Here is a 55,740-nt window from a genome sequence, read left to right as displayed (position 1 = left end):
CCAGAAGCAGCTGATAGGCAGGCTTGGCGTCCGCCGGGTCGATCTCGATGGCCTCGATGAACTTGATGCAGTTGACTGCCAGCCCGGTCCTGACCGGGTCCTTGCGGACGGTCGAAAAATTGTTCAGCAGCGTGCCCTCTTCAAGGACCGTGTAGGTACCGGTCTTGTTCGAACCGATGGTGAAGAGAACGTGGGAAAGAGGGTCGAGACAGCCGACGAACCGTCGTCGGCTCCGGTTTCCGCCGAATGCGAAACCGTTGAATATGCCCCTGGTGGGCGTGAGCAACCTGACCCAGCAGTCGGCCTCCCGAAAGCATCCGACCTTGAGTACCAGACACTTCTCGGTGGCGTTCACGGGGACCTCGGGACGTTACCGGCTCGCCCCGAAGACGAGTGTCTGGATATTGCTCTTGTTATCTTCCAGGGGATAGGGCTCGCCATTGTATGTCACTTCGACCCCAGCCACATTGCCGATGCGAATCCGTCTGGGATTATTGAACATCAACCTAAGCGGCTCGCCCTTCTTCAAAACGAAATCGCGGGCCATATTGGCCTCGTCGCCCTTCCACAAGCCGACCCAGCACCCCTTGTCCGTGGTGGCCCGGATGATCAGCACATGGGCGTACCGCACCCCCTCCTCCTCCGAGGTCTGGGTGGTGCTGTCCACGGCTTCGGCGTCTTCGGCCAGCGGCTTTTCGGGCACGACGGCTTCGAGTCCCGTCTGCTCGACCGGGACCGGAGCTTCGGACCCGGAAACAGGTTCCCGGTCAGTTGCATCCGGAGCAGCCTCCTCCATCGGAGCAACATCCTGAACGGGCTCCGCCTGAGACTCGACCGGTTCCTCAACAGGGGCGGCAGGCTGTTCGCTCACCTGGGCGGGCTTGACGGGCGGTGTCGGGGTGTCCCCGGTCTTGTTCAGGTTGAGGACAAGCAACACCACGGCAACGGCAACGGCCAGAAAGACCAGGATGGACGGCCATACGGGCCGCTTCCGCTTCTTGGGCGCATCCATTTCCTGAAACGCCTTTTCCGCTGCGGGAGACACGTCGTAGGAGACTTCCTCGATTTCCGGCGTCTCGGACTGGTACTCCCGATCCACGATCATGGACAGTTCGTCGGCATCCAGACCCAACAACCGAGCGTAACTCTTTATGAACCCCTTGGTATACACCGGATGGGGCAGGGAGGAACGGTCACCCTTTTCGAGCGCGACCAGATTGATTCGACTGATCTTCGTGGCTTCCATGACCGCCTCGATGGTCAGTCCTCTGGCCTCTCGCTCCCGTTGCAGCGTCAATCCAAGTTCCTGGAAATCCATTGCATCACTCTCCATCGTCGGGCTTCATGGACTCGTCCATGTAAATGATGACCGCGCTTTCCTTCAACTGATCAAAATATTCAGTGAAAGCCTGTTCCCGTTTTTTCTGCATCAACTGTTGGAAGAGGTCATCCCGAACATCTTCAAGAGGCACGAGCGCGTCCTCGGATATCTTCAGGGGAGACAGGAGCGCCTGCTGGCCCTGGATGGTCAGGGGATCGCTGACTCCATCCTCGGGCACGCCGACAAGGGCCTGCCTCCACTCCTCGGCAAGATCGGCGTACTTCATTTCGCCCAGTGAGCCGCCGCTGTCCACGGCCGGTCCCACGCTGTACTTGGCCACTGCTTCGGCAAAGGTCATCTCGCCATCGGCTATGCGGGTCCTGACTTCCACGGCGGACACGTCAACGGGCAGCAGCAGAAGCGCCACCTCCACAGTCTTGTCCAGGGAATACTGGTCCTTTCGGGCCTCATACTCGGCCTCGATCTCGGAATCCGTGACCAGGACCTTCTTGTTGACCTTGTGGCCGACGATTTCCTGTTTCTCCATCATCTGCTTCAAACGTTCCCTGAATTCATCGACGGTCAGGCCGTCCTGGGCCACGGCCGCCTCGAAGGCGTCGTCGTCCAGTTCACGCTCCTGCTTGATCCGGTCGATTTCCTTTTCAACGTCCTCATCGGTGATGGCGATGCCGTACAGCTCAACCTCCTGCTGAATCAGGATGTCGTTGACCATGTCGACCAGGGCACGCTTGCGGAGAGCCTTGAGCTGCTCCTGCTCGGCCGCAGAGAGTTCGCGATCCTTGATCTGGTCAAGAATCGGCTGAAGCTTCTCATCCAGGTCGTACTGGGTGATGATATTGTTGTTTATCTTTACCAGGATGCGATTGATCACCTGGCCGGTGGCCCAGGCCTGTGCGGAAGGCATGGCCAACAAGGCGATGATAAGCAGGGATAGGACTTTCACTCTGGATATACTCCTCAAAGCGGCGGGCCCTTGGGGCTTCCCACCAAATTTTTGACGAATTCTAGTCGGTTTACGCTGACTATGCAACGATTGCACCGGATTAATTCTCCGGGGGTTCTTGGGATTCCACAAAGTCTCCAGCCTCTTCGGGCGTTTCCTGCGGGATTTCTTCGGGCTCCCCGACTTCCTCAAGGGGCTTGTCCTCAAGGGTCTGGGTCAGCAGGTGTTCGCTAACGGAAATCTTCGCGGTGGCCAGCTTGTCGGACAACCACTGCTCGAAAGCCCTGTGCAGCTTGCTCTCGAGGAGGGCCTCCTCCACCAGGGGGTAGGCCTGGGCCGGTTCCAGCACCTTGGCTTCGCTCCGATCCAGCAGTACCAGCGCCTCGAAACCGAACTTGTCCGCCAGGACCGGACTCGACTGTCCGGCTTCCAGCCCGGAAACGGCGTTTTTCCAGGCAGCGGACATGCGTCCTTCACGCACCACGACCTCGCGGGTTTCCACCTCGCCGAAGGCCGTGGTCAGGTTCATCTGGTCCCGGTCCTGCCGGTACTTTTCAACGGCCTTTTCCACCAGTTCCCGGCTGGGGCCTCTGACCACGAGTATCCGCAGGCTTTCGGGAAGGTAAAAATCGGAAATATGGTCGCGGTAGTATTTCTCCGCTTCCTTGTAGTCGATCTTGATCTGCGGCCGCAGGACCAACTGATAGAACTTCTTCTGGGCAAGGTGATACCGAAGCTGCATCCGCCAGGATTTGAGGTCGATGTATTCCTCCACCAGGACCTTTTCAAAGGCACCCTCGGGGTAATCCGACCGGACGGCGTCCTCGGCCTTCCGCAATTCCTCGTCGGTCACCGCCAAATCCCTTTGCTTCAACTCCTGGGAAACCAATTCCTGCACGATCAGGTCGGCCAGTATGTCGCCGTATTCGCTGCTGAGCTTTTCCACGCTGGGAACATAGGCGCCCACGGAATCGGCCTGAATCTGGTCATGCTGAAATTCGAGCTGGGTCAGATAGATGGGGCTGCCGTTGACGCGGGCGACGATGCCGATATCGTCGGCGTCGCCCGAACAGCCGCAAAGCACGGCCAGCAGCAGAAGGATCATGGTGGTGCGAAATAGTGTCATTCTTTGCCTTGGCTTTACGCGGCGTCTGCGCCGCTGTCGAGCATGGTTTCCAGGTCGGCGGCCGTGTCCTCAAGGGCCTGGCGCATGGTCGCCGCCTCGCCGTGGCGCACTTCCAGTTTGGCCGGGGGCAGCAATTTGGCCTTGCCGCTCCGCTGTCCGACCCAACCGATCAGGGTTTCCGGGCTGACCGCGATCGCGCCGTCGTTCCATGTCACGACCGCCCTGCCGGGATACAGTTCGGCCCGGGCCGCCTGCAGCCGGGAGAGCGTCTGCTTGATGCGCAATACGCCCAGGAACGTTTCCAACTCCTCGGGAAGCGGGCCGAAACGGTCGCGAATTTCAGCTTCCAGTTCCCGCAACCCCATGTCGTCCGTGGTCGCGGACAACGCCCTATAATAACGCAGCCGTTCCTTCGAGTCCGGAATGTAGCCGCCCGGAATGTGCGCCTCGAAAACAAAGTTGAGTTCAGGATCGCTGGCCCGGGTATCCTCCACGCCCCGGATGCGGCGGACCTCCTCTTCAAGCATCTCAAGGAAGAGATCGAGCCCGACCTTGGCCATCTGACCGGACTGCACTTCGCCCAGAATGTTGCCCGCGCCGCGCAGGCGCAGATCCTCCATGGCCACCTTGAACCCTGCACCCAGATAATCCATGTCCAGAATGATACGCAAGCGTTTGCGCACAATTTCCGAAATATCATTGACGGATGGGACCACGAAGTAGGCATACGCCTGCCGCTCGCTTCGGCCTACCCGACCCCGCAGCTGATAGAGCTGCCCCAGGCCGAACAGCTGAGCCTGATCCACGATGAGCGTGTTGGCGTTGGGAAAATCCAGGCCGGACTCGACGATGGACGTACACACGAGCACGTCGAGCTCGCCGTGCCAGAAGTCGCGCATGGCCTCCTCGAGCGCCTTCTCGCCCATGCGCCCGTGGGCCATGCCCACCTTGGCCTCCGGCACCAGTTCACGGACATACTCGGCCACGCGCTCCAGCCCGTTGACCCGGTTGTAGACCCAGTACACCTGGCCGCCGCGTTCCAGTTCCCGCTCCAGCACGGCCTTCAACTCCAGCTGCTCGCGCTCCATGATGGCGGTTTCCACGGGCTTGCGGTCCAGAGGCGGCGTCTCGATGACGGACAACCCCCGTATGCCGGACAGGGAAAGCTGCAGGGTGCGCGGAATGGGCGTGGCCGTCAGGGTCAGCACATCAATATTCTGCCTGAAATGCTTTAGTTTTTCCTTGTGCTTGACCCCGAACCGCTGCTCCTCGTCCAGAATGAGCAGGCCGAGGTTGGGCAGCTCTACGTCCTTGGACAGGATGCGGTGGGTGCCGATGAGAATATCTATCTCGCCCCTGGATGCGGCCTCGATGACCGTCTTCTGCCGCTTGGCGGACACGAAACGGCTGAGCATGCCGACCCGGACCGGAAACCCTTCCATGCGCTTGGTAAACGTCTGGTAATGCTGCTCGGCCAGCACGGTGGTAGGACAAAGCAGAGCCACCTGAAGCCCCTCCAGCGCGGCCCGAAACGCAGCCCGAAGCGCCACCTCGGTCTTGCCGAAGCCCACGTCACCGCAAACCAGCCGGTCCATGGGCTCGGGCTTCTCCATGTCGCGGAACACGTCGGCAACGGCCTTGTCCTGATCCGGGGTCTCCTCGAACCCGAAGGAGGCCTCGAACTCGGCGTACATCTCGTCCGGAGGTCCGTAACCGAACCCCTTGGCCACGCGGCGGAAGGCGTACATCTCGACCAACTCATGGGCGATCTTCTCGATGGCTTTGCGCACCTTGGCCGTGGTCTTGGCCCAACGGGTGCCGCCCAGCTTGTCCAGGGCCGGTGCCTTGGCTCCCTCCGGCCCCTTGAACCGCTGCACGAGATTGAGCCTGTCCACGGGCAGATAGAGTTTGTCCTCACCCGAAAAATACAACAGCAGATAGTCGTTGGCCCCCTCGCCGATGGACATATGATGCAGCCCGCCGAACTGGGCCAGCCCGTAGTCGCGGTGAACCAGCAGGTCGCCCTCGGACAGGTCGTCGTACCGCTCCAGCCCCTTGAAGGGCTTGTCGCGATCAGCATGGATCGCCGGAGCGTGAGGCTGCAACACCTCTTCGCCCAGGATGCGCGTCTGGTTCCAGGCAAGCTCCATGCCCTTGCGCAGGGGCGACACCAAAGCGAAAATGCCCCGGCGGCCCGGCGTGAATTCGAGGCTCATGGGCAGCCCTTCCTGCTGGGCCAGGCTGAGGAACTTGGTGCGCGAGCGAACGGTGCGGAAGCTCAAGATGGTGGTCTGCCCGGCGCGGTTCCACTCCTTGAGGCCCGCCATGAGCGCGACCCAGGGCCGCCGGGACTCCTCGGGCTTCCAGAACAGATCGGAAAATTCGCTGTACGGGGTCTCGGACAGGTCCGCGCCGGTCTTTTCCCTACCGATGGTCAACTCCTCGAACACCAGTTGCCGTGCGTTGCGCCACGCCCCGCGCGCCGCCTCGTCGCTTCGACAGATGAACCGCCGGGGCCAGGCGACCCCCTTCTGGCGTTCCTCCTCCTTGAGATAGTCACGCCACGCCTGAACACGGTCTTCCAGCCGCGCCCTGAGTGCGCCGCTCGACGACAGGAGAAAGATCGCGTCATTGGGGAAGTATTCCTCCAACCCCACAGGCTCGTCATAATACAGGCCCGGCCAGACGTATCCGTCATTGGCTTCCAGCCGCTCGGAGAGAGAATGCTCGAGAGCAGCGGATATCTCACCGGTCTTCCTGAGTTTGTCCCATAAATCGGTAGCGCGCATGGCCCGATCAGAGGTGGTGATCCCCGGTGCGACTGGCATCAGGACCGCCTCGGCCATATCCGCCCTGGAGCGCTGGGAAGCAGGGTCGAAAAGCCGAATCTCCTCCAGGGTATCACCGAAAAATTCAAGCCGCAGGGGCAATTCGTAGCCGGGTGCATGGATATCGAGAATGTCGCCGCGCATGGCCATGTCGCCCGGACCGGACACCAGCTTGCGGCGCACGTATCCCCAGGACACCAGTTGCTCCAGCAGGATGTCCGGGGACATTTCCTCGCCCTTGGTCAGGGACACCCAGTTCTCGCGCAGGACCGTTTCCCCCGGCCAGTGCGGCAGGAGGTTGTCCACGGTCATCAGCAGGCCGAACGGGCGGCGTCCGTAGGTCAGGCCATAGATGGCGGACCAGCGTTCGCTCCACGTTTCAGCGTCCGGGGTCTTCGAGGTGTACGGCGGCAGGAACAGCCAGTCCCGTTCCCAGGCCGGCCGATGGATGTCGCCTTCCGTGCCGGAGGAAAACAGGGACAGCAACGCCCGCATCTCCCTGAACTCGGTCACGCCGGGCACCACGATGACAACGTTTTCACCCTTGGACAGCAATGAACCGGCCAGCAACGCCTGTGAGGCCGGGCCGCTCTTGAAGATACGGACCGAATCCGATGCGCCGCGCATGAATTCAGCTATTTCACTGGGGAATACGGTCGTCATGGGTACAGGATATTTCCATTTAATCTAAAACGAAAGTGTGTATGACCGACTGCAATTCGCAGAGCGCTGCAATCGCACAGGTATCGGCAAAATAAAGCCGCCCCACTCCCTAGCGGGAGCAAGGCGGCTTGTCATCAACTAAATTGGCCCTGCTAGACCGCGCTCAGGGCTTCCATTTCCTCATTGTCGAGCAGGGAATCGAGATCCAGGAGGATCAGCAGCCTGTCGCCCAACTTGCCGACGCCGTGAATGTAATCGGCATCCATGCCGGCCACCACGGGCGGCGGGGGCTGTACCGAACTGGCCGGTATGCGCAGGACTTCTGACACGGAGTCGACCACGAAACCGACAATGATCATTTCGTTCTCTATGACGATGATGCGGGTATACTTGTCGTGTTCCTTGGACGCCAGGCCGAACCGGCGGCGCATGTCCACAATGGGTATGACCTTGCCGCGCAGATTGATGACGCCCTCGACGAATTCCGGGGCTCGGGGAACGTTGGTGATCTCCATGGTGCGGATGATCTCCTGCACCTGAAGAATATTGACCCCGAACTCCTCCTCGCCGATGCTGAAGGTAACCAGTTGGGTCAATTCCTGATCGATTTCCGACTCTTCGACATCGATGTTTTCTTCGACATCAAGGTTCATGGCAACCTGTCCTTGCTGGTTCAGTCTATAAAAAAGGACCACGATTTTCAGGTATTGAATGTGTCAACTGGCCGTTTCTTTGTCAATCATAATTCCATTGACCCAACCGATTGGAGCACTCCCGGCTCAATTACAGAGCCCGTTATGGGACTTCATTTTTTTCGCCAATGAATAAAAGCTGTTGAGGAATTTATAATATCGGACCGCGCAAAGTGTTGTTGACGATGCAGATATAAAGGACTAACGTATGTTTCACTTTACCCCTATTTATCTGATTTTTTTGACTTTTTAAATTAGGATGGCCAATCGCACATGGGTCAATATGCCAGTTTCAACGATCACGGCTCCCTGGAAGAACAGGTCAAGAGCCTGGCCGACGAAGAGCTGCTTGATTTCTGGGAAGAAACGCAACAGCTTGCCAAAATGCTGGATCAGGACGAACAGACCGACATAGAATACAATCCCGAATACGAACGGGTCATATTGCAGGAATTGCAGTACCGCACCTGCTACAAGGGCCAGTTCTAGATACGCCCGCAAAAAACTCCCCGCTTCCAAGGAAGCGGGGATTTTTTTTGCGTCTTGTGGTTGTTGCGCCTACAAAACCGGCGTACGCCCGATGCTGAAATAGGCGAAACCCGCCTGCCCCATGCGCTCGGGCTGATAGAGATTGCGTCCGTCAAAGACCAGCGGAACCGTGAGCAATTCCCTGATTCGATCCAGGTTCGGGTTGCGGAACTGATTCCAGTCAGTGACAACGGCCAGGGCGTCCGCCCCGTCCAGCACTCCATACTGGTCGTCCAAGATCTCCAGACCCTCTATATGACCGATCTCCTCCCGGGCCCGATCGTTGGCCACCGGGTCAAAGGCCTTCACCTTCATGCCCAGCGCGGTCAGATCCTTGATGACCTCGGTGGCCGAGGCCTCACGGATATCGTCGGTGTTGGCCTTGAAGGCGATGCCCCACAGGGCCAGGGTCTTGCCTTCAACTCCACCCTGCGGCTCGAAATAAGCCCTGACCTTGTCGGCCAGGATATGCTTCTGGGCGTCGTTGACCTCGTCCACGGAGCGGATGAGCCGGGCGTCGTAACCGTGCTCGGCGGCTGTGCCGATGAGCGCCTTGACGTCCTTGGGGAAGCAGGAGCCTCCGTAGCCCACGCCGGGATATATGAAACTGTATCCGATGCGGCTGTCCGAACCGATGCCCGCCCGCACTTCGGCCACGTTGGCACCCACCCGCTCGCAGATGTTGGCCACCTCGTTGATGAAGGATATCTTGGTGGCCAGCATGCAGTTGGCCGCATACTTGGTCATCTCCGCCGAGCGCACGCCCATGACGATGAGCTTCTCGCGGCTGCGCGCGAACGGCGCGTACAGGGCCTTGAGCACCGCGGCGGAGTTCTCGTCCCCGGTGCCGACAATGACCCGGTCCGGCTTCATGAAGTCGTTGACCGCATCGCCCTCTTTCAGGAACTCGGGATTGGAGACCACGTCGAAATGAATGGACTCGCCGCGCTTTTCCAGTTCACCGGAAATGATGGCCCGGACGCGATCCGCCGTGCCCACAGGCACCGTGGACTTGTCCACCACGATCTTGGGAGCCGCCATCTTCAGGCCAATCTCGCGGGCCACGGCATCCACATAGCGCAGGTCGCAGGAACCGTCGTCGCCGCAGGGCGTGCCCACAGTGATGAAGACGACCTCGCTCTCGGCAATACCCTCGCCGAGGTCGGTGGTGAAGTGCAGCCGTCCCTGCTCGGTGTTCCGCTTCACCAGGTCTTCCAGACCGGGTTCGAAGATGTGGACCTTGCCGCTCTCCAGGGTCTCCACGACCTTGGGGTTGACGTCCACGCATATGATATTATTACCCATTTCGGCAAAGCAGGCTGCGGAAACCAATCCCACGTAGCCGGTGCCGACGATGCAAACGTTCATCTATGTTGTCTCCATGAATTGATTCAAAACGATTTCAGGCCTAGCCGATACCGTTAACACCCTGCCCCGTCAACATCATTGCAAAATGATACCCGATTGTCACAACTATTGCCATTCATAGTCATTAAGCTTAAACTTTGAAGATATCACGCTATTACCCACTTCGGAGGAAGAATACTATGCCGGTACTCGTTGTCAACGTCGATCATGTGGCCACCCTGCGCCAGGCCAGGATGGGGATCGAGCCCGAACCCGTCACCGCGGCCTACATGGCCGAACAGGCCGGAGCCACCGGCATCATCGTCCACCTGCGCGAGGACCGTCGGCACATCCAGGACAGGGACGTTCGCCTGATCAAGGAGACCTGCAACACGCGGCTCCACCTGGAAATGGCAGCCACGGACGAGATGCAGCGCATCGCTCTGAAAACCGAACCGGAGATGGTCTGCCTGGTGCCGGAGAAACGCCAGGAACTGACCACCGAAGGCGGTCTGAACTGCATTGGGCGGGAGCAGGAACTCAAGGACTTTCTCGCGCCCGTCCACGAAAAGGGCATCCGCGCTTCCCTGTTCATCGATGCGGACCCCAAGCAGATCGAGGCGGCCTCGGCAACCGGGGCCGAATTCATCGAAATCCACACCGGACACTATGCGGACGCCAAAAAAATCGATGCCCGCAACGTCGAACTGGAAAAGATACTCAAAGGCATTGTCCTGGCCAACGACCTTGGCTTGAAGGTCAATCTCGGCCATGGCCTCAACTACCGCAACATACTCAATTTCAAGGATGTCCCCGGCATCAAGGAATACTCGATCGGCCACGCCATCATGGCCCGCGCCATTTACGTGGGCATCGACCGGGCCGTCAGGGACATGGCCGAACTGATCCGCACCTTCGCGGACTAGGACGCATCATGATCAAGGGAATAGGACTCGATCTCGCGGAAATCGACCGCATCCAGGATTTATGGGACAGATTCGGGCAACGGTTCGCGCAAAAATTGCTGACCGAGGCCGAACAGGCCCAGTTGCCCGCCAAGTTCCCGGTCCCCCGCCTGGCCGCCCTGTTTGCAGGCAAGGAAGCGGCGGTCAAGGCTCTCGGCACCGGCTTTCGGGAAGGCATCGGGTTCCAAAGCATCGAGATTCTGCATCTGCCCAGCGGCAAGCCCGAGATCACCTTTCATGGTCGCGGCAGGGAGAAGTGCCGGGAGCTCGGCGTGACCGGGGCGCACATCTCCCTGACTCATACCCGTGACACCGCAGCCGCCACCGTGATACTTGAAGGATAGACCCCGAACCCCAGCCAGGAGACCTCATGCTTCTACCTCTGCCGACTCCCGACGAAATGGCCCTCTGGGACAGGGAAACCATTCAATCGGTCGGAATACCGGGCATCACCCTCATGGAGTCGGCCAGCCGGGAGGCGGTCACCGCCCTCGTCGAGGAGTACGGTCCGGTGGACGGCTGCGAAATCCACTGTTTCGCCGGACCCGGCAACAACGGCGGCGACGCGCTGGCCATGGCCCGTCATCTGACCGACCTCGGCGCGGACGTGACGGTCTTCCACACCCGACCCAAGAAGCAATACCGGGCCGAGACGCGCACCAACCTGCTCTGGGCTCAAAAACTGGACATCCCGCTCATCCACCTGGCCTCCGTCGACCTCGGCGCACTGCCCCAGCCGGACATCGTCATCGACGGCCTCCTGGGAACGGGGTTTGCGGGTGAACTGCGAAAAGATGTGCTGGCACTGGTCCGGACCATAAACCGCTTAGGGGAGCGCGCTTTCGTCCTGTCCGTGGACATTCCCTCGGGGCTGAACGGCCTGACCGGCACCCCCCAGCCCGAGGCGGTAAGGGCCGACGTCACAACCACCTTTCAAGTCCCCAAACTCGGCCTGGTCATGCCTGAAGCGCACGAATTCACAGGGCATGTCCATGTCTGTCCAATAGGCATTCCATTAAAAATACAGGAAGAACATCCGGTCAGACACCATCTGATCACCAGCGACATATTTCACGCCTTTCCGGCCCCGACGCCGTCCATGCACAAGGGCAAGGGCGGGCACCTGCTCATCCTCGGCGGCTCCGAGGGACTGACCGGCGCGCCCCACCTGGCGGCCATGGGTGCGCTCAGGGCCGGGGCCGGGCTGGTCACGGTGGCCTGTCCCGGCGGGCTGGCGGACTCGATAAAGGGAGGTTCGCCCGATATCATGACCCTGCCCCTGGAGACCGGGACCCATTGGTCGCCCTCCATGATGGAAATTCTGCTCCCCCACCTCCAACGCTTCGACGCTGCGGTAATCGGCCCCGGCATGGGCAGATCGTCCAACACCCCGGTTTTCGTCCTGTCCGTGGTGGCCGAGCAGGCCATCCCCATGGTCCTGGACGCCGACGCCCTGTTCAGCCTTGCCCGCTTCCCCAAGGTGGTAAACGAACTCAAGGAGCAGGCGGTGCTCACTCCCCATCCCGGCGAGATGGCCATGCTGCTCGACACTGACGCGGCAACAATCCAGGCCGACCGGCTCGGTGCAGTGGACCGATTCACCGAGAGATCGAACGGCACCCTGGTGCTCAAGGGTGCGGGCACGCTCATCGCCCGTCCGGGCATGACCTGCCTGAGCCCCTTTTCCGAACCCAACCTGGCCGTGGCCGGCTCCGGCGACGTGCTCTCCGGCGTCATCGGCTCCCTACTCGCCAGAGGCGTCGCTCCCATGGAGGCGGCCTGCCTGGGCGTGTTCTGGCACGGCATGGCCGGCCGCGCCCTGCAAGAAGACTATCCCCTGCGCGGCAACCTGGCGTCCGAAATCGCCGGGATGCTGCCCCACATCATACCATCCAACCAGGAGTAGATTATGCTTACAGCCAAAGACATCATGACCACGGATTGCATAACCCTGACCCCGGACACCGACATCGCCACGGCGGCCAAGGCGCTGCTCGACAATTCCATCAACGGCGCGCCGGTCATTGACGACGGGACCGTGGTGGGCGTGCTCTGCCAGTCCGACCTGGTCGCCCAGCAGAAAAAGATCACCCTGCCCTCCTTCTTCACACTGCTGGACGGCGTGTTTCCCCTCTCCTCCCACGAGGACTTGGAAAAGGAGATGACCAAGATCGCTGCCACCAAGGTGGGCGAGGCCATGACCCCCGCCCCCACCTTCATCAACCCGGGCACTTCCATCGAGGACATCGCCACCCTGATGGCCAACGAAAAGCTCTACACCCTGCCCGTCCTGGACAACGGCGCGTTGGTCGGCGTGGTGGGCAAGGAAGACGTTCTCAAAACGCTGCTGAAGGCATAGTAAGGCCGTGGAACTGCATCTCAAGGACACGGACGCGACCCTCAAGCTCGGACGCATTCTGGCCAAAAAACTGGCCGAAACCCCGAATCCGCCTGCATTGCTCTTGCAAGGCGAGCTCGGATCGGGCAAAACCACCTTGGTCCGGGGCTTGGTAGAATCCCTCCCCGGCGCGGCCATGGCGGAAGTCTCCAGCCCGAGCTTCAACATCTTCAACCTCTACCCGACCACCCCGCCGGTTGCCCACTTCGATCTCTACCGACTGGAGGGAATGGAGCCGGACGACGCGCTCTTCGAGTGCTTTGAGGACGATGAGGCGGTCACAGTGGTGGAGTGGGTGCAGTTCCTGGATCGTCGCTTGTGGCCCGGGGACGCACTTTTTTTGGAGTGGAAGCCTTCCGAGACTGGACGAAGCCTCGCTTTGCATGCAATGGGAGAGGCGGCGAATGGAATTCTCCATTCCCTGACTCCGGAATTCAACAAGATTTAGCTCAAAAGCAGATTGAACATGAACATCGTCGTACAAAAATTCGGCGGCACCTCCGTCCGCAACCTGGAATGCCAGCGGCAGGTCATGCAGAAGGTCCTGCGCCCCTACCGGGAAGGCAACAAGGTCATCGTGGTTCTGTCGGCCATGGCCGGTGAAACCAACCGCCTCCTCAGCCTGGCCAAGGAATGGTCGGACAACCCCGATCCCGCCGAGGCGGACTCCCTGGTCTCCACGGGCGAACAGATCTCCTGCGCCCTCTTTGCCATGCTCCTCAAGCAGCAAGGCGTGAAATGTCGCTCCGTGCTCGGCTTCCAGGCCCCGGTCAAGACCGACTGCGCATACGGAAAGGCCCGCATCGTGGACATCGACGAGACCAAGCTCAAGGCCATGCTCCACGAATATGACGTGCTGGTCGTGGCCGGATTCCAGGGCTGCGACGAAAGCCTGCGCATAACCACGCTGGGCCGCGGCGGCTCCGACACCTCGGCAGTGGCCCTGGCCGCCGCCGTCAAGGCCGATGTTTGTGAAATCTACACCGACGTGCCGGGCGTGTTCACCACCGACCCGAACATGTGCTCCGACGCCCGCAAGCTGGACAAGATCGCCTATGACGAGATGCTGGAAATGGCCAGCATGGGCGCCAAGGTGCTCCAGATCCGATCCGTCGAATTCGCCAAGAAATACAACGTAACCGTTCACGTCCGCTCAACTTTTTCCGATGAGCCGGGCACCATAGTCACGCAGGAGGATGAAAGCATGGAATCCGTTCTTGTTTCCGGGATTGCCTATGACAAGGATCAGGCCCAGATAACCCTCGTCCACGTCAAGGACCAGCCCGGCGTTTCCGCCCAGATTTTCTCCCCCCTGGCCGACCAGAAGATTCTCGTGGACATGATCATCCAGAACCCGTCCAAGGACGGCCTGACCGACATGACCTTCACGGTTCCCCGTGCCGACGTGGACCAGACCATCAAGATCCTGGAAAAACTGAAATACGAGATCGGCTACGAAGAGCTCACTCACAACCTGAACGTGTCCAAGGTGTCGATTATCGGCGTCGGCATGCGTAATCACTCCGGTGTCGCTTCCCGCGCATTCCGGGCGCTTGCCGATGAGAACGTCAACATCCTGATGATCAGCACGTCCGAGATCAAGGTCACCTGCCTGATCGACGACAAGTACACCGAACTGGCTGTACGCACACTTCACAAAGCCTTCAGCTTAGAGGAAGGCAACCATACCGAGTAGCCATAATGAGACACGTTACGATCTATGATACGACTTTACGCGACGGAGCACAGGCCGAAGAACTGAATCTGACCACCCAGGACAAGGTGCGCATCGCCCTCAAGCTTGATGAGCTGGGCATCCACTACATCGAAGGCGGCTGGCCCGGGGCCAATCCCACGGACCAGAAGTTCTTCGAAGAGATCAAGAAGCATCCCTTCAAAAACGCCAAGTTGACGGCGTTCGGGTCCACGCATCTTGCCCGGACCACGCCCGAGGCCTGCCCCAACCTGGCCGGTCTTTTGGCGGCGGAAACGTCGGTCATCACCATATTCGGCAAGACCTGGGATCTCCATGCCACCACGGCGCTCGGCATACCCCTGGAACGCAACCTGGAACTCATCGCCAACTCCGTGGCCTACCTCAACGAACGGGTTGACGAGGTCATCTTCGACGCCGAGCATTTCTTCGACGGCTACAAGCACAACCCCGAATACGCGCTGCAGGCCATCCGGGCCGCCCACGAGGCCGGCGCCGCTCGGCTCATCCTGTGCGACACCAACGGCGGCAGCCTGCCCAGCCAAGTGGCCGAGGCCGTCACAGAAGTGAAAAAGCACTTGCCGGACGCGAGTTTCGGCATCCACGCCCACAACGACTCCGAAGTGGCCGTGGCCAACTCCATCGAGGCGGTCCGCCTTGGCGCGTCCCAGGTCCAGGGAACGATCAACGGCTACGGCGAGCGGTGCGGCAACGCCAACCTCTGCTCTGTCATTCCCAACCTCGAGCTCAAAATGGGCATAGAAACCATCGGCCGGGACAATCTGTCGCGGCTTGTGGCAACCTCCCACTACGTCAGTGAGACGGCCAACCTGCGGCCCTTCCTGCGCCAGCCGTTCGTCGGCACCTCCGCTTTCGCTCACAAGGGGGGCATCCACGTATCGGCCATCATGAAGGACTCGAAGACCTACGAACACATCGAGCCGGAGGCCGTGGGCAACGAACAGCGCGTCCTGCTCTCGGACCAGGCCGGCAAGTCCAACATCCTGTTCAAGGCACGCGAGCTGGGATACGACCTGAAAAAGAACGACCCCACGGTGGACCGGCTGCTCAAGGAACTCAAGCTGAAGGAAAGCATGGGCTATGAGTACTCGGTGGCCGACGCCTCCTTTGAACTCATTCTCCTCCGCGCACTGGGCAAGCCGCTCGATTACTTCCACTTCCGCAACTTCTTCGTAGTTGACGCCAAGCGTGAGGAAGACGCCGAGCCCTTTACCGAAGCCACGGTCATCGTGGACGTCAAGGGGCAGCAGGAGCACACCGCTGCCACGGGCATGGGACCGGTCAACGCCCTGGACCGCGCCCTGCGCAAGGGACTTGAGCGGTTCTACCCCAACCTGGCGGACATCAAGCTCCACGACTTCAAGGTCCGCGTCCTGTCCGGGGCGGTCCGCGACACCGGCGGCACGGCCTCCTTTGTTCGAGTCCTGGTGGAATCCGGCGACAAGAACGAGCACTGGACCACCATGGGCGTCTCGCACAACATCATCGAAGCCAGCTGGCAGGCCGTTGTGGACGCCATCAACTACAAGCTGTTCAAGGACGAACACAAATAATCGATCGACATGCACGCAAAAAGGCCACCCGGATATCCGGGTGGCCTTTTTGCGTGCATGTCGTGAAAAACATCACTTCATGTTCGGCAATTGTCTTGCCGCCCACCTGGATGCCTTGAGATATTCGGTGGCCGCCTTGGTGACACAGGCCCCGTATCGACTCAGAAGCCCGTTGGCCATCTCCCAGTCGCCGCGTTCCACGGCAGCCAGCATCCGCAGACAATCTCCATATTCGTTGTCTGCACCGCACAACCCCTCCTTGAGATCGATGGCCAAAGGAATCCCCTCCAGCGCCTTTTCCATGGGGTGATCCAACAGGGCGTCGAGCATGGAGAAAAGCCCCAGCAAGAACATGGTCTCAGGCGTGTGTCTGCAGGCCTTGATGGTCGATGCCAGCCCGGAGAGGAACCGTGCGCGCTGCAAAGCCATGTATGCCAACTCCTCTCCGTTGGGCGTGGAATCAAGGTCGGTCATGGTCACCACCGTTGCCCAGTGCTTGAGCTCATCGAGTCCCAACAGGGAGATGGCCTGCTGAATGGATTTGATCTTGTTTTTCAGGCCGAAGGAGGCCGAGTTGATATACTGCAGGATGCGGTAACTCAGCGAAACATCCGACGCGATGATCCGCGCCAGCTCCTGCATCTCGCAGACCGGCGCCCCCAGTTCACGGAGCAATTGCAGCTTGGAGACCATGCTCGGCTGTAATTTGGCACCCTTCTCTATCCGGGGCTCCACGAAAAACGGGCCTTGGAAATAGTGGAACCCCAATGCCTTTGTCCCCTCGAAAGTCTCCCAATCAGGGATGTCGGTAGCCAGGAGCTTGCCGCTGAACTCCTTGTATCTCTTGCGAATGCCGACAATATCCGCCGGTGTTTTCCCGGCCAGGGAAACCTTGATTATGTCGCACTTGTCCATAACAGCGGCCCCGGATGGACCGTCGGCCTCCAGGGCGACGCTCCCACCCAGTTCGTGCGCCCGGTCGGCAAAGCCGGAGCAGGCCTGCGAACAAACGGCCCCCCCGCATATGCCGAACACGCATTGATCCCACTTCCGGGACCATGCGTCGTGCAACAAATCCTCGCTGTCGATGTTCAGGAACAGTTTCTTGCCGTCCCCGGGGCCGACACCGAGGGCGGCCAGTTTTTCCAACTGGCCGGAAACCAATCTCTTGAGCGACACGGTCCCGACGCCATCGGAAGACCACGGCTTGTCGGATACAAGCTCGTAGCCCCAGACGCTCCTGTCCCGCTTGAAAATCGGTCGTCTGACAATCATGCGCATCACATCCGTACTCAGGTCAGCAGCTTGCGCAGTATCCATACTCAGCCTCACAGCATTTCGGGAAATCGTCATTCCATTCAACTTGCAACACTCATTTGAAACAGTCATTTCAACACCTACTCCAACGAGACATGTACGTAAACATTGATTTTAGTTACGATTTTCAAATTACTGCATCAATTTACCTTATCCTTTAGTTTTATTAAGACTATTTTTCTTTTATTTTTTTCATGCCAGGGCAAAAAAAAGGCCGCCCCGCTTTCGCAGGGCAGCCATCTCGTCAATTTATCAGTGAAATTACAGCATTCCGGCGGCCTTCTTAGTCAGGCGCAGGAGCTGATTGGTGAAACCGGCCTCGTTGTCATACCAGATGATCAGCTTGAGCTGAGTGCCACCCATGACGCGGGTCAGGGCGCTGTCCACCACGCCGCCGAAGGTGGAGCCCATGTAGTCGATGGAGACCAGCGGCTCTTCGGAATAGCCCATGGAATCGTTGGCCGCAGCCTTGAGCGCGGCGTTGACTTCCTCGGCCGTGGCTTCCTTCTTCAGTTCGCAGACCAGATCAACCAGGGACACGTTCTGAGTGGGAACGCGAATGGCCATGCCGTCCAGCACGCCATTGAGTTCCGGGATGACCAGCCCCACGGCGCGGGCCGCGCCGGTGGTGGTGGGCACCATGTTCACGGCGCAGGCACGAGCGCGACGGATGTCCTTGTGGGAGCCGTCCAGGATGCGCTGGCTCATGGTGTAGGAGTGAACCGTGGTCATGATGCCGTGCTTGATGCCGTAGGTGTCGTTGATCACCTTGGCCAGCGGGGCCAGGCAGTTGGTGGTGCAGGAAGCATTGGAAATGATCTTGTGCTCGGGCTTGAGGGCTTCCTCGTTGACGCCGACGACCACGGTCACATCGGCGTCCTTGCCAGGCGCGGAGATGATCACCTTCTTGGCGCCGCAGGCCAGGTGCTTCTCGCAGCTCTCCCGGTCGGTGAACTTGCCGGTGGATTCGACTACGATATCGCATCCAAGGTCTCCCCAGGTCCATTCGCCCGGAGCGTTGCGGGTCACCTTGACCGGCTTTCCGGCCACCTTGAACCCGTCGGCGGTGGGTTCCACATCCATGAAACGACCATGGGCGGAGTCATATTTAAGCAGATGCGCCAGGTCCTCATTGGACGCTCGGGCGTTGACCGCAACCAGTTCCAAATCACTTTCACTCGCCAACAACCGGGTGAGATACCGACCGATACGTCCAAATCCGTTCAAACCTATGCGTGTTGCCATGGCAGCTTCCTCCTCTGCGTGAGCATTTTTTCAATATTCGAGTCTAGAGAGGCACAATACGTTTGCAATTATTATCCGTCAACGGAGTATCACATTCCCGCAGCTTTCAGGAGATTCAGCGCATCATGATCCGTGAAATCGAAATGCAACGGCGTCAGGGTGACGTGCCCGTCCGTGAGCAACGCCCGATCACGGTCCGGACTGATCCGCTCGGGCGGAATTGCACCGTCCAACCAATAGTACGGCCTGCCGCGCGGGTCCTTGCGCGTGTCGTACCAGTCCGTGTACGAGGCACGGGTGTGCGGGCACAGCACCAATTCCCCGGCTTCCTCAACAGGGCAATCAGGAAAATTGAGATTGAGCACGCATTTTCGGGGCAGATCCAGCCACGGGATTTTCGGCAACAACTCCGCAGTGAAACGGGCCTGGCCGCTCAGGTCCTCGGGATTGAAATTATCCATGGACACGGCCATGGCCGGAATCTCCATGAGCGCGCCTTCGGTGGCGGCGGACACGGTTCCCGAATAGAGGATATCCACGCCCACGTTGGCGCCCGCATTGATGCCGGACAGGACGAGATCGGGCTTGTCGGGCAGCAGCGTCGACAGGCCCAGCTTCACGCAGTCCACAGGCGTACCGTAGACGCCCTGCCCCACGAAGCCGTTCTCCTTGAACTGCTTGACCCGCACCGGCATGGACAAAGTCACGGCGTGTCCCACGGCCGACTGTTCGGTGACCGGGGCCACCACATGGACATCGTGCCCGGCATCCACCAGGGCAAAATACAGGGCGCGGAGCCCCACTGCCTGGATGCCGTCGTCGTTGGCCAGAAGTATATTCATCATTACTCCGCTCTGATGCGCTTCTTCAATTTGACAAGAGGAGTGAAATCAGGTTCATAACCATGGAGCGGACGAATCCGCGTTCACTCGGCAATCAATGCGACCATACGCGTATGGACCGGGTATCTCAACATCAATCCAATGGCAAGATACGTGGGAAAAAAGTCTCAACATATCCATGAAATGGCCCCCGGCCAACCGGTCGACGACCTCTTTCTCCTGGCCTCGGCCAACCAGGCGCAGTCCCGAAACGGCCCTTACTGGAACATCACCTTCCAGGATGCAACCGGCAAGATCGACGGCAAGATATGGAGCCCCAAGAGCCAGGACTACCCGTCCCTGGAACCCGGGCTCGTCGTGCGCGTCAAAGGTTTTGTCGAGAGCTATCGCGACAAGAGCCAGCTTCGGGTGGACCACATGGCCATCCTCGAAGCCGACGACCCCGATGTGGACCTGGCCGATTTCCTGCCCACCTCCTGCGTGCCTCCCGAAGAACTGATGGAGGCCGTCGAGGATTTGGTTACCGAGCACATGAAGCACGGGCCCTGGAAAAAATTCTGCAAGAAGGTCCTGGGCAACACGGAAATCCGAAGCCGGATGCTGACCGCGCCGGGTGCCAAGACCGTTCACCACGCATACGTCGGCGGCCTGCTCGAGCACACCCTCCAGGTGTCCCGCGCCTGCATGGCCCTGTGCGACGTGTATCCGGCCCTGGACCGCCAGACCCTGCTCGCAGGGGCCATCTTTCATGACCTCGGCAAGGCCTGGGAGTTGTCCGGCGGCCCGGCCAACGACTACACCGACGAGGGACGGCTGTTCGGCCACATCCAGATCGGCGTGGAAAAGCTCGAGCCGTTCCTGAAAAAGAGCAAGACCCTGGACGATGGCCTCAAGATGCACCTCAAGCACCTGATCACCAGCCACCACGGGGAACACGAGTTCGGCTCTCCGGTCCGCCCAAAGACGCCCGAGGCCTTCATCCTCCACTTCGCGGATAACATGGACGCCAAACTGAACATCATCGACCAGGCATACGCCGAAATGGACAAGACCGGGCAGGACTGGTCGCCCTACATGCGCTTTTTGGAGCGAAACGTTTATCGCCCTACGCAAACCCCTGACAAATCGAAAAAGAACAACGGCAAGCCGGAGAATCAATGTTTGTTACCTTTGAAGGCATAGAAGGCACCGGAAAGTCCACGCAGATCAAGAAGGTCAGGGAATACCTCGAATCCAAGGGCCGGGACGTGTTCCTCACCCTGGAGCCGGGCGGCAGCCGTGTGGGCAGGGAACTGCGCAAGATGCTCCTGCACGTGGACAACCGGGACATCACGCCCATCACCGAACTCTTTCTCTACCTGGCGGACCGGGCCCAGCACGTGGCCCAGGTCATCAGGCCCGAACTCGACGCGGGCAAGGTCGTGCTCTGCGACCGGTTCGCGGACTCGACCATCGTCTACCAGGGCTACGGACGCGGCCTGGACACCAAGACCCTCAGGGAACTCAACGAGGTGGCCGTGGACGGACTGTGGCCCGACCTGACCATCGTCCTGGACATCGACCCGGAAATCGGCCTGAAGCGGGCCATGCTGCGCAACATCGAGGACGGCAAGGCCAAGGAGGAAGGGCGGTTCGAGGCGGAACACATCTCCTTCCATAATAAAATCCGCGAGGGCTACCTCACATGGGCGGCCTTCAACAAGGACCGGATGCGCGTGGTCAATGCCGACAATTCGCCCGAACAAGTATTTGAACGCATTAAGGAAATTCTCGACGAACGCCTGGCTGCAATCGCCTGATCATTCCATCTTCACCGAACGAAAAGGAAAAAGACCTGCACTCCGTGCCGGTTTCTGCTACTGTGACATCTCAACGCCGACAAACAGCGTTTCGAGAGCCGAATGCCGATTGCCCACACACCACCTCGCAAACCCTGGCTGACCGTTTCCGCAATCACGGACACGGCCAAGTTCATCACCCTTGCCGGCTGCCTGATCTGGCTCCTGGCAGCGGGCACCCAACGGCTGGGGTACAATTGGCAGTGGTACCGCATCCCGCAATACCTGTGGCAGGTCACGGACCATGGATTCACCTGGGGCAACCTGCTCCTGGGGCTGGGCGTGACCCTGCAGATCACGGCCGTGAGCATGGGGTTGATGCTGGTCATCGGCATGGGAACGGCGCTGTTGCGCATGTCCAGGTCCTGGGCCGGACGCGGCGTGGCACGCACTTACATGGAACTGATCCGCAACTCCCCCCTGCTCATCCAGATATTTTTCATCTACTTCGTGGCCGCGCCCATCCTGGACATGTCCGCCTTCTGGGCCGCGGTCATCGCACTCAGCCTGTTCGAGGGGGCCTATGCGTCCGAAATCTTCCGGGCGGGCATCACCTCCATCGACACAGGGCAGTGGGAAGCGGCCAAGAGCCTCGGCATGGGGCCGTACGCCATGTACCGCCACATCATCCTGCCCCAGGCCGTACGCCGGGTGCTGCCCCCGCTGACCAGCCAGGCCGTCTCGCTGATCAAGGACTCGGCACTGGTCTCAACCATCGCCATCCTGGACCTGACTCAACAGGGACGGATGATCGATGCCGAAACCTTCCTGACCTTTGAAATCTGGTTCACGGTCGCCGCCATCTATCTGGCTGTCATACTGGCCCTGGCCGGCGCCGCCAATTATTTGGAAAAACGGTATAAAACCGTATAATAAACACCCTTCAACCCAAAGGAGACAACCATGACCATCTGGCGGGCAACCAAACTGGACGATACCATCATGATCGCCATCGAAGGAGTGTCGCACATCACCTGTGCCCAGGATTCCTGCAAATAATCACAACCGTTCCGGCGCGTCGCCGGATAAAGGAGAATTCGATGAAACCCATACGCATCTTTGTCGCCGTCACACTTTTCTGCCTGCTCGTCCTGCCCATGACGGGCTGCAGCCAGGCACCCCAAGAAACACAAAAAGCCGAAGCCGCCGACACCAAGGTCAGCCAGTTGGAAACCATCCTCCAGCGCGGCGTGATCAAGGTCGGCTTCGACACATTCAAGCCCTGGGCCATGAAGGACAAGAACGGCGACTACATCGGCTTCGAGATCGAAGTCGCCAAGCGTCTGGCCGAAGACATGGGCGTCAAGGCCGAGTTCGTGCCCACCAAGTGGTCCGGCATCATCCCGGCCCTGTTGACCGGCAAGTTCGACATCATCATCGGCGGCATGTCCATCACCCCGCAGCGCAACCTCAAGGTCAACTTCTCCGTGCCCTATGAATTCTCCGGCATGTCCCTGACGGCAAGCCGCAAGCTTGCCGGCGACCGTACCCGGATCGCCGACTTCAACACGCCCGACACCACCATCGCGGTCCGGCTCGGCACCACGGCGGCCGAAGCGGCCAAGAACTTCCTGCCCAAGGCCAAGATTCTTTTCTTCGACGAGGAATCCCAGACCATTCAGGAACTGCTCAACGAACGCGTCCACGCCCTGGTGGCCTCCAACCCCCTGCCCTTCAACCTGGCCAAGGAATACCCGGATCAGCTCTACCTTCCCGTCAAGGAAGACCTGACCCAGGAGCCCATATCCTTTGCCGTCAGGAAGGGAGATCCCGATTTTCTGAACTGGCTCAACAACTGGGTGCGCTTCACCTCAAGCAAGGGCTGGCTCCAAAACCGGTACGAGTACTGGTTCTACACCAACGAATGGGAAGACCAGATCCAGTAGAGCCGGTTTCTTGAATCGATCCACGAACACCAAACGCATTCCCATCACCTGGCTGGACGCCGCCATCCTGGCGGCGCTGGCCGGGGTGATCGGCTACGTCGCCTTCAAGGCGCTGACCGGGCTGAACTACCACTGGAACTGGGAGATCATCCCGCAGTTCCTGCTGCGCTTCGACGAGCCCGCACAATCATGGAAACCGGGACTGTTGACCCTCGGTCTGCTGACCACCATCCGGTTGAGCCTGTGGGCCGGAATTCTGGCCCTCCTGCTCGGCACCGTGATGGGACTGTTCAGGGTCAGCCCCAGCCTGTTCAAACGCCAGGTCGCCTCGGCCTACGTCGGGCTGATCCGCAACACCCCGCCATTGGTGCTGATCTTCGTCTTCTACTTCTTCATCGGCGACCAGATCATGACCCTGCTCAGGGTGGAGGACGCCATCTACGGGCTGTCCGACACGGCGCTGGAAGCCCTGAGCTGGCTCTTCGGGCCCATGAACCGCTTTCCCAGGTTCCTGTCCGCCCTGATCACCCTGGCCCTGTTCGAGGCGGCCTACATCGCGGAGATCGTGCGCGCAGGCATCGAGTCCGTTGACAAGGGCCAATGGGAGGCGGCGGCTTCCATGGGCATGACCCGTTTCCAAACCATGGTCCATATCGTCCTGCCCCAGGCCATGCAACGCATGTTGCCAGCCCTGGCCGGACAGTTTATATCTACCATCAAGGACTCGGCCATCGTATCGGTCATCTCCATCGAGGAATTGACGTTCCAGGCCCAGCAGCTCATGACGACCACCTATCGGAGCTTCGAGATCTGGACCACGGTCCTCGGCATGTATTTCGTGCTGACGTTCCTGTGCTCCCTGGCCGTCAGGAAATTGGAATTGACCATGAGAAGGGACTGATCTGTGCTTGAGTTGATTAAAAATTTCTTCACGGGAGCCGAAGACAGTCAATCCGACCGGTCGCCTGATTCCCGAAACCAACAAACGAGCTCACCGTTCGACCTGGAGGCCTTCAGAATGAATGATGTCAAGGTATTCGCACTCTCCACCTGCATCCATTGCCGCAACGCCAAGAAATACCTCGACGAATGCGGCGTCAAATACGAATGCGTCCATGTGGACGAGCTGACCGGCGACGAGCGCAAACAGGCCGTTGACGAGATCAAGAAACACAACCCGGCGGTCTCCTTCCCCACCATCGTCATCAAGGACAAGGTCGTGGTAGGGTATCACAAGGACAAGATCGACGCCGCGCTCAAGGGGGAATAGCCGTGGACGCCAAACAGCTCTTCGAAAGCCTGAAAAAACTCCAGGAGCCCAAAGGATACCATTTCAACGACGACATGGACATGACCATGCCGCTGCTTGAGAGCCTGCTCATCAACAAGGAACGGCTGGGCTACATGGCCTGCCCCTGCCGGTTGGCCAACGGCGAGATCGACGCCGACAGGGACATCATCTGTCCATGCACCTACCGCGAGGATGACGTGAAGGAGTTCGGCGCCTGCTACTGCGCCCTGTACGTGAGCAAGGAATACAACGACGGCACCATTGAAAAACAGGTGGTGCCGGAGAGGCGTCCGCCGGAAAAGATATTATTCTAGATTATCCCACAGATGAAAAAGGGCCGGAGAATCAGTCTCCGGCCCTTTCGCATTGTGTATACGGCAATGAATCATGACTGCGCCCTGGACAATGCCCTATCCAGGTCCTCGATGATGTCCTCGGCGTCTTCAAGTCCCACGGAAATGCGGATGAGGTCCTCAGGCACGCCTGCGGCCAGCTGCTCCTCGGGGGTAGACTGGCCGTGTGTGGTGGAGGCCGGGTGGATGACCAGGGTCTTGGCGTCGAGGATGTTCGCCAGGTGGGAACACAACTCAACGGAATTGATGAACTTGCGCCCCGCTTCCAGGCCGCCCTTGACGCCGAAGCCGAAGACCGCGCCCGGTCCGAGGGGGAAGGTGTTCTTGGCCCGGTCATTGTCGGGGTGGCTGGCCAGCCCGGCGTAGTTGACCCATTCCACGGCATAATGCGTCTCCAGGAACTCGGCCACCTTCTGGGCGTTCTCGCAGTGCCGGGCGGCGCGCAGGGGCAGGGTCTCCATGCCCTGGATGATCTGGAAGCTGTTCTGCGGGGAGATGGTCGCGCCCGTGTCGCGCAAGAGGCCGATGCGGACCTTGGAAGTGAAAACCGGACACGGTTTGCCTGACCCGCCGCCGAGCGCCTCCCACAGGTTGACGTTGTTGTAGGTCGGGTCAGGAGCGGTCAACTCGGGATATCTCCCGGATGCCCCCCAGTCGAAATCGCCCTTCTCCACGATGGCCCCGCCCATTGCGACACCGTGACCGCCGATGATCTTGGTCAAGGAATACAGGGCTATATCGCAGCCGAATTCGAAGGCATTGAAAATGGGCGGCGGAGCCACGGTGCAATCGAGCATGAACGGCAGGCCGTGGCTGCGGGCCACACCGGCGATGCCCAGCAGGTCGTCAACGTTGCAACGCGGGTTGCCGATGGCCTCGGAGTAAATCAACCGGGTATTCTCGTCGATGGCGGCCTCAAAATTGGCCGGATCGCTCGAGTCCACGAACCGGGCCTCGATGCCGAATCGTTTCAGGGTGTATTCGAACAGGGTCTGCGTGCCGCCATAGAGATTGGAACCGGTGACAATGTTCTGCCCGGCAGAGGTGACGGCGGTCACCGCGTAGAAGATGGCGGCCATGCCCGAGGCCGTGGCCACGGCTCCGGCACCGCCGTGCAGGGCGGCCAGCCGTTTTTCCAGCACGTCCGTGGTCGGGTTGTTGAGCCGGGTGTAGATGTACCCCGGCTCCTTCAGGGCGAACAGATTGGCCGCGTGCTCGGTGTCGTTGAAAAGATAGGCCGTGGTCAGATGAATGGGCACGGCGCGGGACCCCGTGGGGTCGGGAGTGTGCCCGGCGTGCAGGGCCAATGTATGGGGACCATAGCGCTTATCGGACATGGTCAGCCTCCTAAGAATTCGTATCGGACCGTTACAGAGTGAGGCATCCACGGCCCGTTGGCAAGAGGGTTAGCCAATGCAATTGGTTATAATTGCCATCAGTCGGGGGAATGGACGGGTCAGCCCTTGAGACCGGCCTCCCCGATCCAGGCGGCAAAGACCTCCTGGGCACGTATGCCGTAGGCCTCCTTGCGGAGCTTCTTCTTCATCTTCTTTTCCAGGCCGGGCATGAGGCCGAAATTGACGTTGGAAGGCTGGAACTCCTTGTCCGGTTCGGTGCGCAGATGGCCGAGCAGCGCACCCAGCGCGGTTTCACGCGGCGGCACGGCCACCTCCCGCCCGTTCAGCCGATGCGCCAAAGACAGGCCGAGCCACAGCCCGCAGGCCGCAGATTCAAGATACCCTTCCACGCCGGTGATCTGGCCCGCCAGATAGAAACCGGGGCGTTTCCTGAGTTGCAGGGTCTCGTCCAACGCCTGGGGCGCGTTGACGTAGGTGTTGCGGTGGATGGAGCCCAACCGCAGGAATTCGGCGTTCTCCAGACCGGGGATCATGCGGAAGATGCGTTTCTGTTCCGGGTACTTGAGCTTGGTCTGGAATCCCACCAGGTTGAAGGCGGTCCGGTCCTTGTTTTCCAGCCGAAGCTGGACAATGGCGAACGGCCGTTCCCCGGTGTTCGGGTCCGTGAAGCCGACCGGCTTGAGAGGGCCGAAGGCCAGGGTCATCTCACCCCGCTCGGCCATTGCCTCAACGGGCAGACAGGCCTCGAAATGCTTTTCCTTCTCGAACTCGCGGGGCTTGACCTTCTCCCCGTCGAGCAAGGCCTGGACAAACGCCTTGTATTCGTCCTCATCCATGGGACAATTGAGATAGTCGTCATCCTCGGGCTTCCAGCGCGATCCCCAGAATGCCTTGGAGTAATCAACGGAATCGGCGCTGATAATGGGCGCGATGGCGTCGTAGAAATACAACCTCGCGTCACCCACCGTCTGCATCAGGCTTTCGGTCAGGTCCACGCCAGCCAGGGGACCGGCGGCTATGATCACCGCGTCCCTGCCCGACAGTTCCTCGGCATCAAGGGAAGTGATCTCCTTGCGGACCACGGTGATGTTCTCGTGGGACTCGATTTTGCCGGTGATGTACTCGGAGAACAGCGCCCTATCTACGGCAAGCGCTCCGCCGGCAGGCACCTGCGTGGCGAAAGCCGCCTCCATGACCAGGCTGCCCAGCGCCTCCATCTCCTCCTTGAGCAGCCCGATGGCCGCCGCAGGCCCTGTGGCGCGGAAGGAATTGGAGCAGACCAGCTCGGCCAGGCCGTCTTCGGTGTGGGCCTCGGAACGCTTTTCCGGCTTCATCTCGTACAGCGTGACCGAAATCCCGGCCTGCGCCAGTTGCCAGGCCGCGTCGCATCCGGCCAATCCGCCGCCGATTATCGCTACTTCCGCCATTTCATATCCTTGGTATCGTTTACGTTCGCCGTGATATACCGTATATACGGACAAACCTGTGGATCATACATGACACAACGCCCTCTGCTCGACATACACAAGCTGACCACCTGCTTTGCTTCCCACCAGGGCATTGCCAAGGCGGTGGATACCGTCAGCCTTTCCGTAATGCAAGGAGAAACCCTTGCCGTGGTGGGCGAATCCGGCTGCGGCAAGACCGTGCTCGCCCTTTCCATACTCGGTCTTGTACCCGATCCGCCGGGCCGCGTCACCGAAGGTTCCATATCATTCAAGGGACAAGACCTCCTGGACCTGTCGGACAGCGAGCTGATGGAAATTCGCGGCAATCACATTTCCATGATCTTTCAGGAGCCCATGACCGCGCTCAACCCGGTGTTCCGGGTGGACGACCAGATCGCGGAACCGCTCAGGCTCCACCAGGGATTCAGCAAGGCCCAGGCCCTGGAAAAAGCGGTGGAGGCGCTCGACCTGGTGGGCATCCCCAATCCGGCCAAGATCGTCAAGTCCTACCCGCACGAGCTGTCCGGCGGCATGCGCCAGCGGGTCATGATAGCCATGGCCCTGGCCTGCAACCCGGACCTGCTCATCGCGGACGAACCGACCACGGCCCTGGATGTGACCATCCAGGCGCAGATCATCGACCTGATGAACGAACTCAAGGAGCGCATGGACGGCTCACTCATGCTCATCACCCATGACCTCGGCGTGGTGGCGCGCATGGCGCAGAAGGTGGCGGTCATGTATTCCGGCAAGATAGTGGAGTTCTCCGACGCCGCCGGCCTGTACGCCGAACCGCTGCACCCGTACACGCAGGGACTGCTCGCCTCGGTGCCAGTGCTGGGCAAAAAGACGCGCCTCAACCCCATTCCCGGCATCGTGCCGTCCATTTTCGACCTGCCCGAGGGGTGCCGGTTCCACCCTCGTTGCCCTAAATCATTTCAGAAATGCGCCCTCATGCTGCCCCCGCTCTTTGAGCCGAAACCGGGCCGCCAGGTCCGCTGTTGGCTCTACGAGGACTAAGCCCATGCCCCCTTTGCTCGAACTGATCAACGTCACCAAGCACTTCAAGGTGCGAAGCGGCATGCTCGGCCTCCAGGCCGGAACCGTCCGCGCCGTGGACGGTGTCAGCCTGACCGTGAACAAAGGCGAAACCCTGGGGCTGGTCGGCGAGTCAGGATGCGGCAAATCCACGCTCGCCAAGTGCATAATGGGCCTGGAAAGCGTGACCTCCGGCGAAGTGGTGTTCAAGGGCCGCTCCCTGTCCTCATGGGATGAAAAAAAGCTCCGCCGCAACATGCAGATGGTCTTTCAGGACCCATACTCCTCCCTCAACCCGCGCCAGAAGATCGGCTCCATCATCCGCGAGAGCCTGGACATCCACCACATCGGCACCAAAGAGGAACGCAAGGAAAAGGTCATCGAGCTCCTGCGCCTGGTTGGCCTGCGCCAGGAGCACGGGCAGCGCTACCCCCACGAATTTTCCGGAGGCCAGCGGCAGCGTGTGGCCGTGGCCCGGACACTGGCCCTGGACCCGGACCTGGTCGTCTGCGACGAGCCGCTGTCCGCCCTGGACGTATCCGTACAGGCCCAAGTCATCGGCTTGCTCAAGGATCTGCAGACCCGGTTCGACCTGACATACGTGTTCATCTCCCACGACCTGTCCGTGGTCAGCCACATCTCGGACACCGTGGCCGTCATGTACCTGGGCCGGATCATGGAGATCGGACCGAGCGAGACCCTGTTCGCCGACCCCAAGCACCCTTACACCAAGGCCCTGCTCTCGGCGGTCCTGTTGCCCGACCCGACCCGACAGGCGGAACGCATCGCGTTGACAGGCGACCTGCCCTCGCCCATGAACCCGCCGTCAGGCTGCCCGTTCCACCCCCGCTGCCCCGAGGCGTTCGACAAGTGCCGCCGGGGCCGCCCGAACCTCATGCCGCTCGACACAGGCGTCAAAACCGCATGCTGGCTGTACGGTTCGGAGTGACCCCTGTACCGCTGAAATTTCCGGGTATCTGTCACTGGACCGCCCATGCCTGTTCGGGCATGATTGCCAATACATTCAATCAAACTCGAAGGATACGTCATGATTAGCCGCGATGAAGCACTTACCCTGCTCAAGGAACACATCAAGGAACCCAACCTGATCAACCACAGCCTGGAATCCGAGGCCGTCATGCGCGGCCTGGCCGCCAAGCTCGGTCGCGACGTAGAGTTGTGGGGCGTCACCGGCCTGCTGCACGACCTGGACTATTCCACCATGGAAAATGAAAGCCGCCACGGCCTGGACACCGCAGAAATGCTCAAAGGCAAGCTCCCCGACGAGGCCCTGGCCGCAATTCGCCGCCACGCCTTCGAGATGAACGGAGCCGAATCTGCGGAAACCGAATTCGACTTCGCCCTGCGCTGCGGCGAAACCGTTACCGGATTGGTCCACGCCGGAGCCCTTGTCCGGCCCACCAAGATCGACGGCATGAAGGTCAAGAGCCTGAAAAAGAAAATGAAGGACAAGGCGTTCGCCGCTTCGGTCAACCGCGACTGTATCCGCGAATGCGACAAGATCGGCCTGGAGCTGGGCGAATTCCTGCAAATCGCCATCGGCTCCATCGTGCCCATCGCCCCGGAAGTGGGGCTTGCCGACCAATAGTTCCGGTTGCACGAATAGCGCATTTGTATTACTCCCTTTCCTGACTTAAATCGCGTGATTTCAGTGGAAAGGGAGTATTTTTTGGCTTTCAACGACGCACTCTTCGCCTCGGGCGATTCCTCCATACACCGCATTGATCCGCGCATCCGCCTCGCCAGCGGGGTCGCGGTCACCGTTCCGGTCGCCCTGCTGACCGCATCCCAGCCCGCGTGGCTTGCATTTGCCTTCGGCCTTCTGCTGGTGAAGATGGCCCGCCTTGATCTCATCCGGGTCATGCAACGGCTGGCCGTGGTCAACGTGTTCATCGCCTTTCTGTGGGTCTTCCTGCCATTTTCCCAACCGGGCGACGTGCTCTGGTCCCTGGGGCCGCTTCACGCCTCCAGGGAGGGCATCGACCTGGCCCTGCTGATCACGGTGAAGTCCAATGCGATCGTCCTGGCGCTCATGGCCCTGCTCGGCTCTATCCCGGTGCAGGACCTCGGCCCTGCCATGCAACGGCTCAAGGCCCCGGACAAGCTCTGTCACATCCTGCTTTTCACCTACCGCTACATCTTCGTCATTCACAAGGAATACATGACAATGCGCCAGGCGATGCGGGCACGCGGCTTCAAGCCGCGGACCAACAGGCACACCTATCAAACCTACGCCTGGCTGGTGGGAATGCTCCTGGTCCGCAGCTGGGATCGGGCAGAACGGGTACGCGACGCCATGCGCTGCCGGGGCTTCCGGGGCCGCTTCTATTCCCTGGCCCGGTTCGAGACCCGGACCCGGGATTACGGATTCCTCGCCGCATGCCTGCTCTTCACGGCGTTCATCATCTACCTCGAATTCACCAGCAAGGGGGCGCTATGAGCCACGCCGTCATCGAACTCATCGACATCAGCTACGCCTTCCCGGACCGCGACACGACCCTGGACGGTCTGTCCTTCCACCTGCACGAGGGGGAAAAGCTCGGCCTGTTCGGCCCCAACGGCGCAGGCAAATCCACCATGCTCCACATCCTCATGGGACTGATCGCCCCTGACAGCGGAGAGGTGAAGCTCTTCGGCACCCCCATGACCAACGCCAAGGAATTCGACCAGGCCCGTCTGCGCATCGGCTTCCTGTTCCAGAATTCCGACGACCAACTCTTCTGCCCCACCGTGCTGGACGACGTGGCCTTCGGTCCTCTGAACCAGGGGCTGACCAAGGAAGAGGCCGCCGCACGAGCCGCAGAGGCCCTGGAGACCGTAGGCCTGGCCGGTTTCGGTGACCGCGTACCCCACCGGTTGTCCGGCGGCGAAAAGAAGCTGGTGGCCCTGGCCACCGTCCTGGCCATGCAGCCCGAGGTGCTGGTGCTCGACGAGCCCACCACGGGGCTCTCGCCCGAGGCCAAGGACCGGCTGGCCGGTATCCTCGCCAACCTGGACATGGCCCGGCTCGTGGTCTCCCACGACATGGATTTTCTGTCCGAAACGGCAGACAGGCTGATCGCCATGCGCGACGGAAAAATCCGCCCGGGCGAACTCAAGCCGCATACCCATATCCACGTGCACGAGGAAGGCGACGTACCGCACCAGCACTGACCTCTGCCTGCGCAACACTCCTGCACACCAAAGAAATATCCGTGCCCCTCTTGGCATTGCTGGATAAAGTCCTATACTCTTTTCCGGCCCGCCAATCCCGGCTTGCCTGAAACCTCCCGTTCAACCGATGCCCAGAGACCTCACAGCCGACATGTCGCGCGCGCCGTACCGCACCATCTGGACCCTGGCCTGGCCCCAGCTCCTGATGATGCTGTTCCATTTTCTCATCGGCATGGCCGACGTCTGGGTGGCCGGGTACATCGACCGCGAGGTCCAGGCGTCCCTGGGCATCATCTCCCAATCACTGTTCTTCCTGCTGGTCGTGGCCATGGCCGTGGCCAACGGCGCAGTGGCCGCCATCAGCCAGTCCCTCGGCGCGGGGCTGTTCATGCGCGTCAAGCGCTATGTCGGGCTCTGTCTGATCCTGGCCGTCCTGCTGGGCGGCGCATTCACCGTTGCCGGGCTGCCGCTCAAGCAGCTCCTGCTGGCGGCCCTCCAGGTGCCGGAGAAGATGCGGCCCGTTACCGAATATTTCCTTGAAGTCTACCTGGTCCTGCTGCTGCCCTACTACATACTGCTCATCACCAACGCCATCTTCCGGGCGCGCAAGCAGGTCATGTACCCGCTCTATTCCATGATCCTGGTCACCGCGCTGAACACCGTGCTCGACCTGGGCCTGGGCCTGGGCTGGTGGGGCATGCCGAACATCGGCTTCAAGGGGCTGGCCTGGGCCACCTTCGGCTCCGTATCCGCCGGCGCCATGCTCAACCTTTTCGTCCTCTCCCGGCAGGGCGTGCTCCGTCGCGACAGTTTCGCGCCCTGGAGATGGGTGAAACGGGCGCTGCCCTACCTGATCAAGGTTGCCTGGCCGTCCGGCCTGATGCAGATCGTCTGGCAGTCCGGGTATCTCTTCCTGTACGCCATCACCGCCAGCCTGCCCTGGAACCCGGTGAACGCCCTGGCAGGCATGGCCATCGGCCTGCGCATCGAAGCCCTGCTCTTCCTTCCCGCCTTTGCCTTCAACATGACCGCATCCATCCTCATCGGCCATTATCTCGGTGCGCGCCAACCCGAAGAAGCCAGGAAATTCGGCTTCCGCATCCTGCGCATCGGGCTGATTTCCATTTCGATTTTTGCCATCGCGGTCTGGCAGTTCATCGGGCCGTGGGTGGACCTGCTCACGCGCGACGCGGCCGTGGCCGCACAGGCCGTGAACTATCTGAAGTGGAATATGCTGGCCATCCCATTCACCCTGACCTCCATGATCCTGGCCGGGGTATTCAACGGAGCCGGGGCGACCCTGCTCAACATGGTCATAATGGGTGCGGCCACCTGGGGCATCCGGCTGCCGCTGGCATACGGCCTCGGGCATCTGTTCCTGCAGAACGCCGAGGGTATCTGGATCGCCATGTTCGCCTCCCAGATCGTCCAGTCCTCGGTTCTGTTCTATGTCTTCACCTTCAAAAACTGGCAACGTTTCGCTATGGTCAAAAGCCGAAACGGCCATACCCGATAAGGATTCCTCATGTCTTTGACTTTCGAACCGATCAGCCTCGACAGGCAAAAGGAATATCACGACTCCCTCGAAGGGTGCCCCCAACTCATGACCAGCGACTTTTCGTTCGCAAACGTCTACGGCTGGGCGGACCACTACGGCCTGGAGTGGGCGTTCAACAAGGGGTTGTGCTTCATCCGCCAGACCAAGCCCGAGACGGTCTACTGGGCTCCCGTGGGCCCCTGGGAGAACTACAATTGGGCATCCTGCGGGGCCATGCGCGAAACGGGACGCTTCATCCGCGTGCCCGAAGCCCTGACCCGCATGTGGTCCATCGCCTTCGGCAACAACATCGTCATAGAGGAAAGCCGCGAGCACTGGGACTACATCTACGCCGTCGAGGAATTGATCTCCCTCAAGGGCAAGAAATTCCACAAGAAAAAAAACCTGCTCAACCAGTTCAAGAAAAACTACCTCTACCAGTACGAACCCATGGCCCCGGAGTGCGTCGAGGAAGTCCTCGAGATGCAGGACGAATGGTACAAGTGGTACGAGGAAAACAACCCGTCCGAGGCCCTCAAGGCGGAAAACCACGCCATCACCCGCGTGCTGCACAACATCGACCAGATCTGCGGGCTCATGGGCGCGACCCTGCGGGTGGACGGCAAGGTCATCGCCTACACCGTCGCCGAACCCCTGTGCGAGGACTCCCTGGTCATCCACTTTGAAAAGGGCGACATACGCTACAAGGGCGTCTACCAGGCCATCAACCAGATGTTCCTGGAAAACGAGGCCGCCGAATATACCAACGTCAACCGCGAACAGGACCTGGGAGACGAGGGGCTGCGCAAGGCTAAGTTGTCCTACAACCCCGTATTCTTCCTGAAAAAGTTCGAGGCAACAATCCTATAGGTTATGTCACTGCTGCTCGACTCGGTACCGCGAAAACGACTGGTCGTCCTCGGACTGGACGGGCTGCCGCTTGACCTCGCCCGCACCCTGGGCGCATCGCTGCCGAACCTGGGCCGCATCGCCCGAAACGCGACCACCGTCCGCGCCGAGATTCCCGAGCTGTCCCCGGTCAACTGGACCGCCTTCTTCACCGGGAACGGACCGGAAAGGCACGGCGTGTTCGGCTTCTCCCGCATCGATCCGGAGACCTACGCACTGCGGATCACCGACTTCGAAGACGTGGCCTGTCCCACGGTGTTCGACCGGCTGGGGGAAAACGGCCTGGTCTCCCGTTTCGTCAACCTGCCCAACACCTACCCGGTACGGCCCTTCCGCGGCATGGGCGTTTCCGGATTCGTGTCCCACGACATGGAGCAGGCCGCCTACCCGCCCTTCCTGTGCGGCAAGCTCCTTGAGGCGGGCTACAAGCTGGAAGCGGACACCAACCGGGGCCGCGCCGACCTCGATTATCTGTTGAGCGAGCTGCGCAACACCCTGAGCTCCCGACTGTCGGCCCTGGACATGCTCTGGCCCGACCTGGGCTGGGACCTGTTCGTGCACGTCTTCACCGAGACCGACCGGCTCTTTCACTTTTTCATGGACGCGGTGGTCCACCCCGGCCATCCGCACCACCTGGACTGCATGCGCTTCCTGGCCGACTGGGACGTTGCGCTGGGCCGATTCCTGGCCCGCTACGACGCGCTCCCCGACCCCAAACGGCTGCTGGTCATGGCCGATCACGGGTTCACGGAGATCAGGACCGAGGTCTGCCTCAACACCTGGCTCAGGAAGCAAGGGCTCCTCTTCTTCGGCGGTCAACCCGCCGACGAATGGGACATGTCGATGATTTCCGCCGAGTCAAAGGCCTTCGCCCTCGATCCCGGCCGCATCTACATCCATGCGCGGGACAGGTTCCGGCGCGGACAGGTCCTCAACCGGGACATGCAGGCCCTCACGGTGCAGATCGCCGAAAGGTTGGCCCGCCTGACCTATGAGAACGAGCCGGTCATGGAAGCCGTTCACCTTGGCTGCGACATTTACCCCGGTGCGACCTCTGACCAAGTGCCGGACATCGTCTGCCAACCCCGGCCCGGCTTTGATCTCAAGGCCAAATCCGACCGCAACGACATTTTTGGTTTGCATGGACGGACCGGGACACATACGGTGAACGGAGCCATTTTCATTGACACCCTCGGCACCCGCCCCGACCGCATGCGCGATATTGGTCGGACCATTTTACACCATTTTGCCATAACGGAATAAATGAGCATCGATTTCGCCCACGAACTGAACGAGGCCCAACTGGAAGCCGTGACCGCCACCGAAGGCCCCGTGCTGGTCATCGCCGGTGCGGGATCGGGCAAGACCCGGACCATCGTCTACCGCCTCGCCCACTTGGTGCAGCAGGGCGTGGACCCGGCCCAGATCCTCCTCCTGACGTTCACCCGCAAGGCCGCCCAGGAAATGCTGGCCCGCGCCGAGGCCATCCTCGGCCGCTCACTGCACGGAACATCCGGCGGCACCTTCCACTCGTTCGCCTACGCCACCCTGCGCGCCAACGCCATGGACATCGGCTTTGAGGGCGGGTTCACCCTCATGGACCGGGCGGACTCCGAAAACATCTGCAAGTCGGTCAAGGACGACCTCAAGCTCGGCAAGGGGGATCGCTCCTACCCCAAGAAGGCGACCCTGATGGACGTCATCACCAAGTCGCGCAACAAGGAGCTGACCATCGACGCCGTGCTGGAACGCGAAGCGTACCACCTGAATCCCTATCTGGACGATTTTACCGAAATTTCGGACGGGTACGCCAAGTTCAAGCGTCAGCACGCCCTGATGGACTATGATGACCTGCTCTTTCTCCTGGACGAGCTGCTGGAAAAGAACGAACCGCTCAGAAACCAACTCCAGACCCGATACAAATACATCATGGTGGACGAGTACCAGGACACCAACCTGGTCCAGGCGCGCATAGTCAGGCACCTGGCCGGGACCAAAGGCAACGTCATGGCCGTGGGCGACGACGCCCAGTCCATCTACGCCTTTCGCGGCGCCAATGTCGCCAATATACTCGAGTTTCCCAAGATTTTCGAAGGCACCAAGATCGTCCGACTGGAAAAGAACTACCGGTCCGTGCAGCCCATCCTCGACCTGACCAACGAAATCCTGCAGGGCGCGACCGCCCGGTTCGACAAGAACCTCTACTCCGACCTGAAAAGCGACAAGCTGCCGCAGGTGATCCACCCGCTCTCCGATCAGACCCAGGCCCGGCTGGTGGTGGACCAGATTCTCAAGTTTCAGAAGAAATACCTGCTCCACGACATCGCCGTGCTCTTCCGGGCGGGCTACCAGTCCTTTTCCCTGGAAGTCGCGCTGACGCGCATCGGCATCGACTACCAGAAATTCGGCGGCATCCGCTTCCACGAGGCCGCGCACATCAAGGACGTGCTTTCCATGATCCGGCTGGTGCTCAACCCGCACGACCTGCTTGCCTGGCAGCGGGCCATGGACCACATCAAGGGCGTTGGCCCCAAGACAGTGGCCAAGATATATGCGGCCATGCACACCAAGGACGGAAAGAGCGAAAAGTACCTGACCAAGATGGTCGGCAAGCACGAAGCGCTCAGGGAGCTGCTGGTGGAACTGGACAAGCTGCGCTCCCAGCCGCCCAAGCCCGGAGCCGTCCTCGAATCGCTGCTCGTCTATTACCAGCCGATCCTCATGGAGAAATACCCGGACGACTACCCCAAGCGACAGGCCGGACTGGAACAGCTTTCCCAGATCGCCGCCGGGTATTCGGACATGGAGACGTTCATCGGCGATCTCAGCCTGGACGGCGACCCGGACGATGAAAAGCGCAAGGAAAACGCGGTAGTCCTGTCCACGGTCCACTCGGCAAAGGGACTGGAATGGTCGGCGGTCATCATCATCGACCTGGTGGAGGACCGGTTCCCGTCACGCAGGGCCATGCAGCGCGCCGAGGACCTGGAAGAGGAGCGCCGCCTCATGTACGTGGCCTGCACCCGGGCCAAGGAACATCTCACCCTGCTCGTGCCCAGTTCGGTCTTCAACCGGGCCTCCGGCATGTCCGAACCCACACTGCCCAGTCCGTTCGTGACCGAACTGCCCGAGACGGTATATGATCGGCTCAACGAGTCCTACGGCGGCGGGCTGGAGCAACGCCGCAAACAGGTCGTGTCCCTGCCCGAACCGTCCACCGATACCCTGATGGAAGAGGCGGCCCCGAGCGGCCCCAAGGTCGACCCCAGAAAGCTGGGCTTTTGCAAGCACAAGATTTTCGGCAAGGGCAAGATCGTCGCCTTTATCGAACCGAACAAGTACAGGGTCAACTTCCCCGGCTTCGGCCTCAAGGTCATCATCGGGGACTACCTGGAATTATTATAAAAGCCACAGAGAGACAGATATGAAAAGCGAAGAAGCCTTCCTCGGATTCATCGACGAGTTCTTTCCCAACAAGCACGATTTCCTCGTCCTCGGGCGCGGCGACGACTGCGCGGTGCTCAAGGCCGACAAGGACTACTGCGTGTCCTCGGACCTCTTTCTGGAAGACGTCCATTTCCGGCGCGACTATTTCTCCCCCGCCGACATCGGCTACAAGGCCCTGGCCGTAAACATCTCCGACATCGCGGCCATGGGGGCCAAGCCCGTGGCCTTCACCATGGACCTGATGGCCCCGGCGGACGTGGACGACGATTTCTGGCGCGAATTCCTCAAGTCCATGTCCATGCTCGCCCGGCAAAACGACATCGTGCTGGCAGGCGGGGACCTGAGCCGCGCGGACAGGATAGGCGTGTCCATCTCCATTTTCGGCGTGAGCGGCTCCACCGGCTTTATCAGGCGCGGAAACTGCTCCTACGGCGACATCCTGTTCACCATCGGCGACATCGGCCTGGCCCGCGCCGGGATGATGAGCCTGGAAGCTGTGGGGGAAAAAGCGAGAGAGACCCTGCCCGCCGCCGTCATGGCCCATTTGCGTCCGAAACCGAAAATCATGATCGGCACCCTGCTGAACGCTGCCGGCGTCAAAGCGCTCATGGATGTTTCCGACGGCCTGGCACGGGACCTGCCCCGGCTCTTGGGTCCGGATCTGGGCGCGGATCTGACGCTTGACGCGTCCATGCTCAACAGCAACGTCATCACCTTTGCCGAAACCATCGGCATCGACCCCGTTGAATTCGCCGTACTCGGCGGCGAGGACTATGCCCTGCTCGGCGCGGTCTCCCCGTTCGAAGCGGGCAAGGCGGAATCCGTGCCCGGCTTCACCCGCATCGGCACGGTGACCAGGACGCCGGGCATCACCCTGAACGGACAGCCGTTCACGGCGGAGGGATTCGACCATTTCAGTCAATAACCGGAGGCATCATGGATAACCAGCTCGTCTTCATCGGCACGATCCGCTCGTCCATCAAGGACATCACCACGGCTCCGAAAATGGAAACCGAACCGGGAGCCGTGCGCGCCCGCATCGAACTGGACCCGAAATACGCCCAGGGACTCGATTCCATGAAACCGGGCGATAAGCTGGAGATCTTCACCTGGTTCCACAAGGCCGACCGCGACGTGCTCATGGTCCATCCGCGCGGAAACAAGAACGTGCCGCGGCGCGGAGTCTTCTCCACCCGCTCCCCGGCCCGGCCCAACCCCATCGGCCTGCACCGCGTCACCCTGGTGGCCCTGGAGGGTCTGACCCTGGATGTGGAACCCCTGGAGGCCATCGACGGCACGCCTGTCATCGACATCAAGCCGAAACCAAAGGGAAAGTAGCCCGATGGACCTTTTCGAGGCCGTAGAGACCCACGGCGACAACCACGTTGCCGGGTGGGTGCAGACCACGGACGGCGTGCGCCTCTGGGTGAACGTGCGCGGCACGGGCCGCCCCGTGATCATGGTCCACGGCTGGACCATGAGCTCGCTTTTCTGGCGTCGCCAGGACGTGCTTTCCGACACCTTCCAGGTCGTCACCCTGGACCTGCGCGGCCACGGACGGTCCCAGACCACGCCTCGCGGCCACACAGTTCCCCGATACGCCACGGACGTGCGCGAGGTCATCTCGGCGCTCAGGCTCAAGAACGCCCTGCTTCTGGGCTGGTCCATGGGCGGCTCCGTGGTCCTGGAATACTGGCAACAGTATGGCGCGGACAAGGTCTCCGCACTGGGATTGGTGGAAACCGCGCCCTATCCCATGTCGCCCGCAGCGTGGAACATGCACAAATGCCACGGCCACAGCGTCCAGGCCATGAACGACGACCTCGCCGCCATGGCCGAGGACCGGGAAGGGTTTGCCGACCGGTTCGTCAACGCCATGTTCCTGGCAGGCCAGGCCCCGCACCACTGCCTGAAATGGATGAAAAGGGAGCAGTTGAAGATTCCGACCAGTGTGGCGTCAAGCATCTACGAAGACTATGCGCAGCGTGACTACACGGGGGTGCTGCCCACGGTAACCGTGCCCGCGCTGGTCCTCTACGGGCGCTCCCGGCACATGTGCTTCGGCCCCTCCACCGGACGATACGTGGCCGGTTCCGTGCCCGGTTCCCGATTCGCCATTCTGGACAAAAGCGGCCATTTACCCTTTTATGAGCAGGCGGATGATTTCAACGAGACCCTGACCAGTTTCCTGACCCAACCGGACTCCTGAGGAGGAACCCATGAAATTGCTGACCACCGGACTTGCCGCCCTGATCCTCACCATCTCCATGGCCGTGCCAGCCCTGTCCGCCGAAGAGGCGGGCGTGACCCTGCTAGATTCCCAATTCGTCGGCACCAACATGGTGATGCTCAACGGCATCGCCCTGCGCGAAAAATTCTTTGTGGACGTCTATGTGGCGGGCCTCTACCTGGCCGAAAAAGCCTCTGATCCGGCAACTATCCTGAGCAAGGACTCGGCGCGGCTCATGGTCATGCACTTTGTGCACGACGTGGAGGCCAAAAAGATCAACGATGCGTGGATGGAGGGGTTGCAGGACAACATTGAGCCGGTCACCCCGGAACTGACGGCCCAATTCGAACAATTGGCGTCCATGATGGAAGACATAAAGGACGGCGAGGCCATGTCCTTTTCCTACGAACCCGGCGCGGGCACCACCGTCATGGTCAAGGGAATGAACAAGGGCGCCATTCCCGGCAAGGAATTCGCGGACGCCATCCTGGCAACATGGATCGGCCCCAAGCCCGGACCGGGCAAGAGCTTCAAGAAAGCACTGCTCGGACAGTAGATGAAAAAGCCCGGCTCCATGAGCCGGGCTTTTTCGTTAAATCTGGGGAACGACCTTCTTGATCGGTCCGAGCAGCTTGTCGACCCGGCTGCCCGACGGACTGTGAATGGAACTGGCCCCGCCTGCGGTCTCGAAGGTGTAGAACAACTCCGGGTCAACGCCCCGGGCGACGCGCAGCACGTCCTTCATGTCCTTGCGCTTGCAGACCACGAACTGGACCGTGACCGGACCGTCTGCGGCCTCGCCCGCCACTGTGGTGATCATAAACCCGGCGCAACGGACCGCCCGGGCGATCTCCGCGCCGTGAAACGCGCTGATGATGCGCACCACGACATTGCCCAGGGCCAGCTTCTTCTCGGCCAGGATGCCGACCACGTTGCCCACGGCAAATCCCATGGCGTAGCACACGCCGAGGAACGGCTCTTCGCCCACCTTGAGCATGACCGCCGAGGTGCCGAAAATCCACAACGTCATCTCAAGGCAGCCGAGCGCAAAGGCCGCTCTGGACTCGCCGAGCACGGTGACCATGGTCCGGACCGTGCCCAGAGTCAGCACGGCAACCTCGGCAAGGAATATAAGTACCCCGAAAAACAAGACATCCATATTCATAACAATCCCTCAATATCCGATTTGGAGAGCGAGATTTATAGATGTTTCCCGACCGGGTCAAGCGGAAAAAACGACAATTATTTATGCCTCCGGCGTCCGGGGGCAAAAAATAAAAAACGGCCCGCGCCAGCAATGCTGGCGCGGGCCGTCCCATATATCTCTGTCGAACGAGCTATTTCTTGAGCCAGCTCATCATTTCGCGCAGACGACCGCCGACTTCCTCGATCTGGGATTCCGCGCCGATGCGGCGCATGGTCTTGAGTTCAACCTGTCCGGCCTTGTTGTCCAGGATGAAGTCGCGGGCAAACCTGCCGGTCTGGATGTCTTTGAGCACGCGGCGCATTTCCTCGCGGGTCTCGTCGGTGATGATGCGCGGGCCGGTGACGTAGTCGCCGTACTCGGCGGTGTCGGAGATGGAGTAACGCATCTTGGCCATGCCGCCCTCGTACATGAGGTCGATGATCAGCTTGAGCTCGTGCAGGCACTCGAAGTAGGCGACCTCGGGCTGATAGCCCGCTTCCACCAGGGTATCGAACCCGGCCTTGCAAAGCGCGGTCAGACCGCCGCAGAGCACGGCCTGCTCACCGAACAGGTCGGTCTCGGTCTCTTCCTTGAAGGTGGTCTCGATAACGCCGGAACGGGTGCCGCCGATGCCCTTTGCATAGGCGAGCGCGATGTCCATGGCCTTTCCGGAGGCGTCAACGGCCACGGCGGCGAGGCAGGGGACGGCTCCGCCCTCGGTGAAGGTGCGGCGCACGAGGTGGCCGGGGCCCTTGGGGGCGATCATGACGCAGTCCACGCCCTTGGGAGGCACGATCTGCTGAAAATGGACGTTGAAGCCGTGACCGAAGGCGATCACGTTGCCCTCTTCGAGGTACGGGAGAATCTCGCTGCGGAAGACGTCCGCCTGATACTGGTCGGGCAGCAGGATCATGATCATGTCGGCCTGCTTGGAAGCCTCGGCAACGGACATGGGCTCGAAGCCGTGTTCCTTGGCCAGATCATAGTTCGGGCCACCGGGACGCTGGGCCACGATGACGTTGACGCCGGAGTCACGCAGGTTCTGCGCATGGGCGTGGCCCTGGCTGCCGTAGCCGACAACGGCAACGGTTTTGTCCTTGAGCAGGCTCAGGTCAGCATCTTTCTCATAATACACTTTCATGGGAATCTCTCCTCACTATGTTTTGCCCCGATGGGCCGCAATCTACTGAATTATATTAACAAGCAAAAGACCCGGGCCAAGGGACGGTTGTCCCAGGCCCGGTTGGTTGCGTGATTGCCGATTATAGGTCGATCTGCATGGAACGCTGCATGGCAACGTTTCCGGTACGGGCGATTTCCTTGATGCCGAAACGGGTGAGCAGGTTGACGATCGCGCCGATCTTTCCCTGGTCTCCCGTGATCTCGATGGTCAACTCGTCGGCGGAGACATCTACTACCTTGCACCTGAAGATGTCAACAATACGCAGGATCTCGGCCCGTTTGGAATCCTCGGCGTTGACCTTGACCAACACCATTTCCCGCTCAACCGACTTCAATTCGGTGAGATCCTTGACCTTTATGGTGGGGATCAGCTTGCGAAGCTGTTTGACGATCTGCTCGATGATGGCGTCGTCGCCTTCGGCAACGATGGTCATGAGGGAAACGCCCTTCTCCAGGGTCGGGGCCACGTTCAGGGACATGATATTGAATCCGCGCCCGGAAAAGAGCCCGGCCACGCGGGACAGGACACCCGGCTCATTTTCGACCATGACGGAAAGTGTGTGCTTGCTCATGGCGACCTCCTAGACCAACAGCATCTCGGTCAGGGACGCGCCCGCCGGGACCATGGGATAGACGTTTTCTTCCTTTTCCACGCGGATGTCCACGATGACCGGCTTGTCCACCTTGAAGGCCTCGCGCAACGTCTTTTCCACGTCCTTCTTCTCGGTGACCCGGAAACCGACAGCCCCGTAGGCCTCGGCCAGCTTCACGAAATCGGGCTGGGCGTCCATGCAGGTGGAACAGTAGTTCTTCTCGTAGAAGAGTTCCTGCCACTGGCGGACCATGCCGAGATAGCCGTTGTTGAGGATGATGATCTTGACCGGCAGCTTGTTGCAGACCACGGTCATCATCTCCTGGATACACATCTGAATGGAACCGTCCCCGGCGATGTCGATGACCAGCTTGTCCGGGAAGGCACGTTGCGCGCCCATGGCCGCCGGGAAGCCGTACCCCATGGTGCCCAGCCCGCCGGAGGTCAGCAGCGTGTTGGGACGGGTGTACTTGTAGAACTGGGCCGCCCACATCTGGTTCTGGCCCACCTCGGTGGCGATGATGGCGTCGCCCTTGGTGATTTCATAAATTTTCTCGACGACATACTGGGGCTTGATGGACTTCCCGTCGTCTTTGTAGGTCAAGGGGTGCTCCGCACTCCATCCCTGGACCTCATCCACCCATTCCTTGTGCGCGCCGGCCCAGTCGAAGTCGCCCAGGGTGGCCTCGGTCTCCTTTTTGAGCGCGGCCAGGGCGGACTTGCAATCGGCCACTATGGGCACATGCACGGACACATTCTTCTGGATGGATGTCGGATCCACGTCGATGTGCACGATGGTAGCCCCGGGGGCAAAGGAATCGACCCTGCCTGTGACGCGGTCGTCGAAACGCGCTCCCACGGCCAGCAGCAGGTCGCAGTTGTTCACGGCCATGTTGGCCGCGTAGGTGCCGTGCATGCCGAGCATGCCCAGGAACAGCCCGTCGTCGCCCGGAAACGCGCCCAGTCCCATGAGGGTGGACGTGACCGGGATATTGAGCTTCTGGCCGAGCCAGGTCAATTCCTCGTGGGCAGCGGAAGTGATGACGCCGCCCCCGGTGTAGAACAGGGGCTTCTTGGCCTTTTTCAACAGCTTGGCAACCTTGCGGACCTGTCCGATGTGCGGCTCCTTCGTCGGATTGTAGCTGCGCATGGAGACTTCCTTGGGGTAGTCGAACTCGATGGTCTGCTGCTGAACGTCCTTGGGCAGGTCCACCAGGACCGGTCCGGGGCGACCGGACCGGGCCAGGTAGAATGCCTGCTTGATGATTGTTTGAAGGTCCTTGATGTCCTGGACCAGATAGTTGTGTTTGGTGCACGGCCTGGTGATGCCCACGATGTCCACTTCCTGAAAGGCATCGTTGCCGATGAGCGGACGGGGAACCTGACCTGTGAAAATGACCACCGGAATGGAGTCGGCATAGGCCGTGGCAATGCCGGTGACCGTGTTGGTGGCGCCGGGGCCGGAAGTGACGAGGCATACCCCAACCCCACCCGTGGCGCGGGCATAGCCGTCAGCGGCATGGATGGCTCCCTGCTCGTGACGAACCAGGATGTGCTCCACCTTGGAGTTCGGTATCTCGTCGTATATGTCGATCACGGCTCCCCCGGGGAAGCCGAACATGACATCAACACCTTCCTCTTCCAGACATTTGAGGAGGATCTGGGCCCCGGTGAGTTTCATTCTAGGCCTCCGATTTACGGTATTCGTCGAGCAGGCCCTGCAACTTGGTCTTGCCGGCCAGCTTCTTTTTCTTGAGTTCCTTGATCTCCTGCGTCTCGGTAGGCGACAGGTACGTCTTGGATTCGAGCTTATCTAGCATCTTTTCATAAACTGCATGCTGATCCCACAGAGCCTTTAATTGCGTGTCTTTTGCCCCGTACTTCTCAATGAGTTCAAGGTCTTTGGCTTCCATGTTCTGCTCCTTGTTAGGGTTGCTGCGGTCCGCCGGAGAGGAGAAGGGACTCCCAGTCCAGCGCTTCCGCTGTATCCAGTGCCAGAAGCTTTCGCCGGTTCGTGTGCCCGGACTTGATCGCCACCTGGCTTTTTTTCATGTTCAGGTTTTTGGCGACAAAGGCCACAAGCGCCTTGTTGGCCTTGTTGTCCACCGCCGGAGCCTGAAGACGAATCTTGAGGCAGCCCTGGTACTCTCCGGCCACCTCGCTGCGACGTGCGCCGGGTTGCACCCAGACGGCCAGCTGCCATCCTTCCCCATGCCTGCTGACAAACTCCGGTGTGGAAATATCGCTTCCCCCGCCTTAATCCACTTTCTTGAGGTACTTGAGCTTGGACTCCATCTCTTCGACCTTGTCCCGTTCGGGATTGGACATCTCCAACATCTCGAGATGGGAGTTGAGCAACCCCTTGAGCTGAATCTCGAACTGGGTCCGGGTCCGCTTCAGGGCCTCGATCTCTTCGTGAATCTGGGCCAGCCTGCTGTGGCCCTTCTGGACCGTGGCATCCGCCTTGGCGCGGGCCTCGTCCAGGATGAGCTGGGCCTCCTTGCTGGCCGTCACCTTGAGATCGTCCACCATCTTCTGGGTGGATACCAGGGTGTCGCGCAGGGTCTCGTCACGCTGACGGTACTCCTTGAGAGACTTATCCAACCTTATGATTTTCTTTCGCATATCCTTTTGCGCATCAGCCGCGTCCCCGATAACCTCGGCCAGTTCCAACATGAACTGATCGACCTCCATGCGGGAATAGCCGAACATGGACCGGGAAAACTGCTTGTTGAGCAAATCGATTTTGGAAACTGTCATCAGGGACCTCCTGGCCGCCCTACATGGGCATGCCGCTGCCCAGTGAATAGGCCAGACGCATCAGGTTGCCCACCACCACGATCTCGCACACCTTGATGGCGAGAATGACGACGATGGGAGAAAGGTCGAAACCGCCCACGACGGCAAAGGGTATCCAACTGCGGATCTTATAGAAAACGGGTTCCGTCACGCCGCGCAGAAAACGCACGACAGGATTGTACGGGTCCGGGTTCACCCATGAAAGGAGAGCGGAAATGATGACGATCCAGAAATAGGCGGTGAGAACGAAGTCGAGAACGGTAGCTATAGCGCGGACAATCAAGTCCATGAGGCCTCCTGGTCAGCGGGTCGGAGCCCGCCAGTGATATCAATGATGATAATTTCGCACACAGGGTAGCAAGAATCAAGTCCTAATACGTCAGAACCCGGCCTTTGTAGCACCCCTGCATGGCGCTCTTGATGTCCCAAAAACTGCTGATGTGGACGGCGGCGTTGAGGGAGGGATTTCCGTAGGCCCAGAAACGGACTCCGGAGGCCACGGCCGCCCTCTCGTCCACAATGGAATCCCCTATGTAGGCCACCTCGTCCGGGCGGACGCCGTGGTCGCGCATGATCCAATTGAGTCCCTCGGGATGAGGCTTGGGCACGGACACCTTGTCCGAGGTGACGACCGGGTGGAAAAATCCGCGCAGGTCGAGGAGATCAAGGATCATTTCCATGCTCGTCCCGCGGCTGGTGTTGATGGCCAGGTTGAACCCTGCGTCCCGAAGCCACCACAGGAACTCGCCGAGTCCTTCGGACCGCTTGAGATAGGGATGCAGCAGGGAAGCATCGAAATTGCGGCCGATCTCAAAGGCCCTGTCCAGCTTGTCGGTCGGGACGATGTGGCGCACGGCCTCGTTGTGGGTCCTGGTGTGAACGTACACCCTCTCCGCCTCGGTCATGGGCGGCATGCCCAGTTCCTGGCGGATGGTGCCGTAGTAAACCATGTTGGCCTCATACGAATCGACGATCACCCCGTCGTTGTCGAACACGATGGTCCGGAGGCCCTCCAGCAGACGGGGGTTCATTATCGGGTTGGCAAGCGCCATGTATATCTCCCTGAATTATTTGATGACCGCGATGGTCACGTCCCTAAGCGCCAGCGGCATGTCCTCGGGTGCGCGGCGGCGGCAGGCAAACTGCCAGGCCGGACAGGTGGCCGCTTTGAGCCCGTCACGTTCATCGGAGAATTCAATGCCCTGCTCCTCCCAGGCGGCGACGATCTCGGGATCGGCGCAGACCAGCACCGCATCCTCCGGAATGAAACCGGGCAGGGCCTCGACCACGCGCTTCCAGGGGAACGGGATGGCCTGGCCGTCGGACGCGCCGCCCGTGTGGCTTTCGGCGGAACCGAGAGTGACCACGCGGTCGTTGAGGCGGTCGTCTTCGTCCACGCCCAGGGTCTGGTCCATGTCCTTCCAGGCGCTCTTCACGCCCTTTTCCAGACCGTCCAACTCAATCAGCCGCTCCTCGAAGAACCAGGCCAGGAGCAGCACGAACTGCGCCTTGGACAGGGCCTCCTTCATCTCGCGCTCCTCCCTTGTCCCCTGCCCGTCGTCAAAAGCGCGGGTGAGCTGGGATTGGATGGACATAGAGGACCCCTCGTAGAAGTCGTCGGCAGTCTGCGCACCGAACCAGGCCATTTCGGCCGGGTTCTTGAACTGCTGGCCGAAGTTGATGCAGTCGTTGATCAGCGCGGTGGCCGTTTTGAAATCAAGCGGCAGCCCATCGGGCCGAAAACCGTTTTCGAACGGTTGGGCGACCAGGCCGGGATCAAAGAACTTCAGGTCCTTGACGGAATCACCCGGCCAAAGCTCCGGGTGCAGGTTGGGGAAAGACAGCAGCATGCGCAATCTCCTTATATCTCTTCTTGTTCGTGTACCGGCGCAGGTTCTGCTCCGTAATGGCGGCACCGACCGCCGCACTTGGGCAGGCCGAGAACGCACAAACCTTCCAGTTCGTGACGGCAGGCCGGGGGTCGAAAATCATGGTTGAACACATGGGTCCTGCAATGAAAGGCCTCCCGGGCCATCCGCTGGAACTGGATTTCCCACAATTCCGGGACGCTCTCCTGCTTGACGCCCATGGCCTCGGCCCGGATGAGAAAGTCGTCATAGGCCGATTCCCAACGATTGAGCACCTGGCAACGGTAGGACCGCCTGTAGCCCGGGTTCAACCGTTCCTCGTACAGACAGCGGCCCATTATGTAATGTCGGCAGCCGTCTCCGGGCAGTCTCTGCACTTTTCCCATGGTAACTTCGTATTTTCCTTTCAGGCTCACGCCTCTTGTCATCCCGGAAGATGTAAAGCCCGCACTGGTAATTGTAAAGGCTTGAACCATGGATATTCCGTCACGTGCCAAAAGGTTGAAAAGGCTTGCCGTCCTTGACTGAGGCATAGGTCGGGTGTATAGGCACTGACATCAAATAATCCTGAAGGCTATCACTCAATCGGAGGCATATATGATCGGCGGATTCGGAGTCTGGGAACTCTTAATTATTCTCGTTATCGTCCTGGTCATTTTCGGTGCCAAGAAACTGCCTGAAATCGGCGGCGGCATCGGTCAGGCCATCAGCAACTTCAAGAGGGCCACCAACGAGCCTGACGAAATCGACGTCACGCCCAAAAAGGAAGAGGCCGACGAAGAGAAGAAGGAAAGCTAGGACTTTTCAACCAGAACGCAAAAAGCCCGGTTGCAGAGCAACCGGGCTTTTTGCGTTCTGGTCAATATCCGCGCCTACTGGCCGGAATCCCTGTTCAGCTGAAAACTCAGGCCCCGCTGGGGCAGGAAGGAGTTGAGCAGCGTGGCCAGCCGCTTGGAGTCCAGAATGTTCATGTCCCAAGTGGCCCCGACGCCCGTGGGCTGGATGTCCATTTCCACGAGGCGGCTGTCCTGAACGGCATAGTCCCATCCCTTGAGAACGCGGTCGAATTCGAGAACCCCGTCCGGGGTAAACCAGCCGGAAATGGTCAAAAGCTGTCGCTTGGGCCCCGCGACGTCATTCTGGGGACGAGTAAAGAATCGAGTCCAAAGATTGGTCCAGACAACGGACATGTCCTTGCCGGCGGAGGTCCATTCCGTCCCTTCAAGGAGCAGAGCCCCCTTGTAGGTCTCCTCCGGCCCGTATTCCAGGGTAAAAGCCGGGTACACTCCCGCCGACTGCTTGAGCCCGGACATGACCATCAGGGCCTGGAGTTTTACCAAATCCTCCTCGGCAATCTCCTCGGGCCAGGCCACGGCTGCGGGCTGCGGCGTACGCGCGGTCTCGAAAAAGCCCAGGCGGGTCAGGCCGTCGCGCAGGGTCCGGCGGTTGACGCGAACGTCCAGGGTCATCATCAGCCCGTCCTCCACATCTTCGGAGGACAGGATGTTGTATCCCTGGATGTATGTCTTGGAATGGTCCACGAAATAAAGCCGCACCGCCTCCAGGCGGTTCGCGTCCAACGCCCCGCCGAGCAGTGTCTGTGTCTCGTCTGCCACGGCCCGGGCAAACCCTTCGGCCAAGGCCTGGTTGCGCAGCTCCATGGGAGACACGTCCTCTTCCTTGACCGTATATACCTCGACCTTGTCGGCCAGCGACAGGGCCGGAATAACAACCACGCAAACAGCCGCCAGCACGGCGATCAGTGAAAGCCTACGCATCGGAATCACCTCCCTCCACCACGCTCTTTTCCGGCGCGGGCGGCGGGCTCACGACAATGACGACCCCGCCCTTTCTGGCATGGCCGGACTGCATGACCGTCCGAACCAGCGTTGCCGCCTGGGTGGGAATGATCAGGTCGGTCTGCCAGGAGCCATAGGTGCGCACGGCCCTGACCACCAGGGGATGACCGCCCACCCGCTCGACCAGGGCCGCAGGATTGGCGGTGGTGGCGTATGCGGCCACACCGACGTCCACGGCGTCGGCACGGGCCACCAAAAACGCTCCGTAAGCGCCCAGCCCGTCCTCGCCGTATATGACGGGCAGCAGGCAGGGAGTGATCTTCAAGCCGCGGGCATCCACGATGACCCCGGTGAAGCCGCCCGCGTTGCCCACCGCCTCGGGTGTTTCCCCGATCTGGAAAGCGGGCCCGGTGGCCGTTGACAGCCGGGGCGGTATGGAGCTTTGGAACTGGACCGTTTTGGGAAGGATCAATTCCGCCAGCTTGCCCCGCAGCGACTCGGAGACCTTGACGGACCGGATGTCGCGAAACATGTCCGGTCCCTCGAAAAGAGAATTGTGAACCAGCCCGCGCAACTGGGCCGCCAGGTCCTCGTTGTCGGAAAGGTGCGCACTGACGGTCTGCCGACCATCGATACGGATGGCCATGATCATGTCGAGCATCAATTTGCGCGCCCGGGACGCGGCCTTGCGCACGGCCAACGGCGTGGGCGGCTCGACCTCATCTCCATCCGGCGTTTCCACCTCGCCGGTAACGATGATGTCGCCGCTGCCCCAGGCAATGGACCGCTCGCCATCGAACTGCTGGACATACCCGTCAAAGGCATGCGCAGAGGATGAAAAAACAAGTGAAAACAATATGAAAAAGAATATTTTTCGAAATGGCATCTGGTGATTATCCTGCACGGTTCAACGGATCTTCCGTTGTGTATATCCAAAACTCCACCGCATGTATCGCGCTTGCCTCAATTGTGCAAGCCGCTTGCCGCCACTGCGGCCCGATGGTATATGCAAAACCAGGGCCTAACAACAACCGGAGCCACCATGCTGATTCACCTGATGCAACACGGAGCCTGCCTGTCCAAGGAACTGGACCCCCACCAGCCGCTCAGCCCGGTAGGCCGGGAACAGGTCATGAAATCCGCCCGCGCGGCACGTGCCCTCGGTCTGCGCTTCGAGCTCGTGGTCGCCAGTCCCAAGGTCCGCTCGTTGCAGACGGCAGAGATCATGGCGGAACACACAGGCTACCCGCTCCCGCGCATCGAGGTCACCGACGCGGTAAAAGCCATGGCCCCGGTCAGGACAACTTTGCATTTCATCATGGATTACGAAGGATTGGATTCAATATTCATCGCCGGGCATCTGCCGTCGCTGGGCCTGCTGGCTTCGGAGATTCTGACCGGCGGGCCGAACCTCGACATCGCCATTGAAAACAGCGGCCTGATGCAGATCAACTGGAATATCGCCACCGGCCAAAGCGGCCTGAACTGGTCTCTCACCCCAGCCCAACTGGCCGAGATGAAAGGCTAATCGTTCTTCCCGACCAACCATTTCTCCACCAGATCGCAGACCGGACCGTTGTCGCCCGGCGCAAACCAGTGAATGTCGGTTTCCTTGTTGAACCACGTCAACTGACGCTTGGCGTACGCCCTGGTGTTCTTGATCCACCTGCCACGCGCCGCGTCCAGGCTCATTTCGTCGCGAAGAAAGGCCAACAATTCCGCGCATCCGATGCCGGTCCAGCCCGGCGCCTCCGGGTCCGGACATTTCTCGTAGGCGGCCACGGCTTCGTCCATGGCGCCCTGTTCCAACATGGCGGAAATGCGCCTGGCAAGGTGGGGCTCCAGTTCGTCCAGGCCGATCTTCATGCCAACCTTGAGGGCGTCGTAGGGAGCGGGACTATGCTCGCTCTCGGTGTGCCACCATGTCATGGTCCTGCCGGTTGCGGCATACACTTCGGCGGCACGGGCGTTGCGCTGGGTGTCGTTGGGATGGATTCTGGCCGCATACTCAGGGTCCACCTTCTCCAGTTCGGCGTGCAGCCTCTGCGGCCCCTCGGCCCTGATCCGGGCCAGCACTCCAGCCCGGACATCCTCCGGGATTTCCGGTATGGACGCAATCCCCGACAACAGGGAACGCAGATACATGCCCGTTCCGCCCACCAGGATGGGCAAACGCCCCCTGTCCCGGACCTCCTCGATCTTCTCCATGGCCAACTCGACGAAACGGGCGGCGGTCATCTTCTCCCCGGTGGGCAGAAAACCGTAAAGATGATGCGGACACGCGGCGCGCTCTTCCGCGTCCGGCTGGGCCGTAATGATGGGAAAGTCCTTGTACACCTGTCGGGAATCGAAATTGATGACGCTGGCGGGCATGCGCCGCGAAATCGCGATGGCCGCACCGGTCTTGCCGGTTCCGGTGGGACCCAGCAGGCAGACTATGGGAGGCTTGGCGCTCATTACTTCTTTTTTCTGCTCGGATCGTAACCGAGTTTCACCCCGAGGGCGTTGACCACCGGTCCGGGCACCAGGCCATGCACGTCGCCCTTGTACTGGGCCACTTCCTTGACGATGGTGGAGCTCAAATACATCCACTTGAAGTCGGTCATCATGAACACGGTCTCGATTTCCCGTTCCAGCTTGCGATTCATGAGCGCCATCTGGAATTCGTACTCGAAATCGGACACGGCCCGCAGTCCGCGCATGATTGTCCCGGCTCCCCGGCTGGCCACGTAATCGATGAGCAGTGAATCGAACGGCTCGACAACCACGCGCGGCTCGTCCCGAAACACTTCCTGGGCCAACGATACCCGCTCACCGATGGAAAACAGGGTCTTCTTGGGCGTGGATTCGGCAATGGCCAGGATGACCTTGTCGAAGACCCGCACGCCACGCCGCGCAAGGCTGACGTGGCCCATGGTCAAGGGGTCGAAGGTCCCGGGGTAAACGGCCACTCTCTGGTTCAATTCCGCCATAACAATATCCTGGTTTGACCGTATTCCCGGTCTGTTAGCAATTCCATTTCTCCGATAAGCCCCTCCGAGGGAGCGGCCACCGAGGACTCGACTTCGGCCAGGACCAGCGCGTTGTCGGCGATCCAGCCATTTTCCAACGCCTTTTCCAGGGCCGGGACCAACAGGTCCTTGCCATAGGGCGGGTCGATGAACACCAGGTCGAACGGTGCATCCGGCCTGCCCGACAGTACACCGAAAAGGTCCTTGCAGACCACCCTCGCAACGTTTTTATCCACCTTGAGCTCGGCCAGGTTCCTGCGGATCAACCCGGCGGCCTTGTTGCTCTTCTCGACAAACCAGGCGGTTTTCGTCCCCCGGCTCAGGCATTCGATGGCCAACGAACCGGAACCGGCGAACATGTCGATCACCCGGGCGGACCCGAAATCCACGCCACGCGCCATGAGCATGGAGAAAATCGATTCCCGCACCTTCATGGTGGCGGGCCGGTATCCCGGCCCCTCGCAGGTCAATATCCTCCGTCCCTTGTATTGTCCTCCGACGATGCGCACGGCTACATCTCGGAAACGAGCTCGACGATGTGCCGATTGATGTCGAGCAGCTTGTCACGCAGTTCGGACTGATCCACCCACGGACGAGCCTCCACATCCTTCACGCGCTTCTTGAGTTCCGCATACAGCTTCTCGGAATCGGCCAGCAGAAAATCCCAATCCACGCGCGGACGGGCGATATCCATGTCCACAACCGGCTTCATGGCCTGACCGGGCTCGAGCACCAATTCCTCCATGTATTCGGGAATATGGACCTCGAAACCGAATTTCTCCGTGATCAACCGGGAAAACTCGGTCTGCACCTCGGCCTCGCCGTGCACGAGGATGACCTTGACCGGCTTGCCCTGCATGGTGCCGAGCCATTTCAAGAGTTCGTCCTGACCCGCATGCCCGGAAAAGGCGTTGATGGTGAAGACCTTGGCATTGATGGTCACCTCTTCGCTGAAGATACGGATCTTCTTGGCCCCGTTGACGATCTTGCGGCCCGGGGTGCCGACGCCCTGCCAGCCCACGAAGACCACGCTGGCCCCTTTGCGCCACAGGTTGTGACGCAGGTGGTGCTTGATGCGCCCCGCGTTGGCCATGCCGCTGGCCGAGATGATCACCGCCGGTCCTTTGGTTTCATTGATGGCAACGGACTGCTCGCGGCTCTCCGTAAAATGCAGGTTGGGCAGGTCCAGCGGGTTCTCGCCGTTCTGAATCAATGTCTGGGTCTTTTTATCGAAAAACTCAGGGTGCTTGCGGAATATCTCCGTGGCCCTGATCGCCAGGGGACTGTCCAGGTAGACCGGCATATCGGCAGGCAGCCGCCCCTGCTTGCGAAGCAGGAACAGGGAATAGATGATCTGCTGGGAACGTTCCACGGCAAAGGCGGGAATGACCACCTTCTCCCCTTTCCCGTAGCTGTAGGCGATGGCCTCGGCAAGCTCGTCCAGGCTGCCGGTGTCGTCCTTGTGATTCCGGTTGCCGTAGGTGGACTCCAGAAAGAGGTAGTCGGTATCGTGCACTTTGCTGGGATCACTTACTATAAGCTGTTCGGGACGGCCCAGGTCGCCGGAAAAGACGAGCTTGGTGGTCTTGCCGTTCTCCTCATACTCGATCTCGATGAAGGCGGACCCGAGGATGTGCCCGGCATCGAGGTAGGTCACCTTCAGACCCGGAGCGGGCTCGAAGGTCCTGGCGTAGTCGACGGTCGCCAGCAGGGGGACCGTCCGCTCGGCGTCGGCAACGGAATAGAGCGGCTTGACGGGCTCACCGCCTGTACGCAGCTGTTTGCGGTTGCTCCATTCGGCCTCCATTTCCTGGATATGCGCAGAATCGAGCAGCATGATCTCCAACAGGTCCCGGGTGGGGGCCGTACAGTAGATGGGGTTCTTGAACCCCTTGGCGACCATGGCGGGCAGCAACCCCGTGTGGTCGATATGGGCGTGGGTTATGAGGATGAAGTCCAGTTTTTTGGGGTCATACCGGTCCAGATCCCGATTCCGCTTCTCGATCTCCTTGTTGCCCTGGTGCATGCCGCAGTCCAATGCGAACCGGGTGGAGCCGCACTCCATGACATAACAGGAACCGCTGACGGTACGGGCCGCGCCCATGAAGGTCACTTTCATGTATTTCCTCTCGTGGTGTTTTCCGGAAAACGTGCATATAATACGCTTCCGTATGCAATGCTTTCGGTGTAATGAAAAGCTGGCGGGCCATTGCTGCCCGCCGTCCCGGAAACATGCCCCATAAACACGGATCAGGCAACAACTCCGACAAGCACCCAGGGAGAAACCATGATACAGCGTTCCAAACAGTACCTCATCGACGATCTTTCCATCCAGGAATCCTGGCGGCTGTTCAAGATCATGTCGGAAATCGTGGACGGGTTCGAGAACCTTTCCGACATCGGCCCGGCGGTCTCGGTATTCGGCTCGGCCAGAGTCAAGCCGGAAGACAAACTCTACCAGCAGACAGAAGAACTCTCCAAAAAACTTTCCGAAGCAGGCTACTCGGTCATCACCGGCGGCGGCCCCGGCCTCATGGAGGCGGGCAACAAGGGCGCGTTCGAGAACGGCGGCGAATCCATCGGCCTGCATATCCACCTGCCCATGGAGCAGCACAACAACCCGTACATGAACGTGAAAAGCGAATTCCGCTACTTCTTCATCCGCAAGCTCATGTTCATCAAGTACGCCATGGCCTACGTGGCCCTTCCCGGCGGATACGGCACCCTTGACGAACTGTCCGAGGCGCTGGTGCTCATCCAGACCCACCGCATCAAGCCCTTCCCCATCGTCCTGTTCGGCGTGGACTTCTGGTCCGGCCTCATCGACTGGTTCAAGAACCAGATGGTCACCAACGGCTTCTGCAATGAAGAGGACCTGGATTTGTTCATGGTCACCGACGACATCGACGTAGTGGTCAATCACATCAAAAAACACGTCATCATTTAGCCCGTGACCAACAACAGAAAGGCGCTGACATACGGCCTGGCCACCGTGGCCATCTGGTCCACGGTGGCCTCGGCCTTCAAGATAGCCCTGCGGCACATGGACCCGCTGCAACTGTTGCTCGTAGCCTGCGCGGCTTCCATCGCGGCCCTGGGGGGAATCCTGCTCGCACAGGGAAACCTCGACAAACTATTCGGCATGGAGCGGCGGGAAGCGGCACGCTGCGCCCTGCTCGGCGCGCTCAATCCGTTTTTGTACTATATCATCCTGTTCCAGGCCTACGATCTGCTCCCGGCGCAGGAGGCGCAGCCCATCAACTACACATG

At 60.3% G+C, this 55,740-nt stretch carries 61 protein-coding genes (2 of these 61 cut by a window edge); 32 read left to right on the top strand and 29 right to left on the bottom strand.

From position 1 onward, the window contains the following. The 6 genes from recO to OO730_RS00575 all read right to left on the bottom strand — a co-directional run. Positions 1 to 355: the 5' portion of a DNA repair protein RecO gene (gene recO / locus OO730_RS00600; RefSeq protein ID WP_264982644.1), read on the bottom strand. The gene continues 404 nt to the left of window position 1, outside the view; only the first 355 of its 759 coding nucleotides appear in the window; it begins with the start codon at positions 353 to 355; its stop codon lies off the left edge, out of view. Between the two features lie 15 nt (positions 356 to 370). Continuing rightward, positions 371 to 1,318, bottom strand: coding sequence for a helix-turn-helix domain-containing protein (locus tag OO730_RS00595; protein WP_264982643.1), 948 nt, complete (start codon positions 1,316 to 1,318; stop codon positions 371 to 373). Between the two features lie 4 nt (positions 1,319 to 1,322). After that, on the bottom strand, positions 1,323 to 2,285 hold the full coding sequence (locus OO730_RS00590) for a SurA N-terminal domain-containing protein (RefSeq protein ID WP_407681900.1): 963 nt from the start codon (positions 2,283 to 2,285) through the stop codon (positions 1,323 to 1,325). A 100-nt stretch (positions 2,286 to 2,385) separates the two neighbouring features. Continuing rightward, complete coding sequence (locus OO730_RS00585) at positions 2,386 to 3,411, bottom strand: peptidylprolyl isomerase (RefSeq protein ID WP_264982641.1); 1,026 nt, start codon at positions 3,409 to 3,411, stop codon at positions 2,386 to 2,388. A 14-nt stretch (positions 3,412 to 3,425) separates the two neighbouring features. Continuing rightward, positions 3,426 to 6,902, bottom strand: coding sequence for a transcription-repair coupling factor (gene mfd / locus OO730_RS00580; protein WP_264982640.1), 3,477 nt, complete (start codon positions 6,900 to 6,902; stop codon positions 3,426 to 3,428). A 152-nt stretch (positions 6,903 to 7,054) separates the two neighbouring features. After that, entirely contained in the window at positions 7,055 to 7,555 is a 501-nt protein-coding gene (locus tag OO730_RS00575; RefSeq protein ID WP_264982639.1) for a chemotaxis protein CheW, read from the bottom strand. Positions 7,556 to 7,867: 312 nt separating this feature from the next. Between OO730_RS00575 and OO730_RS00570 the strand changes: the two genes are divergently transcribed. Further along, the gene (locus OO730_RS00570) at positions 7,868 to 8,083 is read left to right on the top strand and encodes a hypothetical protein (RefSeq protein WP_264982638.1); all 216 of its coding nucleotides are present in this window, start codon (positions 7,868 to 7,870) and stop codon (positions 8,081 to 8,083) included. A gap of 69 nt (positions 8,084 to 8,152) precedes the next feature. On the opposite strand, the gene OO730_RS00565 is transcribed toward OO730_RS00570, so the two are convergent. Next, a complete protein-coding gene (locus tag OO730_RS00565) occupies positions 8,153 to 9,490 on the bottom strand; it encodes a UDP-glucose dehydrogenase family protein (RefSeq protein ID WP_264982637.1) in 1,338 nt (445 codons plus the stop codon). Between the two features lie 179 nt (positions 9,491 to 9,669). Between OO730_RS00565 and OO730_RS00560 the strand changes: the two genes are divergently transcribed. Genes OO730_RS00560 through cimA form a run of 7 tightly spaced genes read left to right on the top strand, consistent with a single transcriptional unit; the run spans position 9,670 to position 16,120 of the window. Continuing rightward, positions 9,670 to 10,395 (top strand): pyridoxine 5'-phosphate synthase, encoded by a 726-nt coding sequence (locus OO730_RS00560; RefSeq protein WP_264982636.1) that lies wholly within the window; start codon positions 9,670 to 9,672, stop codon positions 10,393 to 10,395. Between the two features lie 8 nt (positions 10,396 to 10,403). Next, positions 10,404 to 10,778 (top strand): holo-[acyl-carrier-protein] synthase, encoded by a 375-nt coding sequence (locus tag OO730_RS00555; RefSeq protein ID WP_264982635.1) that lies wholly within the window; start codon positions 10,404 to 10,406, stop codon positions 10,776 to 10,778. A gap of 26 nt (positions 10,779 to 10,804) precedes the next feature. Next, complete coding sequence (locus OO730_RS00550) at positions 10,805 to 12,340, top strand: NAD(P)H-hydrate dehydratase (RefSeq protein WP_264982634.1); 1,536 nt, start codon at positions 10,805 to 10,807, stop codon at positions 12,338 to 12,340. A gap of 3 nt (positions 12,341 to 12,343) precedes the next feature. Beyond that, positions 12,344 to 12,793: a CBS domain-containing protein gene (locus OO730_RS00545; RefSeq protein WP_264982633.1), complete on the top strand. Its 450-nt coding sequence runs from the start codon at positions 12,344 to 12,346 to the stop codon at positions 12,791 to 12,793. A gap of 7 nt (positions 12,794 to 12,800) precedes the next feature. Further along, entirely contained in the window at positions 12,801 to 13,280 is a 480-nt protein-coding gene (tsaE, locus tag OO730_RS00540; protein WP_264982632.1) for a tRNA (adenosine(37)-N6)-threonylcarbamoyltransferase complex ATPase subunit type 1 TsaE, read from the top strand. A gap of 18 nt (positions 13,281 to 13,298) precedes the next feature. Next, positions 13,299 to 14,528 carry an aspartate kinase gene (locus OO730_RS00535; RefSeq protein WP_264982631.1) on the top strand — a complete coding sequence of 410 codons (1,230 nt, stop codon included), beginning with the start codon at positions 13,299 to 13,301 and terminating at the stop codon, positions 14,526 to 14,528. A gap of 5 nt (positions 14,529 to 14,533) precedes the next feature. After that, the gene (gene cimA / locus OO730_RS00530) at positions 14,534 to 16,120 is read left to right on the top strand and encodes a citramalate synthase (protein ID WP_264982630.1); all 1,587 of its coding nucleotides are present in this window, start codon (positions 14,534 to 14,536) and stop codon (positions 16,118 to 16,120) included. A 72-nt stretch (positions 16,121 to 16,192) separates the two neighbouring features. Here the strand turns inward: cimA and OO730_RS00525 are convergent, their stop codons facing one another. From OO730_RS00525 to surE, 3 genes are all read right to left on the bottom strand, one after another. Next, positions 16,193 to 17,395: an EAL and HDOD domain-containing protein gene (locus tag OO730_RS00525; protein WP_264982629.1), complete on the bottom strand. Its 1,203-nt coding sequence runs from the start codon at positions 17,393 to 17,395 to the stop codon at positions 16,193 to 16,195. A 303-nt stretch (positions 17,396 to 17,698) separates the two neighbouring features. Continuing rightward, positions 17,699 to 18,682, bottom strand: coding sequence for a type I glyceraldehyde-3-phosphate dehydrogenase (gene gap, locus OO730_RS00520; RefSeq protein ID WP_264982628.1), 984 nt, complete (start codon positions 18,680 to 18,682; stop codon positions 17,699 to 17,701). An 89-nt stretch (positions 18,683 to 18,771) separates the two neighbouring features. Next, positions 18,772 to 19,524: a 5'/3'-nucleotidase SurE gene (gene surE, locus OO730_RS00515; RefSeq protein WP_264982627.1), complete on the bottom strand. Its 753-nt coding sequence runs from the start codon at positions 19,522 to 19,524 to the stop codon at positions 18,772 to 18,774. A gap of 183 nt (positions 19,525 to 19,707) precedes the next feature. On the opposite strand from surE, the gene OO730_RS00510 reads away from it, so the two are divergent. The 7 genes from OO730_RS00510 to OO730_RS00480 all read left to right on the top strand — a co-directional run bounded on the left by OO730_RS00510 (position 19,708) and on the right by OO730_RS00480 (position 24,853). Then, complete coding sequence (locus OO730_RS00510; RefSeq protein WP_264982626.1) at positions 19,708 to 20,706, top strand: 3'-5' exoribonuclease YhaM family protein; 999 nt, start codon at positions 19,708 to 19,710, stop codon at positions 20,704 to 20,706. Continuing rightward, a complete protein-coding gene (gene tmk / locus OO730_RS00505) occupies positions 20,682 to 21,323 on the top strand; it encodes a dTMP kinase (RefSeq protein WP_264982625.1) in 642 nt (213 codons plus the stop codon). The genes OO730_RS00510 and tmk overlap by 25 nt, the downstream gene beginning before the upstream one ends. Before the next feature lie 102 nt (positions 21,324 to 21,425). Beyond that, positions 21,426 to 22,235 carry an amino acid ABC transporter permease gene (locus OO730_RS00500; protein ID WP_264982624.1) on the top strand — a complete coding sequence of 270 codons (810 nt, stop codon included), beginning with the start codon at positions 21,426 to 21,428 and terminating at the stop codon, positions 22,233 to 22,235. Positions 22,236 to 22,402: 167 nt separating this feature from the next. Further along, on the top strand, positions 22,403 to 23,248 hold the full coding sequence (locus tag OO730_RS00495) for a transporter substrate-binding domain-containing protein (RefSeq protein ID WP_264982623.1): 846 nt from the start codon (positions 22,403 to 22,405) through the stop codon (positions 23,246 to 23,248). Positions 23,249 to 23,258: 10 nt separating this feature from the next. Next, entirely contained in the window at positions 23,259 to 24,149 is an 891-nt protein-coding gene (locus OO730_RS00490; protein WP_264982622.1) for an amino acid ABC transporter permease, read from the top strand. 117 nt (positions 24,150 to 24,266) lie between these two features. Next, entirely contained in the window at positions 24,267 to 24,518 is a 252-nt protein-coding gene (locus tag OO730_RS00485; protein WP_264982621.1) for a glutaredoxin family protein, read from the top strand. A gap of 2 nt (positions 24,519 to 24,520) precedes the next feature. Then, positions 24,521 to 24,853 (top strand): ferredoxin-thioredoxin reductase catalytic domain-containing protein, encoded by a 333-nt coding sequence (locus OO730_RS00480; protein ID WP_264982620.1) that lies wholly within the window; start codon positions 24,521 to 24,523, stop codon positions 24,851 to 24,853. A gap of 71 nt (positions 24,854 to 24,924) precedes the next feature. Here OO730_RS00480 and OO730_RS00475 read toward each other — a convergent pair whose 3' ends face one another. Then, positions 24,925 to 26,229 carry an O-acetylhomoserine aminocarboxypropyltransferase/cysteine synthase family protein gene (locus tag OO730_RS00475; protein WP_264982619.1) on the bottom strand — a complete coding sequence of 435 codons (1,305 nt, stop codon included), beginning with the start codon at positions 26,227 to 26,229 and terminating at the stop codon, positions 24,925 to 24,927. A gap of 119 nt (positions 26,230 to 26,348) precedes the next feature. Continuing rightward, positions 26,349 to 27,677 (bottom strand): methylenetetrahydrofolate--tRNA-(uracil(54)-C(5))-methyltransferase (FADH(2)-oxidizing) TrmFO, encoded by a 1,329-nt coding sequence (gene trmFO / locus OO730_RS00470; RefSeq protein ID WP_264982618.1) that lies wholly within the window; start codon positions 27,675 to 27,677, stop codon positions 26,349 to 26,351. Between the two features lie 69 nt (positions 27,678 to 27,746). On the opposite strand from trmFO, the gene OO730_RS00465 reads away from it, so the two are divergent. From OO730_RS00465 to OO730_RS00405, 13 genes are all read left to right on the top strand, one after another. Next, entirely contained in the window at positions 27,747 to 28,718 is a 972-nt protein-coding gene (locus OO730_RS00465) for an ABC transporter ATP-binding protein (RefSeq protein ID WP_264982617.1), read from the top strand. 4 nt (positions 28,719 to 28,722) lie between these two features. Further along, complete coding sequence (locus OO730_RS00460) at positions 28,723 to 29,685, top strand: ABC transporter ATP-binding protein (RefSeq protein WP_264982616.1); 963 nt, start codon at positions 28,723 to 28,725, stop codon at positions 29,683 to 29,685. A 99-nt stretch (positions 29,686 to 29,784) separates the two neighbouring features. Beyond that, entirely contained in the window at positions 29,785 to 30,345 is a 561-nt protein-coding gene (locus OO730_RS00455; RefSeq protein ID WP_264982615.1) for an HD domain-containing protein, read from the top strand. 81 nt (positions 30,346 to 30,426) lie between these two features. Continuing rightward, the gene (cbiQ, locus tag OO730_RS00450) at positions 30,427 to 31,197 is read left to right on the top strand and encodes a cobalt ECF transporter T component CbiQ (RefSeq protein ID WP_264982614.1); all 771 of its coding nucleotides are present in this window, start codon (positions 30,427 to 30,429) and stop codon (positions 31,195 to 31,197) included. Further along, positions 31,194 to 31,910, top strand: coding sequence for an energy-coupling factor ABC transporter ATP-binding protein (locus OO730_RS00445; protein ID WP_264982613.1), 717 nt, complete (start codon positions 31,194 to 31,196; stop codon positions 31,908 to 31,910). The genes cbiQ and OO730_RS00445 overlap by 4 nt, the downstream gene beginning before the upstream one ends. A 127-nt stretch (positions 31,911 to 32,037) precedes the next feature. Then, positions 32,038 to 33,426 carry an MATE family efflux transporter gene (locus OO730_RS00440; RefSeq protein ID WP_264982612.1) on the top strand — a complete coding sequence of 463 codons (1,389 nt, stop codon included), beginning with the start codon at positions 32,038 to 32,040 and terminating at the stop codon, positions 33,424 to 33,426. 9 nt (positions 33,427 to 33,435) lie between these two features. Beyond that, complete coding sequence (locus OO730_RS00435; RefSeq protein ID WP_264982611.1) at positions 33,436 to 34,317, top strand: DUF2156 domain-containing protein; 882 nt, start codon at positions 33,436 to 33,438, stop codon at positions 34,315 to 34,317. Positions 34,318 to 34,320: 3 nt separating this feature from the next. Continuing rightward, the gene (locus OO730_RS00430) at positions 34,321 to 35,619 is read left to right on the top strand and encodes an alkaline phosphatase family protein (RefSeq protein ID WP_264982610.1); all 1,299 of its coding nucleotides are present in this window, start codon (positions 34,321 to 34,323) and stop codon (positions 35,617 to 35,619) included. Further along, complete coding sequence (locus OO730_RS00425; protein WP_264982609.1) at positions 35,620 to 37,761, top strand: ATP-dependent helicase; 2,142 nt, start codon at positions 35,620 to 35,622, stop codon at positions 37,759 to 37,761. It begins immediately after the preceding gene. Positions 37,762 to 37,780: 19 nt separating this feature from the next. Further along, a complete protein-coding gene (gene thiL / locus OO730_RS00420; protein WP_264982608.1) occupies positions 37,781 to 38,728 on the top strand; it encodes a thiamine-phosphate kinase in 948 nt (315 codons plus the stop codon). Positions 38,729 to 38,739: 11 nt separating this feature from the next. After that, a complete protein-coding gene (tsaA, locus tag OO730_RS00415; protein WP_264982607.1) occupies positions 38,740 to 39,141 on the top strand; it encodes a tRNA (N6-threonylcarbamoyladenosine(37)-N6)-methyltransferase TrmO in 402 nt (133 codons plus the stop codon). 4 nt (positions 39,142 to 39,145) lie between these two features. Next, positions 39,146 to 40,012: an alpha/beta fold hydrolase gene (locus OO730_RS00410; RefSeq protein ID WP_264982606.1), complete on the top strand. Its 867-nt coding sequence runs from the start codon at positions 39,146 to 39,148 to the stop codon at positions 40,010 to 40,012. Positions 40,013 to 40,022: 10 nt separating this feature from the next. After that, positions 40,023 to 40,589 carry a chalcone isomerase family protein gene (locus OO730_RS00405; RefSeq protein WP_264982605.1) on the top strand — a complete coding sequence of 189 codons (567 nt, stop codon included), beginning with the start codon at positions 40,023 to 40,025 and terminating at the stop codon, positions 40,587 to 40,589. A 36-nt stretch (positions 40,590 to 40,625) separates the two neighbouring features. On the opposite strand, the gene OO730_RS00400 is transcribed toward OO730_RS00405, so the two are convergent. The 11 genes from OO730_RS00400 to OO730_RS00350 form a co-directional block, all read right to left on the bottom strand. After that, positions 40,626 to 41,192 carry a DUF2179 domain-containing protein gene (locus tag OO730_RS00400; protein ID WP_264982604.1) on the bottom strand — a complete coding sequence of 189 codons (567 nt, stop codon included), beginning with the start codon at positions 41,190 to 41,192 and terminating at the stop codon, positions 40,626 to 40,628. 178 nt (positions 41,193 to 41,370) lie between these two features. Next, entirely contained in the window at positions 41,371 to 42,360 is a 990-nt protein-coding gene (ilvC, locus tag OO730_RS00395) for a ketol-acid reductoisomerase (RefSeq protein WP_264982603.1), read from the bottom strand. Positions 42,361 to 42,481: 121 nt separating this feature from the next. Continuing rightward, positions 42,482 to 42,973 (bottom strand): acetolactate synthase small subunit, encoded by a 492-nt coding sequence (gene ilvN / locus OO730_RS00390; RefSeq protein ID WP_264982602.1) that lies wholly within the window; start codon positions 42,971 to 42,973, stop codon positions 42,482 to 42,484. A gap of 9 nt (positions 42,974 to 42,982) precedes the next feature. Continuing rightward, on the bottom strand, positions 42,983 to 44,674 hold the full coding sequence (gene ilvB / locus OO730_RS00385; protein ID WP_264982601.1) for a biosynthetic-type acetolactate synthase large subunit: 1,692 nt from the start codon (positions 44,672 to 44,674) through the stop codon (positions 42,983 to 42,985). A gap of 1 nt (position 44,675) precedes the next feature. After that, a complete protein-coding gene (locus OO730_RS00380) occupies positions 44,676 to 44,906 on the bottom strand; it encodes a DUF465 domain-containing protein (protein WP_264982600.1) in 231 nt (76 codons plus the stop codon). Between the two features lie 13 nt (positions 44,907 to 44,919). After that, positions 44,920 to 45,189, bottom strand: a complete 270-nt coding sequence (locus OO730_RS00375; RefSeq protein WP_323373376.1) for a DUF167 domain-containing protein — start codon at positions 45,187 to 45,189, stop codon at positions 44,920 to 44,922. A 60-nt stretch (positions 45,190 to 45,249) separates the two neighbouring features. Further along, entirely contained in the window at positions 45,250 to 45,753 is a 504-nt protein-coding gene (locus OO730_RS00370; RefSeq protein ID WP_264982599.1) for a DivIVA domain-containing protein, read from the bottom strand. A gap of 19 nt (positions 45,754 to 45,772) precedes the next feature. Next, the gene (locus OO730_RS00365; protein ID WP_264982598.1) at positions 45,773 to 46,081 is read right to left on the bottom strand and encodes a YggT family protein; all 309 of its coding nucleotides are present in this window, start codon (positions 46,079 to 46,081) and stop codon (positions 45,773 to 45,775) included. Positions 46,082 to 46,163: 82 nt separating this feature from the next. Further along, positions 46,164 to 46,844: an HAD family hydrolase gene (locus tag OO730_RS00360; RefSeq protein ID WP_264982597.1), complete on the bottom strand. Its 681-nt coding sequence runs from the start codon at positions 46,842 to 46,844 to the stop codon at positions 46,164 to 46,166. A gap of 15 nt (positions 46,845 to 46,859) precedes the next feature. Then, positions 46,860 to 47,642: a hypothetical protein gene (locus OO730_RS00355; protein WP_264982596.1), complete on the bottom strand. Its 783-nt coding sequence runs from the start codon at positions 47,640 to 47,642 to the stop codon at positions 46,860 to 46,862. An 11-nt stretch (positions 47,643 to 47,653) separates the two neighbouring features. Beyond that, complete coding sequence (locus OO730_RS00350; protein ID WP_264982595.1) at positions 47,654 to 48,046, bottom strand: hypothetical protein; 393 nt, start codon at positions 48,044 to 48,046, stop codon at positions 47,654 to 47,656. A 211-nt stretch (positions 48,047 to 48,257) separates the two neighbouring features. On the opposite strand from OO730_RS00350, the gene tatA reads away from it, so the two are divergent. Next, the gene (tatA, locus tag OO730_RS00345) at positions 48,258 to 48,458 is read left to right on the top strand and encodes a twin-arginine translocase TatA/TatE family subunit (RefSeq protein WP_264982594.1); all 201 of its coding nucleotides are present in this window, start codon (positions 48,258 to 48,260) and stop codon (positions 48,456 to 48,458) included. Between the two features lie 74 nt (positions 48,459 to 48,532). Here tatA and OO730_RS00340 read toward each other — a convergent pair whose 3' ends face one another. Both OO730_RS00340 and OO730_RS00335 read right to left on the bottom strand, forming a co-directional pair. After that, complete coding sequence (locus tag OO730_RS00340; protein ID WP_264982593.1) at positions 48,533 to 49,438, bottom strand: hypothetical protein; 906 nt, start codon at positions 49,436 to 49,438, stop codon at positions 48,533 to 48,535. Continuing rightward, the gene (locus OO730_RS00335) at positions 49,431 to 50,345 is read right to left on the bottom strand and encodes a hypothetical protein (RefSeq protein ID WP_264982592.1); all 915 of its coding nucleotides are present in this window, start codon (positions 50,343 to 50,345) and stop codon (positions 49,431 to 49,433) included. The genes OO730_RS00340 and OO730_RS00335 overlap by 8 nt, the downstream gene beginning before the upstream one ends. 156 nt (positions 50,346 to 50,501) lie before the next feature. Between OO730_RS00335 and OO730_RS00330 the strand changes: the two genes are divergently transcribed. Next, a complete protein-coding gene (locus tag OO730_RS00330) occupies positions 50,502 to 50,987 on the top strand; it encodes a SixA phosphatase family protein (protein WP_264982591.1) in 486 nt (161 codons plus the stop codon). Here the strand turns inward: OO730_RS00330 and miaA are convergent. Genes miaA through OO730_RS00310 form a run of 4 tightly spaced genes read right to left on the bottom strand, consistent with a single transcriptional unit; the run spans position 50,984 to position 54,589 of the window. Further along, the gene (gene miaA / locus OO730_RS00325) at positions 50,984 to 51,916 is read right to left on the bottom strand and encodes a tRNA (adenosine(37)-N6)-dimethylallyltransferase MiaA (RefSeq protein WP_264982590.1); all 933 of its coding nucleotides are present in this window, start codon (positions 51,914 to 51,916) and stop codon (positions 50,984 to 50,986) included. The two genes, OO730_RS00330 and miaA, sit on opposite strands and share 4 nt — an antisense overlap. Continuing rightward, complete coding sequence (gene coaD / locus OO730_RS00320; protein WP_264982589.1) at positions 51,916 to 52,431, bottom strand: pantetheine-phosphate adenylyltransferase; 516 nt, start codon at positions 52,429 to 52,431, stop codon at positions 51,916 to 51,918. Before coaD ends, miaA begins: the two co-directional genes overlap by 1 nt. Then, on the bottom strand, positions 52,419 to 52,979 hold the full coding sequence (gene rsmD, locus OO730_RS00315; protein WP_264982588.1) for a 16S rRNA (guanine(966)-N(2))-methyltransferase RsmD: 561 nt from the start codon (positions 52,977 to 52,979) through the stop codon (positions 52,419 to 52,421). Before rsmD ends, coaD begins: the two co-directional genes overlap by 13 nt. A 2-nt stretch (positions 52,980 to 52,981) precedes the next feature. Then, a complete protein-coding gene (locus OO730_RS00310) occupies positions 52,982 to 54,589 on the bottom strand; it encodes an MBL fold metallo-hydrolase RNA specificity domain-containing protein (RefSeq protein ID WP_264982587.1) in 1,608 nt (535 codons plus the stop codon). Between the two features lie 171 nt (positions 54,590 to 54,760). On the opposite strand from OO730_RS00310, the gene OO730_RS00305 reads away from it, so the two are divergent. Together OO730_RS00305 and OO730_RS00300 are read left to right on the top strand one after the other, a co-directional pair. Next, complete coding sequence (locus tag OO730_RS00305) at positions 54,761 to 55,417, top strand: LOG family protein (RefSeq protein ID WP_407681913.1); 657 nt, start codon at positions 54,761 to 54,763, stop codon at positions 55,415 to 55,417. Between the two features lie 3 nt (positions 55,418 to 55,420). Beyond that, a protein-coding gene (locus OO730_RS00300; RefSeq protein ID WP_264982585.1) for a DMT family transporter crosses the window boundary here: on the top strand, positions 55,421 to 55,740 show its beginning. Its footprint extends 577 nt past the window's final position; only the first 320 of its 897 coding nucleotides appear in the window; it begins with the start codon at positions 55,421 to 55,423; its stop codon lies beyond the right edge, outside the window.

The organism is Pseudodesulfovibrio portus (assembly GCF_026000375.1).
GTDB classification, from domain to species: Bacteria; Desulfobacterota; Desulfovibrionia; order Desulfovibrionales; family Desulfovibrionaceae; genus Pseudodesulfovibrio; species Pseudodesulfovibrio portus.
Note: the sequence above shows the minus strand (reverse complement) of the source record. Positions and strands in the feature narration are given on the sequence as shown.

Excerpts from the sequence above, each read along its gene's own strand:
- OO730_RS00570 (WP_264982638.1), top strand. The coding sequence starts at position 7,868 with ATGGGTCAATATGCCAGTTTCAACGATCACGGCTCCCTGGAAGAACAG.
- OO730_RS00455 (WP_264982615.1), top strand. The coding sequence starts at position 29,785 with ATGATTAGCCGCGATGAAGCACTTACCCTGCTCAAGGAACACATCAAG.
- OO730_RS00425 (WP_264982609.1), top strand. The coding sequence starts at position 35,620 with ATGAGCATCGATTTCGCCCACGAACTGAACGAGGCCCAACTGGAAGCC.
- surE (WP_264982627.1), bottom strand. The coding sequence starts at position 19,524 with ATGAATATACTTCTGGCCAACGACGACGGCATCCAGGCAGTGGGGCTC.
- OO730_RS00365 (WP_264982598.1), bottom strand. The coding sequence starts at position 46,081 with ATGGACTTGATTGTCCGCGCTATAGCTACCGTTCTCGACTTCGTTCTC.
- OO730_RS00585 (WP_264982641.1), bottom strand. The coding sequence starts at position 3,411 with ATGACACTATTTCGCACCACCATGATCCTTCTGCTGCTGGCCGTGCTT.
- OO730_RS00380 (WP_264982600.1), bottom strand. The coding sequence starts at position 44,906 with ATGGAAGCCAAAGACCTTGAACTCATTGAGAAGTACGGGGCAAAAGAC.
- OO730_RS00565 (WP_264982637.1), bottom strand. The coding sequence starts at position 9,490 with ATGAACGTTTGCATCGTCGGCACCGGCTACGTGGGATTGGTTTCCGCA.
- OO730_RS00435 (WP_264982611.1), top strand. The coding sequence starts at position 33,436 with ATGTCTTTGACTTTCGAACCGATCAGCCTCGACAGGCAAAAGGAATAT.
- OO730_RS00555 (WP_264982635.1), top strand. The coding sequence starts at position 10,404 with ATGATCAAGGGAATAGGACTCGATCTCGCGGAAATCGACCGCATCCAG.
- OO730_RS00335 (WP_264982592.1), bottom strand. The coding sequence starts at position 50,345 with ATGCCATTTCGAAAAATATTCTTTTTCATATTGTTTTCACTTGTTTTT.
- OO730_RS00595 (WP_264982643.1), bottom strand. The coding sequence starts at position 1,318 with ATGGATTTCCAGGAACTTGGATTGACGCTGCAACGGGAGCGAGAGGCC.
- OO730_RS00445 (WP_264982613.1), top strand. The coding sequence starts at position 31,194 with ATGAGCCACGCCGTCATCGAACTCATCGACATCAGCTACGCCTTCCCG.
- OO730_RS00495 (WP_264982623.1), top strand. The coding sequence starts at position 22,403 with ATGAAACCCATACGCATCTTTGTCGCCGTCACACTTTTCTGCCTGCTC.
- gap (WP_264982628.1), bottom strand. The coding sequence starts at position 18,682 with ATGGCAACACGCATAGGTTTGAACGGATTTGGACGTATCGGTCGGTAT.
- OO730_RS00400 (WP_264982604.1), bottom strand. The coding sequence starts at position 41,192 with ATGGATGTCTTGTTTTTCGGGGTACTTATATTCCTTGCCGAGGTTGCC.
- OO730_RS00510 (WP_264982626.1), top strand. The coding sequence starts at position 19,708 with ATGGCCCCCGGCCAACCGGTCGACGACCTCTTTCTCCTGGCCTCGGCC.
- OO730_RS00410 (WP_264982606.1), top strand. The coding sequence starts at position 39,146 with ATGGACCTTTTCGAGGCCGTAGAGACCCACGGCGACAACCACGTTGCC.
- OO730_RS00560 (WP_264982636.1), top strand. The coding sequence starts at position 9,670 with ATGCCGGTACTCGTTGTCAACGTCGATCATGTGGCCACCCTGCGCCAG.
- OO730_RS00350 (WP_264982595.1), bottom strand. The coding sequence starts at position 48,046 with ATGGGAAAAGTGCAGAGACTGCCCGGAGACGGCTGCCGACATTACATA.
- trmFO (WP_264982618.1), bottom strand. The coding sequence starts at position 27,677 with ATGGCGGAAGTAGCGATAATCGGCGGCGGATTGGCCGGATGCGACGCG.
- OO730_RS00575 (WP_264982639.1), bottom strand. The coding sequence starts at position 7,555 with ATGAACCTTGATGTCGAAGAAAACATCGATGTCGAAGAGTCGGAAATC.
- OO730_RS00370 (WP_264982599.1), bottom strand. The coding sequence starts at position 45,753 with ATGACAGTTTCCAAAATCGATTTGCTCAACAAGCAGTTTTCCCGGTCC.
- OO730_RS00475 (WP_264982619.1), bottom strand. The coding sequence starts at position 26,229 with ATGTCCGATAAGCGCTATGGTCCCCATACATTGGCCCTGCACGCCGGG.
- ilvC (WP_264982603.1), bottom strand. The coding sequence starts at position 42,360 with ATGAAAGTGTATTATGAGAAAGATGCTGACCTGAGCCTGCTCAAGGAC.
- tatA (WP_264982594.1), top strand. The coding sequence starts at position 48,258 with ATGATCGGCGGATTCGGAGTCTGGGAACTCTTAATTATTCTCGTTATC.
- ilvB (WP_264982601.1), bottom strand. The coding sequence starts at position 44,674 with ATGAAACTCACCGGGGCCCAGATCCTCCTCAAATGTCTGGAAGAGGAA.
- OO730_RS00525 (WP_264982629.1), bottom strand. The coding sequence starts at position 17,395 with ATGATTGTCAGACGACCGATTTTCAAGCGGGACAGGAGCGTCTGGGGC.
- OO730_RS00535 (WP_264982631.1), top strand. The coding sequence starts at position 13,299 with ATGAACATCGTCGTACAAAAATTCGGCGGCACCTCCGTCCGCAACCTG.
- ilvN (WP_264982602.1), bottom strand. The coding sequence starts at position 42,973 with ATGAGCAAGCACACACTTTCCGTCATGGTCGAAAATGAGCCGGGTGTC.
- OO730_RS00360 (WP_264982597.1), bottom strand. The coding sequence starts at position 46,844 with ATGGCGCTTGCCAACCCGATAATGAACCCCCGTCTGCTGGAGGGCCTC.
- OO730_RS00550 (WP_264982634.1), top strand. The coding sequence starts at position 10,805 with ATGCTTCTACCTCTGCCGACTCCCGACGAAATGGCCCTCTGGGACAGG.
- thiL (WP_264982608.1), top strand. The coding sequence starts at position 37,781 with ATGAAAAGCGAAGAAGCCTTCCTCGGATTCATCGACGAGTTCTTTCCC.
- coaD (WP_264982589.1), bottom strand. The coding sequence starts at position 52,431 with ATGGCGGAATTGAACCAGAGAGTGGCCGTTTACCCCGGGACCTTCGAC.
- mfd (WP_264982640.1), bottom strand. The coding sequence starts at position 6,902 with ATGACGACCGTATTCCCCAGTGAAATAGCTGAATTCATGCGCGGCGCA.
- OO730_RS00340 (WP_264982593.1), bottom strand. The coding sequence starts at position 49,438 with ATGCGTAGGCTTTCACTGATCGCCGTGCTGGCGGCTGTTTGCGTGGTT.
- OO730_RS00430 (WP_264982610.1), top strand. The coding sequence starts at position 34,321 with ATGTCACTGCTGCTCGACTCGGTACCGCGAAAACGACTGGTCGTCCTC.
- OO730_RS00500 (WP_264982624.1), top strand. The coding sequence starts at position 21,426 with ATGCCGATTGCCCACACACCACCTCGCAAACCCTGGCTGACCGTTTCC.
- OO730_RS00330 (WP_264982591.1), top strand. The coding sequence starts at position 50,502 with ATGCTGATTCACCTGATGCAACACGGAGCCTGCCTGTCCAAGGAACTG.
- OO730_RS00545 (WP_264982633.1), top strand. The coding sequence starts at position 12,344 with ATGCTTACAGCCAAAGACATCATGACCACGGATTGCATAACCCTGACC.
- OO730_RS00405 (WP_264982605.1), top strand. The coding sequence starts at position 40,023 with ATGAAATTGCTGACCACCGGACTTGCCGCCCTGATCCTCACCATCTCC.
- OO730_RS00355 (WP_264982596.1), bottom strand. The coding sequence starts at position 47,642 with ATGCTGCTGTCTTTCCCCAACCTGCACCCGGAGCTTTGGCCGGGTGAT.
- miaA (WP_264982590.1), bottom strand. The coding sequence starts at position 51,916 with ATGAGCGCCAAGCCTCCCATAGTCTGCCTGCTGGGTCCCACCGGAACC.
- OO730_RS00460 (WP_264982616.1), top strand. The coding sequence starts at position 28,723 with ATGCCCCCTTTGCTCGAACTGATCAACGTCACCAAGCACTTCAAGGTG.
- tmk (WP_264982625.1), top strand. The coding sequence starts at position 20,682 with ATGTTTGTTACCTTTGAAGGCATAGAAGGCACCGGAAAGTCCACGCAG.
- OO730_RS00440 (WP_264982612.1), top strand. The coding sequence starts at position 32,038 with ATGCCCAGAGACCTCACAGCCGACATGTCGCGCGCGCCGTACCGCACC.
- tsaA (WP_264982607.1), top strand. The coding sequence starts at position 38,740 with ATGGATAACCAGCTCGTCTTCATCGGCACGATCCGCTCGTCCATCAAG.
- cimA (WP_264982630.1), top strand. The coding sequence starts at position 14,534 with ATGAGACACGTTACGATCTATGATACGACTTTACGCGACGGAGCACAG.
- OO730_RS00465 (WP_264982617.1), top strand. The coding sequence starts at position 27,747 with ATGACACAACGCCCTCTGCTCGACATACACAAGCTGACCACCTGCTTT.
- OO730_RS00485 (WP_264982621.1), top strand. The coding sequence starts at position 24,267 with ATGAATGATGTCAAGGTATTCGCACTCTCCACCTGCATCCATTGCCGC.
- OO730_RS00310 (WP_264982587.1), bottom strand. The coding sequence starts at position 54,589 with ATGAAAGTGACCTTCATGGGCGCGGCCCGTACCGTCAGCGGTTCCTGT.